Source organism: Streptomyces sp. 130 (assembly GCF_007096885.1).
Lineage (GTDB): Bacteria > Actinomycetota > Actinomycetes > Streptomycetales > Streptomycetaceae > Streptomyces.
The window spans coordinates 1-57,584 of sequence record NZ_VJNO01000043.1; the positions used below are offsets into that span (position 1 = coordinate 1).

Annotated in this window: 42 protein-coding genes, 1 tRNA gene and 3 pseudogenes; 29 read left to right on the forward strand and 17 right to left on the reverse strand. The window is 67.6% G+C overall.

Going from position 1 to position 57,584, the window contains the following annotated elements; translation table 11 throughout:
• Positions 1 to 224: 224 nt before the first annotated feature.
• Together FKN01_RS27510 and FKN01_RS32660 are read right to left on the reverse strand one after the other, a co-directional pair.
• Positions 225 to 428 (reverse strand): hypothetical protein, encoded by a 204-nt coding sequence (locus FKN01_RS27510; RefSeq protein ID WP_143625240.1) that lies wholly within the window; start codon positions 426 to 428, stop codon positions 225 to 227.
• Between the two features lie 454 nt (positions 429 to 882).
• Positions 883 to 967: transfer RNA gene (locus FKN01_RS32660), tRNA-OTHER, on the reverse strand.
• Positions 968 to 1,131: 164 nt separating this feature from the next.
• Here FKN01_RS32660 and FKN01_RS33415 point away from each other — a divergent pair.
• The 6 genes from FKN01_RS33415 to mihF all read left to right on the forward strand — a co-directional run bounded on the left by FKN01_RS33415 (position 1,132) and on the right by mihF (position 8,116).
• Positions 1,132 to 1,272: a hypothetical protein gene (locus tag FKN01_RS33415; RefSeq protein ID WP_260697027.1), complete on the forward strand. Its 141-nt coding sequence runs from the start codon at positions 1,132 to 1,134 to the stop codon at positions 1,270 to 1,272.
• 37 nt (positions 1,273 to 1,309) lie between these two features.
• Complete coding sequence (locus FKN01_RS27520) at positions 1,310 to 4,009, forward strand: DEAD/DEAH box helicase (RefSeq protein WP_143625242.1); 2,700 nt, start codon at positions 1,310 to 1,312, stop codon at positions 4,007 to 4,009.
• Positions 4,010 to 4,421: 412 nt separating this feature from the next.
• Positions 4,422 to 6,302: a hypothetical protein gene (locus FKN01_RS27525; RefSeq protein WP_143625244.1), complete on the forward strand. Its 1,881-nt coding sequence runs from the start codon at positions 4,422 to 4,424 to the stop codon at positions 6,300 to 6,302.
• 218 nt (positions 6,303 to 6,520) lie between these two features.
• A complete protein-coding gene (locus tag FKN01_RS27530) occupies positions 6,521 to 7,090 on the forward strand; it encodes a DUF4238 domain-containing protein (RefSeq protein ID WP_221939382.1) in 570 nt (189 codons plus the stop codon).
• 54 nt (positions 7,091 to 7,144) lie between these two features.
• Entirely contained in the window at positions 7,145 to 7,678 is a 534-nt protein-coding gene (locus FKN01_RS27535; protein WP_143625248.1) for a hypothetical protein, read from the forward strand.
• A 204-nt stretch (positions 7,679 to 7,882) separates the two neighbouring features.
• Positions 7,883 to 8,116, forward strand: a complete 234-nt coding sequence (gene mihF / locus FKN01_RS27540; protein WP_260697028.1) for an integration host factor, actinobacterial type — start codon at positions 7,883 to 7,885, stop codon at positions 8,114 to 8,116.
• A gap of 649 nt (positions 8,117 to 8,765) precedes the next feature.
• On the opposite strand, the gene FKN01_RS27545 is transcribed toward mihF, so the two are convergent.
• Positions 8,766 to 9,077 carry a hypothetical protein gene (locus FKN01_RS27545; RefSeq protein WP_143625250.1) on the reverse strand — a complete coding sequence of 104 codons (312 nt, stop codon included), beginning with the start codon at positions 9,075 to 9,077 and terminating at the stop codon, positions 8,766 to 8,768.
• 617 nt (positions 9,078 to 9,694) lie between these two features.
• Between FKN01_RS27545 and FKN01_RS27550 the strand changes: the two genes are divergently transcribed.
• The 6 genes and pseudogenes from FKN01_RS27550 to FKN01_RS27575 all read left to right on the forward strand — a co-directional run.
• Entirely contained in the window at positions 9,695 to 11,257 is a 1,563-nt protein-coding gene (locus tag FKN01_RS27550) for a DUF2397 family protein (protein ID WP_185993007.1), read from the forward strand.
• Complete coding sequence (locus FKN01_RS27555; protein WP_143625254.1) at positions 11,254 to 12,492, forward strand: DUF2398 family protein; 1,239 nt, start codon at positions 11,254 to 11,256, stop codon at positions 12,490 to 12,492. Before FKN01_RS27550 ends, FKN01_RS27555 begins: the two co-directional genes overlap by 4 nt.
• Positions 12,489 to 16,697: an SbcC/MukB-like Walker B domain-containing protein gene (locus tag FKN01_RS27560; RefSeq protein WP_143625256.1), complete on the forward strand. Its 4,209-nt coding sequence runs from the start codon at positions 12,489 to 12,491 to the stop codon at positions 16,695 to 16,697. The genes FKN01_RS27555 and FKN01_RS27560 overlap by 4 nt, the downstream gene beginning before the upstream one ends.
• Entirely contained in the window at positions 16,694 to 18,004 is a 1,311-nt protein-coding gene (locus tag FKN01_RS27565) for a DUF2399 domain-containing protein (protein WP_143625258.1), read from the forward strand. The genes FKN01_RS27560 and FKN01_RS27565 overlap by 4 nt, the downstream gene beginning before the upstream one ends.
• Before the next feature lie 88 nt (positions 18,005 to 18,092).
• Positions 18,093 to 18,695 (forward strand): hypothetical protein, encoded by a 603-nt coding sequence (locus FKN01_RS27570; RefSeq protein ID WP_143625260.1) that lies wholly within the window; start codon positions 18,093 to 18,095, stop codon positions 18,693 to 18,695.
• 55 nt (positions 18,696 to 18,750) lie between these two features.
• A pseudogene (locus FKN01_RS27575) lies at positions 18,751 to 19,001 on the forward strand (hypothetical protein); the annotation flags it as partial.
• 154 nt (positions 19,002 to 19,155) lie between these two features.
• Here FKN01_RS27575 and FKN01_RS27580 read toward each other — a convergent pair.
• Complete coding sequence (locus FKN01_RS27580) at positions 19,156 to 19,443, reverse strand: hypothetical protein (protein WP_260697029.1); 288 nt, start codon at positions 19,441 to 19,443, stop codon at positions 19,156 to 19,158.
• A 133-nt stretch (positions 19,444 to 19,576) separates the two neighbouring features.
• Here FKN01_RS27580 and FKN01_RS32670 point away from each other — a divergent pair, with 133 nt between their 5' ends.
• A complete protein-coding gene (locus FKN01_RS32670) occupies positions 19,577 to 19,714 on the forward strand; it encodes a hypothetical protein (RefSeq protein WP_185993008.1) in 138 nt (45 codons plus the stop codon).
• 456 nt (positions 19,715 to 20,170) lie between these two features.
• Here FKN01_RS32670 and FKN01_RS27585 read toward each other — a convergent pair whose 3' ends face one another.
• Entirely contained in the window at positions 20,171 to 21,280 is a 1,110-nt protein-coding gene (locus FKN01_RS27585; RefSeq protein ID WP_260697030.1) for an ABC transporter ATP-binding protein, read from the reverse strand.
• A gap of 557 nt (positions 21,281 to 21,837) precedes the next feature.
• Here FKN01_RS27585 and FKN01_RS27590 point away from each other — a divergent pair.
• Positions 21,838 to 23,175 (forward strand): RNA-guided endonuclease TnpB family protein, encoded by a 1,338-nt coding sequence (locus tag FKN01_RS27590; protein WP_185993009.1) that lies wholly within the window; start codon positions 21,838 to 21,840, stop codon positions 23,173 to 23,175.
• Between the two features lie 226 nt (positions 23,176 to 23,401).
• Here the strand turns inward: FKN01_RS27590 and FKN01_RS27595 are convergent, their stop codons facing one another.
• Complete coding sequence (locus tag FKN01_RS27595) at positions 23,402 to 23,626, reverse strand: hypothetical protein (RefSeq protein ID WP_143625264.1); 225 nt, start codon at positions 23,624 to 23,626, stop codon at positions 23,402 to 23,404.
• Between the two features lie 722 nt (positions 23,627 to 24,348).
• Between FKN01_RS27595 and FKN01_RS27605 the strand changes: the two genes are divergently transcribed.
• Both FKN01_RS27605 and FKN01_RS27610 read left to right on the forward strand, forming a co-directional pair.
• Positions 24,349 to 25,266 carry a hypothetical protein gene (locus FKN01_RS27605; RefSeq protein WP_260697031.1) on the forward strand — a complete coding sequence of 306 codons (918 nt, stop codon included), beginning with the start codon at positions 24,349 to 24,351 and terminating at the stop codon, positions 25,264 to 25,266.
• Entirely contained in the window at positions 25,251 to 28,754 is a 3,504-nt protein-coding gene (locus FKN01_RS27610; RefSeq protein WP_143625266.1) for a DEAD/DEAH box helicase, read from the forward strand. The genes FKN01_RS27605 and FKN01_RS27610 overlap by 16 nt, the downstream gene beginning before the upstream one ends.
• 57 nt (positions 28,755 to 28,811) lie before the next feature.
• Here FKN01_RS27610 and FKN01_RS32675 read toward each other — a convergent pair whose 3' ends face one another.
• Entirely contained in the window at positions 28,812 to 29,966 is a 1,155-nt protein-coding gene (locus FKN01_RS32675) for a GIY-YIG nuclease family protein (protein WP_185993012.1), read from the reverse strand.
• 853 nt (positions 29,967 to 30,819) lie between these two features.
• Positions 30,820 to 30,990, reverse strand: coding sequence for a hypothetical protein (locus FKN01_RS33735; protein ID WP_398933290.1), 171 nt, complete (start codon positions 30,988 to 30,990; stop codon positions 30,820 to 30,822).
• Between the two features lie 1,347 nt (positions 30,991 to 32,337).
• On the opposite strand from FKN01_RS33735, the gene FKN01_RS27635 reads away from it, so the two are divergent.
• The 4 genes from FKN01_RS27635 to FKN01_RS33740 all read left to right on the forward strand — a co-directional run bounded on the left by FKN01_RS27635 (position 32,338) and on the right by FKN01_RS33740 (position 35,844).
• Positions 32,338 to 34,200 carry a SpoIIE family protein phosphatase gene (locus tag FKN01_RS27635; RefSeq protein WP_398933303.1) on the forward strand — a complete coding sequence of 621 codons (1,863 nt, stop codon included), beginning with the start codon at positions 32,338 to 32,340 and terminating at the stop codon, positions 34,198 to 34,200.
• A 127-nt stretch (positions 34,201 to 34,327) separates the two neighbouring features.
• Positions 34,328 to 34,609: a hypothetical protein gene (locus tag FKN01_RS27640; RefSeq protein WP_398933292.1), complete on the forward strand. Its 282-nt coding sequence runs from the start codon at positions 34,328 to 34,330 to the stop codon at positions 34,607 to 34,609.
• A 73-nt stretch (positions 34,610 to 34,682) separates the two neighbouring features.
• A complete protein-coding gene (locus FKN01_RS27645; protein ID WP_260697039.1) occupies positions 34,683 to 35,396 on the forward strand; it encodes an IS3 family transposase in 714 nt (237 codons plus the stop codon).
• 199 nt (positions 35,397 to 35,595) lie between these two features.
• Positions 35,596 to 35,844 (forward strand): integrase core domain-containing protein, encoded by a 249-nt coding sequence (locus tag FKN01_RS33740; RefSeq protein ID WP_221939383.1) that lies wholly within the window; start codon positions 35,596 to 35,598, stop codon positions 35,842 to 35,844.
• A gap of 315 nt (positions 35,845 to 36,159) precedes the next feature.
• Here the strand turns inward: FKN01_RS33740 and FKN01_RS27655 are convergent, their stop codons facing one another.
• Both FKN01_RS27655 and FKN01_RS27660 read right to left on the reverse strand, forming a co-directional pair.
• The gene (locus tag FKN01_RS27655; RefSeq protein WP_143625270.1) at positions 36,160 to 36,651 is read right to left on the reverse strand and encodes an Imm1 family immunity protein; all 492 of its coding nucleotides are present in this window, start codon (positions 36,649 to 36,651) and stop codon (positions 36,160 to 36,162) included.
• An 8-nt stretch (positions 36,652 to 36,659) separates the two neighbouring features.
• On the reverse strand, positions 36,660 to 40,535 hold the full coding sequence (locus FKN01_RS27660) for a DddA-like double-stranded DNA deaminase toxin (RefSeq protein WP_398933295.1): 3,876 nt from the start codon (positions 40,533 to 40,535) through the stop codon (positions 36,660 to 36,662).
• A gap of 745 nt (positions 40,536 to 41,280) precedes the next feature.
• Between FKN01_RS27660 and FKN01_RS27665 the strand changes: the two genes are divergently transcribed.
• Positions 41,281 to 41,787 carry a hypothetical protein gene (locus FKN01_RS27665; RefSeq protein WP_143625274.1) on the forward strand — a complete coding sequence of 169 codons (507 nt, stop codon included), beginning with the start codon at positions 41,281 to 41,283 and terminating at the stop codon, positions 41,785 to 41,787.
• Between the two features lie 212 nt (positions 41,788 to 41,999).
• Complete coding sequence (locus FKN01_RS27670) at positions 42,000 to 44,060, forward strand: FG-GAP-like repeat-containing protein (protein ID WP_260697033.1); 2,061 nt, start codon at positions 42,000 to 42,002, stop codon at positions 44,058 to 44,060.
• Positions 44,061 to 44,120: 60 nt separating this feature from the next.
• Here FKN01_RS27670 and FKN01_RS27675 read toward each other — a convergent pair whose 3' ends face one another.
• Entirely contained in the window at positions 44,121 to 45,446 is a 1,326-nt protein-coding gene (locus tag FKN01_RS27675) for a hypothetical protein (protein WP_260697034.1), read from the reverse strand.
• 981 nt (positions 45,447 to 46,427) lie between these two features.
• On the opposite strand from FKN01_RS27675, the gene FKN01_RS32680 reads away from it, so the two are divergent.
• Positions 46,428 to 46,889: a transposase gene (locus tag FKN01_RS32680; RefSeq protein ID WP_185993010.1), complete on the forward strand. Its 462-nt coding sequence runs from the start codon at positions 46,428 to 46,430 to the stop codon at positions 46,887 to 46,889.
• On the forward strand, positions 46,787 to 47,053 hold the full coding sequence (locus tag FKN01_RS33745; protein ID WP_143625294.1) for a transposase: 267 nt from the start codon (positions 46,787 to 46,789) through the stop codon (positions 47,051 to 47,053). Before FKN01_RS32680 ends, FKN01_RS33745 begins: the two co-directional genes overlap by 103 nt.
• Before the next feature lie 120 nt (positions 47,054 to 47,173).
• Here the strand turns inward: FKN01_RS33745 and FKN01_RS27690 are convergent.
• Positions 47,174 to 48,678: pseudogene (locus FKN01_RS27690) on the reverse strand (ISL3 family transposase).
• Between the two features lie 249 nt (positions 48,679 to 48,927).
• On the opposite strand from FKN01_RS27690, the gene FKN01_RS27695 reads away from it, so the two are divergent.
• Entirely contained in the window at positions 48,928 to 49,935 is a 1,008-nt protein-coding gene (locus tag FKN01_RS27695; protein ID WP_260697035.1) for a lipopolysaccharide assembly protein LapB, read from the forward strand.
• Between the two features lie 42 nt (positions 49,936 to 49,977).
• Complete coding sequence (locus FKN01_RS33425; RefSeq protein WP_260697036.1) at positions 49,978 to 50,283, forward strand: hypothetical protein; 306 nt, start codon at positions 49,978 to 49,980, stop codon at positions 50,281 to 50,283.
• 349 nt (positions 50,284 to 50,632) lie between these two features.
• On the opposite strand, the gene FKN01_RS27700 is transcribed toward FKN01_RS33425, so the two are convergent.
• Positions 50,633 to 51,058 carry a hypothetical protein gene (locus tag FKN01_RS27700; RefSeq protein WP_143625278.1) on the reverse strand — a complete coding sequence of 142 codons (426 nt, stop codon included), beginning with the start codon at positions 51,056 to 51,058 and terminating at the stop codon, positions 50,633 to 50,635.
• 209 nt (positions 51,059 to 51,267) lie between these two features.
• Here FKN01_RS27700 and FKN01_RS33430 point away from each other — a divergent pair, with 209 nt between their 5' ends.
• Positions 51,268 to 51,678, forward strand: a complete 411-nt coding sequence (locus FKN01_RS33430; protein WP_398933299.1) for a hypothetical protein — start codon at positions 51,268 to 51,270, stop codon at positions 51,676 to 51,678.
• A 149-nt stretch (positions 51,679 to 51,827) separates the two neighbouring features.
• Positions 51,828 to 52,496, forward strand: coding sequence for a hypothetical protein (locus tag FKN01_RS27710; protein ID WP_143625296.1), 669 nt, complete (start codon positions 51,828 to 51,830; stop codon positions 52,494 to 52,496).
• A gap of 336 nt (positions 52,497 to 52,832) precedes the next feature.
• Here the strand turns inward: FKN01_RS27710 and FKN01_RS32870 are convergent.
• Positions 52,833 to 52,985, reverse strand: a pseudogene (locus FKN01_RS32870) (DUF6308 family protein); the annotation flags it as partial.
• Positions 52,986 to 53,144: 159 nt separating this feature from the next.
• On the opposite strand from FKN01_RS32870, the gene FKN01_RS27715 reads away from it, so the two are divergent.
• Complete coding sequence (locus tag FKN01_RS27715; RefSeq protein WP_260697037.1) at positions 53,145 to 54,494, forward strand: ankyrin repeat domain-containing protein; 1,350 nt, start codon at positions 53,145 to 53,147, stop codon at positions 54,492 to 54,494.
• Positions 54,495 to 55,817: 1,323 nt separating this feature from the next.
• On the opposite strand, the gene FKN01_RS27735 is transcribed toward FKN01_RS27715, so the two are convergent.
• Genes FKN01_RS27735 through FKN01_RS32685 form a run of 3 tightly spaced genes read right to left on the reverse strand, consistent with a single transcriptional unit; the run spans position 55,818 to position 57,264 of the window.
• Positions 55,818 to 56,777 (reverse strand): 5'-nucleotidase, encoded by a 960-nt coding sequence (locus tag FKN01_RS27735; protein WP_143625282.1) that lies wholly within the window; start codon positions 56,775 to 56,777, stop codon positions 55,818 to 55,820.
• 38 nt (positions 56,778 to 56,815) lie between these two features.
• Positions 56,816 to 57,058, reverse strand: coding sequence for a glycoside hydrolase family 3 C-terminal domain-containing protein (locus tag FKN01_RS33435; protein WP_260697038.1), 243 nt, complete (start codon positions 57,056 to 57,058; stop codon positions 56,816 to 56,818).
• A 44-nt stretch (positions 57,059 to 57,102) separates the two neighbouring features.
• A complete protein-coding gene (locus FKN01_RS32685; protein WP_185993011.1) occupies positions 57,103 to 57,264 on the reverse strand; it encodes a hypothetical protein in 162 nt (53 codons plus the stop codon).
• Between the last annotated feature and the right edge of the window lie 320 nt (positions 57,265 to 57,584).

Below are 57,584 nucleotides of genomic sequence, written 5' to 3' on the forward strand. Positions count from 1 at the left end.
CCTCGGCTGCGCCGCGGCGGGCCCCTCCGCTTCGCTCCGGGGCCGGGGGTCTTTCCGCTCCGCTCCAAGACCCCAGTGAACGGGTGCCGCTTCGCGGCACCCTGACGTTCCGCTACGCGGAACGAAGGGGGCTCCGCTTCGCTCCACCCCGGCCCCTCCGGCTTCGCCTCCAGGACCAGAAGCAGCCCGCTGACGCGGGCTGGGCTGGCTACAGGGGTGGGGCTCTAGCGGATGGTGTTGAGGAGTGACATGGCTGTTTCGAGATCTACTGCCCGATCTCCTGTCCCTTCGACGGCGGCGATGAACTTGTCGAGTTGGGCAGGGGCCATCTGGTGCGCCAGGCCCTCCCGGAGCTGCATGGTGTCGAAGTGGGCGTCCTGGTCGTGCCCGTAGAGATCGGCCAGGAGTTCTTGGGATGTGGGTTCCATGAGCGTTCCTTCTATCCGCGGGCGGTGCGGGTCACTCGCATGTGTCGAGTTCAGCCTACATGTGCATCAACCTGATGCACATGTACCGTTGGCGAAAGCATGGGACACTATCCAATCACCCGGCAAGCTTCCTGGAATTCCGAGAGGAACAACCGCAGATGACCGGTCACCACGAATCTACCGGACCCGATCCCGCGCTGAGCAGCGATTCCGTGCGCCGGGTCGGTCAGTACCAGACGGCGGGCGTCAACGCCCGGCTCCGGCTGTTCGCGCTCCTGGGTGCGCAGGGCGTGCCCGCGAGCGAGGCGGACGACCTGGTAGCCGCGCTGGGGACCCGGGCGGTCGCTGGGGCACAGAGCGAGGTGGTCGAGCTGAACGCGTTAGCGCCGGCCTCAAGGTCCGCGGTTCGCGGATGGCTGGGACGGGGGCGTGAGGGTCGTGAGCCGGGCAGGGTTGGCCAGCACCCGGATTCGAACCGGGGTTTCCGCATCGGGGCGAACCCGAGTGCGGTGTCCTGGGCCGCTAGACGACGCGTGGCCGCGCACAGCGTATCCGCACTCATGCCGACAATGCCCCTCCTTTTGTAAGGGATGTTCCGCTCACGCGCCCGCACACCACGGCGCGCCGCCAGGTCCTGGAGGCGCTGGGCGAGGCCGGCGGTCTGTGCACGGCCCGGACGCGGAACGCGGACAGGAACGTCGTCGTGTGCACGCTCGATGCCGGTCACTACGACCCGGACAACATGCCGCCCTTCAAGAACGGGGAACCGGGCGGCTGGCAGAAGGCCGGCGGGCAGATCTGGAACGACTCGGGCGCGGCCTGCATTCCGCACGCGGCCCTCTGAAAAGACCACACGAATTCAGCGCTCGGGGAGACACGGAATGTCAGCGATTCGGCTCAAGGAACACCAGGTAGATCAGCGGTCCGCGTTTCGTAGGTGGGTGGGATTCCGTGCAAGGTCATCTGTGCCCCCGCAGGGTGCCCGGGGCACGATCGTGTCAGCAACCGGGTCCGGGAAGACGATCACGGCCGCCGCGTGCGCGCTGGAGTCGTTCGCGGACGGCCGGATCCTCGTGACCGTGCCCACCCTGGACCTGCTCGCGCAGACCGCCCAGGCGTGGAGGGCGGTGGGCCACCGGACCCCGATGGTCGCGGTGTGCTCGCTGGAGAACGACCCGGTCCTGAACGAGCTGGGCGTGCGCACCACCACGAACCCGGTCCAGCTCGCCCTGTGGGCGGGGCACGGGCCCACGGTCGTGTTCGCCACGTACGCATCTCTCGTGGACCGCGAGGACATCACCGCACCGATGGGCCAGCGGAAGGTTCGTGGGCCACTGGAGGCCGCTCTGGCGGGCGGAGAGCGCCTCTACGGCCAGCGCATGGACGCCTTCGACCTCGCGATCGTGGATGAGGCCCACGGCACCGCCGGTGATCTTGGCCGTCCGTGGGCGGCGATCCACAACAACCAGCGGATCCCGGCGGACTTCCGGTTGTACCTGACCGCGACCCCGCGCATTCTCGCCGCGGCCCGCCCGCAGAAGGGCGCGGACGGCCAGGAGGCGGAGATCGCGACCATGGCCGACGACCCGAACGGCACGTACGGCGCGTGGCTCGCGGAGCTCGGGCTGGCGGAGGCGATCGAGCGGGAAATCCTCGCCGGGTTCGAGATCGACGTCCTGGAGATCCGCGACCCCTCCCCCATCCTCGGCGAGACGGAGGAAGCCCAGCGCGGCCGGCGCCTGGCCCTGTTGCAGACCGCCCTCCTGGAGCACGCCGCCGCGTACAACCTGCGTACGGTCATGACCTTCCACCAGAAGGTGGAGGAAGCCGCGGCCTTCGCGGAGAAGCTGCCCGAGACCGCTGCCGAGCTGTACGTCAACGTCAACGATGCTTCCGACGCCGACCTGGCCGCCGCCGACGCTCTGCCGAAGTCCTCGATCGACGCCAAGTTCTACGAGCTGGAGGCTGGGCGTCACGTCCCGCCGGACCGGGTCTGGTCGGCGTGGCTGTGTGGCGAGCACCTCGTCGCCGAGCGCCGCGAGGTCCTGCGGCAGTTCGCCAACGGCATCGACACTGCCGGGCGCAGGGTGCACCGCGCCTTCCTCGCCAGCTGCCGCGTCCTCGGCGAGGGCATCGACATCACCGGCGAGCGGGGCGTCGACTCCATCTGCTTCGCCGACACCCGCGGCTCGCAGGTCGAGATCGTGCAGAACATCGGCCGCGCGCTCCGGCTCAACCGCGACGGCTCCACCAAGGTGGCCAGGATCATCGTGCCGGTGTTCCTGGAGCCCGGCGAGGACCCGACGGACATGGTCGCCAGCGCCAGCTTCAAGCCGCTCGTAGCCGTCCTCCAGGGCCTGCGTTCGCATGACGAACGTCTGGTCGAGCAGCTCGCCTCCAGGGCGCTCACGAGCGGGAAGCGCAAGGTGCACGTCCGGCGTGACGAGGAGGGGCGGATCGTCGGGGCCGGCGGCGAGGGCGAGGACCAGGAGGAGGACGACGACACCCAGGCCACCGCCGAAGCCGCCCTGCTGCACTTCTCCAGCCCGCGCGACGCGGCGACGATCGCGGCGTTCCTGCGGACCCGGGTGTACCGGCCGGAGTCGCTGGTGTGGCTGGAGGGCTACCAGGCCCTGCTCCGGTGGCGGAAGGAGAACGAGATCACCGGCCTCTACGCCGTGCCGTACGACACCGAGGTCGAGGTCGGCATCACGAAGGACTTCCCGCTCGGGCGATGGGTCCACCAGCAGCGCAAGGCGCTGCGGGCCGGGAAGCTGGAAGACCGGCGCAAAAAGCTACTGGACGCCCCGGAGGCCGGGATGGTCTGGGAGCCCGGCGAGGAAGCGTGGGAGGCCAAGCTCGCCGTGCTCCGGTCCTACCGGCGGGCCATGGGGCACCTCGCACCGCGTCAGGACGCGGTATGGGGCGAAGGCGAGACGATGGTGCCCATCGGCCAGCACATGGCCAACCTCCGCAGGAAGGGCGGCCTCGGCAAGAACCCGCAGCGGGCCGCCGCCCGCGCGCAGCAGCTCACCGAGATCGACCCGGACTGGAACTGCCCCTGGCCCCTGAACTGGCAACGCCACTACCAGGTGCTCGCCGACCTGCTCGACGCCGACGGTGTCCTGCCCTCCATCGCGCCGGGCGTAATCTTCGAGGGCGACGACATCGGGCGGTGGCTCCAGCAGCAGAAACAGCCGGCCACCTGGGCGCAGCTGACGCCCGAGCAGCAGGAGCGGCTGTCCACGCTGGGCATCACACCCGCTGAGGCGCCGACTCCCGCACCGGCCACCAAGGGTGCGAAGAAGGACCAGGGCAAGGCGCAGCAGGCGTTCCAGCGCGGCCTGGCGGCCCTCGCACAGTGGGTGGAAAGGGAAGGCGCCCACCGGCCGGTGCCAAGGGGCCACAGCGAGCAGATCGCAGTCGACGGCGCGACCGAGCCGGTGACCGTAAAGCTGGGCGTATGGCTCTCCAACACCCGCGCACGCCGCGACCGGCTGGACGCCGAACAGCTCGCCGCACTCGCCGAACTCGGCGTCGCGTGGGCCGACGCCGTCCCGGCCACCGAGGCCGCCCGATAAGCCCCTGCTGCCCTCTGCTCCGCCATGAGCACCCCGGACCTTCGAGTCCGGGGTGCTCATGGCGGAGCCGGCCGTCCGGTCGCCTGACGCCCGCGTCCCACGCCTGTTCACCGAAACGGGGAAGCCTCCGGGATCCTTCCCGGAGGCTTCGTCGTCCGTGCGCTCAGCCTTGTCCGCGTGGTACGAGGCTCACATGGGCCGGCGGGCTGGACGGGGCCGCGGGCTGCGGGGCGCGGGACCAGCCATGGGCGTGCATGGTCTCTTCCTCCTAGTCCTCGAACAGCTGGGGCAGCGCCCCGGGGCTGCGGTCGGCTTCCGGTGCCGCTGGATGAACGCGCGGGCTGCAGGGCGGCGGGTGTCGCAGGCCGCACAGACTGACTGGCAGGTAGGAGCGCTCTGTGCGGGATGGTGGATGCCGCGCGTTCAGGATTGCCAACGCTGGCAGCAGTGTCCGCAACACCCCTGCTCGGGTGGTTCAACGGTGCTTAAATATGTCAATGCGATCATCCACCCACCACCAAGCAATCATAAAAAAAGTGTCGGGTACTTTACGTACACGATTGGCTACGAAAAGCGAATAGGGGTCCGAGAAGTCGCCAATAAGCTCCTAAAGAAGGAGATAGCTGAAACTGCCTGCTTGCCGGGCGATACGGAAGTTTCACTTTCGCCGCGGTTCTCCGACATTGCCCGACTAATGGAAACCGTTGAGCGCTGGCACTCGTTCTCTTCGGCCGTCCGCAGAGGAAGGCGAATTCGTTGGGCAATGAGGCATGTCACGCACGCCGTAAGGCATCCGAGGATCACATTGTTTGCGGATAGTGGCGACTTGGAAGAGTCATTGGCGAGGATGAATGAATCCTCGAACATGTTGACTGGCGCTGTCGTGGGCGTGCAATTCACCAATGCCGTCCAGAGCGCTGTAGAGCGAGACCTGTACCGCCCTGGCTATCTGCATGATGAACCGTATATACGGTTGCATCTCCGAGGCGTGAGAGTTTGGCTGTCAATTCTTGCGGGTGGGGAGGCCAGGTCCCAGTCAGATAATTCGAATCCACAATGGGTGGAGGTAACCGCCCTAATTCACAAATCCGGCGTAGTGCAGTTCACGTTCGCGGTCGACTTCCCAGATAATCTCACCGCAGAGGACTTCACTAAAATGCAGTTCGGTGCGTCCCCTATTATCGCCAGCGTCGAACTTCCGGAGGCTGTTCTCACGCAAACCAAAGGGTGGAGCGATTTGGCACTGTCGCTACCGGGCGAGTGGGTCCACCAAGTGCGTGCCGGTACGCGCTGGCGTCGAGTCTTCTTCCCTGAGGCGATTTCTCTCACCGAGATATTTGAGCTTTACCTGGAAGCATTCAGTTCCGCGGCGAGCGTCGGTACGGGGACGGATTGGATGTGCCACCCTTGCTGCTTCGTTGAAGAGATCGCTTGTTGCTCAGACGAGTCTACGTTTAGGGAGACTCACCCAGAGGAATTTGCCTACATGGTCACGCGGCATCGTACGCAAAGGCGTGGCGGTGGCCGGGGGGATTCCATGAACTCCATCATGCCCCCGGATACATCACTGAGTATGGACTGTTCTGTATTCATGGGCGGAGACAAGGGGCTCATTGTTAATTGGCCTGGCTTTGGCAGGTCAAATGGGTACGCAAGTCACCTGAATCACATCTTGGTGGCGGAGTCCGCCCTACTTCAGTTCTGGCAAATACGAGAGATCAACTGGCGAATCGTCAATAGTACCGGAAGTTTGCGGTCGATAGCTTCAGTCCAAGAAGACGCAATCTTCGGGCTGCGGGAGTATCGGGAGTCGCCTCTGCTGTACGGAACCGCAGTTGACGTCGCTAAGTACCTGCTTGAGAAATGGCGAGCAGACTCCCTTTATGGGTACGCTATCGAAAGTCTTGATCAATTGCAGCAATTTGTATCGACGGCAGAATCGCAGCGTGCTGCTAACCGCGCGAATGCCCTCGCTGCGGCGGCTGTGTTGGCTACCGCCGTACTCGGCATGCCTGCGATTGATGAAACTTTCACGGCCATAACAGAGATTCCTGATTCGGGAGTCGCGGGATGGACTGCAGGGCCCCTCAAAGGCATCGCGGAAAGCGGATCCGCCGGAGTATGGTTCGCTTATCTGGTGTTGCTTTCTGTGGTGGCCATAATTGCGGTCATGCGCCAACGCAGGAGAGTGCGACGAATAAAGGGAAAGCGCCGGAAAAAGGTCGGAATAGTGTGGCCGCTGGGTAGCTTGCGTGTGACTCTTACGGATGAAGAGGGGAATAGGAGGAGGTAGTGGAGCGCCGTCCGCATTTCCGTACAGGCAGGGCGCTAAGGGCTGTCCCGACGGTAGCCGCGGCCGGGCCCCGCCGTCCCTTTCCGTGCTCCTCCATGGCCGGGCGTGCGCCCGTGCTGTCGGGCCTTGTGGCGCTAGCCAGCAGCGAACCCACGGCGTCGGGGCAGCGAGAACGGCGGATGGGCGGACTGGGTGGGCACTGAAGCGGGCATCTACGGATGGCGATGTGGGTAATCGCTGACCCGCGCTCGGTGCTGCGCGCCGAGATCCGCTCCTTCGAGCGCACCCGCGACATCCTCACCGTCCCAGGTCGTCGACTGGTTGTGCTGCACTCGGCGGAGCCGTTGCTGATCCTGGGCGACAGCGGCGTGGCGTTGCGCCGCAAGGACGGCACGCTCTGTCTCACTCCCCCGCTGCTGCCCGAGACGGTCGAGATCTTCGCTCCGCTTTCGCCGACGTGCCTGCTCATCTCCACACCACGGGCGCACTACCGGCCGCACCAAGGCCTCACTCGCGGGATCGCCGCCAAGGCCAACGCCGAGGCAGCCGCCTGGTGCCGGGAGGCCGTCTACCGACTCCCGCCCATGCTCTGGCCTGGTCGGCTGCGACTGGCCCATACCCCGTTGGAGGTCCGGCCGCCGCGGCTGACAGCGGTACCCACCCAGCAGCAGCCCGGCCCCGCACCGGCCCATCCCGAGATCCGCAGCAACGAACTGCGCGACCTCCTGGACCAGCTCTCCCACCCGCCCGCAGGCCCGCCACCGGTCCCGGAACGGGGCCGCTCGTAGAGGGTGGAGATGCTGGCCACCGCGCTCCGTGCGGCGTAGGTGGTAGAACCGAGCATGGACCTGATCACTTCTGGTGTGGCAACGGCAGGCATCAAGGCGGCTGGTGGTCCGCTCGGTGCCCTGATGGGCCGCTACCGGCCCGCGGGGGTGCCCCGGCTCGGCAGCAGGGAGGACCGGGCAGGCGCGTACCGGCGGATGTTGGACGCCTCGACCCGTTCCTTCGCTCACAGCTACCAGTTCGCCAATCTGCGCCGGGAAGCCGGACGGGCTTCGCACAAGCTGCTCGTGGCGCAGATGCCCGCGATGTGGGAGATAAGCAGCGACCTGATCAGTGCGCTCAACGGTGTTCGCCTGTGCGGCAGTGTTCAGGTCATTGCTGCCGCCGAGAATCTGGTCGCGGCCGCCGGGGACCTGGATCTGAACGAGCGGAAGGCGAATCGCTTCCAGTTGCAGGCCGAAGCGGTGGTTGACGCACAGAAGACGTTCCTGGACACCTGCCGGGAAGAGCTCTCCTACAACGCCCGCTGGTACCAGTTCCTGCGCAAGCGCAAGGAGAAGCGCTTCCTCCGACAGCTCACCGCCGGCTGACCGCGCCTGTCCTTCTTGAGCCTGCGGTTGCCAGTGACCAGACCAGGAACCACACCATCCTGACGGGAAGTGGTTCTGTCGTTCATGATGAGACGCCCGAACGACGAAGGAGCGCCATGCCGACCCCTCTCCCCGCCCTGACCGGCTGAGCAGCGAGCAGAAGCGCTCGCGAAGGCCGGCCGGGTCCGCAAGGAGCGCAGCGAGATGCTCGCGGCGCTGAAGGCTGGACGTCTTTCGCTCCTCGACGTCCTCGACCGCGACGACGACACCGCCCGGCAGACCCGCGCTCTTCACCTTCTGCAGTCCCTCCCCGGCATCGGCACGGTGAAGGCGCGCCGTCATCTCGTAGACCTCGGCATCTCGGAGACGAGGAGGGTCCAGGGTCTTGGAGAACGGCAGCGCGCCCGCCTGATCGAGCTGTTCCCGCCGCGAACCTGACTGGCCGCCTCCGCGCTTCACGCCCAGGGCACAATGGGCAGCGAGTCCGTCTTCAACCGACCCGGGGTCACCGCACCGAGTCATGGACGACAGGTGCGCCGGCCGGTGCGCCGAAACCCACCCGGCCGGGCCCCGGTTGCCCGCTCGGGCCCTGGCCGGGTCCGCCGCCAGCGGGCTCATGCTCGCCCTCACGTGGGCGGCGCTCGGCGCCGGCTGCAGTTCTGCCCCGGGGCCGACTTGTACGCTCCGGGCGGGTCCGCGCCCGGGCCGCCCTCTTCAGCGCACCCACTCGTACTCGTCGTCGCGGTCCCCGTCGCTGGGGAGGTCGTTCACCTCGTCCTCGGCGAGGAAAGGTTCACCCGTCTCGTCCATACTCTCAGGTTGCCCCGCCGCACCCGGCGGCGTCCTGCAGGCGCGTACGATGTCGCGGACATTGGCTCTGCACGCGACAGGGATCAGCGTTTTGACAGCAGTTTCGGCAGCGCTGTGACCGTCGGGGCGCATCGAATGTTCACGACGGCGGGCAGCAGTACGGGGCACTTCATGGAGGCAGCGGAGTGCCCCGTACTGCTGCTCGTACAGGGACAAGATGAGAGCGCCAGCTACGGGCTGTGCTGGTAAGAAGCGTGTCACCAGCCGCGAACGACCCCTAGAGTTCGGATGCGAGCTCGGGAGGGTTGGGAAGCCCGGTAAGCGCGGCGGCCTCGTCCCCATTCAGATACCCGCAGCTCTCAAGCGGTTCGGCGACGTTCAGCACATGCTCCCAGTGCGCGGCCAGCAGTGCCTCTGCAGCGGGCCGGAACTGCCAGAAGCCGATGGCCTTGCCGGTGTCGTCCACCGCCCCGCGTTCGACCGCCGATGCTCTGGCTGACGTGAACAGCCCGGAGTCCCGCAGCCAGCGCTGGTGCGCCAGCTCACCGGCGGCCAGCATCGTCAGGCAGCTCTCCGGATGAACAGCCACGGTCCGATTTGCGTGACACCGGAGACCCCGTAGACCGGACCGCACGGGGATTGCGCTTCCTCGGGCGTCAGAACCACGTCGATCACGTGAATTCCCCCGACGAGAGCGGCCACGAGGTGCCCCGCCTCGTGCACGGCTGCCCCCCGACGGTCCGTCTCCAGCGGCAGTCCCAGGACGTGGTTCGCACAGCACCACGCGGAAGGCCCGGGGTGGAAGGAGTGGACGGGGCTGCCGTCCGGCGCAACAGCGAGATACCCGGCATGCATCACGGCGCCAGTCTGCCAGCGGCTGGCGGTTCCGCAGCGGGTAGACGCCTACGTTGCGGGCGAGGGTAAGCCGGAACCTGCGTCGTCGCTGCCACTCCCCGGGCCCATGTTCGCCCACGCCGTCGGGGCGGCCTTTATGTGCTCGCATCGCCGTCTCACCGGCTCTCCCACTTGGTTGTGGACGGCGAAGGCATGCGAGCCGGACCGCAGCGGCTGAGGTTCTGTGGCGTCGCGCGCCTTGTGGTCCGGGGCGGTGAGCGAGTGTGGCCTCATCGGTGTCCGGGGGCGTCGTCAGTGCCGACCTTTAGCCTTATTCCTACACATTTAAGAAACAAGGGATGGAAGGCGAAAATGCCTCACAACGGCATTCTGAGTGACCTCGGTGCTGACGACTGGCTCGTCGACGAGTGGACCAGGACGGGTCCCGGGGTGCACGACCCGACCCGGGCGTTGGGGTACACCGTGAGCAGAGTCCGCCAGGAGTACGCGGCCATCATGGGCGTGCTGGACCAGGCCGTCGACCATCTGACTCCTGCGGAGATCGCGGTGGAGCTCGCGGCGCGGGGCGTCACTCTTCATCCGGTGGTCGTGGCGCAGCGGCTGAAGGCGTTGCAGGAGACGTTCCTGGCGGTGTCGGGGCAGCCGGACAACGAGATCGAGCGGTGGCAGGAGCTGAGCGGTGCGCGGTGGCGGTACACCGCGACGGCGCAGGGTCGGCAGGTGCAGCGGCTGTGGACCGCGTTGTCGGCGGAGGGGGTGGTACAGCGGGAGGTGGCGCTGGATGGGCTGGCCCGGATCCGTGACGCGCTGACGGCTTTGCAGGGGGAGGGCGTGGCGCCCGAGGAGGTGGCGAAGCTGGCGGGGCAGGTGTTCGTGGAGCATGACCAGCTGGATGCGTCGCTGGTGGGGCAGACGGACATGCTGGCCCGGCTTGCCGACCGGTTCGACCTGGGCGCGGAGGGCACGGGTGAGCTGAAGCAGCTGATCGTGGAGTACGCGACCCATGTGGTGGTTCACCTCGACCGGGAGGTGGTGGCCGTGCACGGGCTGCTGATGGGGCTGCGGCCACGGTTCGCTGAGCTGGCGGCGGGGTGCGGGGCGCAGTCGCGGGCCGGGGCGTTGGTCGCGCGCGGGGTGCTTGCTCCGTCGCGCGGGGCGAAGCGTGGGGACTGGGAGCAGTTGCTGAGCTGGTTCGCGCCGGCGTCGGGCAGGGCGTGGCGGTTCGGGCAGCAGTTGGTGCGGGCGATTCCGATGATGCACGCCAATCTGCGGCGGCAGCAGAGTGTGGTGGGGCCGGGGACGCTGCGGGCCAAGGCGCTGTCCTTGGCGGCGGCGTGCCGCGACGGACAGCGGGGTGAGGCGGTGTTCCGGGCGTCGGTGGCGGACCGGCCGTGGGCGAAGCTGCATACCTGTGCGGAGGGTGAGGGGGGCGCGGTCGTCTCCTGGCATGAGGGTCCGCGGGTTCCTGCTCTGGCGATGCTGCGGGCGAGTGGTCAGAGCGGTCCGCGGGGGCAGGTGGCTCCGCGGCGGGAGCGCGGGGAGGCGGCCAGGGAGGTGGCGCGGGAGCGGGAGCGCATCGAAGCGGAGAAGCGGGCGGCGGCCGCCGAGGTCCTGGCCGGGGTGTTTCCGTTGACGGACCGTGCGTGCCGGCTGGCGTTGAGGGCGGTGATGGCGGCGGCCCGAGGTGTGGAGGCGGGCGGGGCCCGGGTGGGGCATTGGGAGGGCGTGGGCTGCACGCTGACGGCGGTGCGGGGGGTGGTGGGGCGTGTCGATGGGGTGGCGTGGTCGGTGCTGGTGCCGGGGAGGCAGGTGAGTTTCCATCCCCGGGCGGCCGGGCCGCCCGGGGGTGGTGCGGCCGGTGCTGCGGGCGGCGGGCGGGTGCAGGCGGCGCTGCGGGTGGAGGTGGCCCGGTGAGCGCGTACGGCGGCTGGGGGAAGGGGGAGGACGAGGAGGAAGTGGTCTGGCAGTTGGCCCGATTGCTGAAGACGCGGGCGTGGCTGGTGGGCGGGCGGGACGATGCGGTCATCGAGGCGGTGTACCGGCATCGGGGCGCGCTGCGTGAGCTGCTCGCGGCCGTGGGGTGTGCGCTCGTGGTGGAGCCGGATCTGGTGCGGGTCTACAACCCCGCTCCCCCGCGCTCGGCGCGGCTGCCGGAGGGGAACAGTGCGCAGGGGGTGTGGTTCTGGCTCACGGTCTCCGTGCTGGAATCCCTGCCGGTCCGGGTCCGGCTGGGACAGGTGGCCGGCGCGGCGCGGGCGGCGGCGGTCGAGATCGAGCTGCCGGTGACGCAGTCGCGCACGGAACTTTCGGCGTTCGCCGCCGGGCTGCGGCGGCTGTGTGTCCAGGGCGTGCTGGAGGAGCTGGAGGGGCGGGTCGAGGCGTTGGTGGACGGTGAGGAGGATCCTCCGGTGCTGTTGAAGGTCCACCACACCCGCCTTCTGCACGTGCTGCCCCGGGGGGTGCCGGTCGACGGGCGGGGGCAGTGGTCCATCGATCCTGCCGAGGAACCGGCGGGGTGGCTCGCCGGGCTGGCCCGGCCGGCGGACGCAGGGGTGCGGGTGTGCGCGATGCTCGCTGATCAGGCGGTGGTGCACACCGGTGACCTGGACGAGGACGAGTTGCGGTGGCTCAGCGACAGGGGCCCCGCCGAGGGTGCGGCCCTGGCCAGGTCCTTCGGGCTGGAGCTGGAGCACCGGCTGGAGGGGGCGGCGTGGGTGATGCCGCAGGAGACCTATGAGGGCCGTGTGGCGGGGCGGTTCCGGTTTCCCGGGCGCAGCCGCAGTCAGGCCGGAACGGTGCCGCATGCCGCGCTGCTTCTCATCGACAGCTTCGTGGCGGAGGGAGTGCGAGGCGGGGCGGGGGCGCCCGGGCGTAACTGGTGCGGTCTGCCGAAGAGCCGGGTTGTGGGCCGGCTGGGCGAGTTGGCGCATCGACATGCCTGGTGGAACAAGGATCTGCGCGGCGATCTGCCGCGCCTGGCCGAGGATGTGCGCGGGGTGTTGGAGCCCGAGGCGGATCTGCTGCGCGTGACGGGCGGGTTCGAGGAGTGGTGGTGGCTGTCGCCTGCTGCGGCGCGGTGGACGGTCCTGTCCGAACAAGCCTCGGTCCCCGCCCAGTGCGGTGATGTTGCGAAGGGTGTGGAGCGATGAGCGCGAAGGCCGGGATCGAGCGTTTCTGGCGGCGTTGGCATCTGATCGGCGCCGGCGTGGACAACGTCTGGTACTACACGCGTGAGGTGCTGTCCTGCCCGTCGGGGCGGTGGCTGGCACGGGGCCCCAACGGCACCGGGAAGACGACCCTGCTGGAAGGGCTGTGCCCCTTTCTTCTCAACCCGGTGCACATGCACTTGAGTTCCGCGTCGGGGCGGGCGACGAGTCTGGTGTCGCTGATGAAGGGCGGCAGCACCTCAAAGCGGCGCTTCGGGTATGTGTGGCTCAGCTTCTCCCCGCCCGGGGATCCGGCCAGCGGGGACGCGGACGCCGGGGAGCAGCACTACGGGCTGCGCCTGGAGTACGCGGCGAGCAGCAACAGCGTGGAGACGGTGCCTTTCAGGCTGCCGGTCGTCCCCGGCCACGACGGCCAGGACCTGTCCACCATGAAGCGGGACGACTTCTGGGCGTGGGTGGCGGCGCAGGGCGGTGAGATCTTTGCCTCCGCCGACACGTATGTCGCCGACCTCGCCCAGCGGATCTTCGGCTGCACACCGGGAACCCTGAAGCGGATCGCCCGGCGGATCAAGAAGGTCCGCAACCCCGGGCTGCTGGCCGGGCTTTCGCCCGCCGACGCCGCCGCCGAACTGCGCATGGCGCTGCCCACCGTCAGCCCGGACACGGTGCGCTCGGCGCAGGAGGCGCTCGCCGCCGCGGAGGCGACCCGCCGGCGCTACGAGCGGGACGCGAAGACCGCGCAGGTCCTCGAAGACCTGTCCGCCGCATGGTCCGAAGCCGCCGCCCAGACCGGTCTCCAGGCCGTTGACGCCGCCCTGGCCTGTACCGCCGTACTGGCCCACGCCCGGGAGGAAGCGCGGCAGGCGGGCACGGATGCGGAGGTGCGCAGCCAGGAGCTGGGTGATCTGCGGGTGCTGATCCAGGAGCGGACTGCGGCAGAGCTTCAGGCCGGTCAGCATGCCGCCGCGCTGGCCCGCGATGCCACCTCCAGCGATGTGGCCCACGCCCACCTGACTGTCAGGCGGGCCCAGGAGGCGCACGAGAAGGACTGTGAACTCCTCACCGCGCACACGCAGGCTGCTGCGCGGTGCGCTGCTGATGTACAGGAGGCAGCCGATGCGGTAACGGGCCTGTTGGAGAAGGCCGAGTCTTCCTGCCGGGCGGCGCGGGTGCCGCTGCCAGTGGCCGTCCCCGCCGTCGTGAGCGTACGGGGCGGCGCGCCCTCACCGCTGCGGATCGGTGAGCGGGTCTTCGACCAGGCCCCCGGCCTGGACGTGGTCGTCGATGAGGAGGCGGCCGGGCAGGCGGCTGAGCAGCTGGAGCAGGCAAGCGTACGCATCGAGCGGCACGGTGAGGCGGCCAGCATGAGCGTGGTGGCGTACCAGAAGGTCGCCGCGGCGCAGGAGGAGGCCGTACAGGCCCGGAGCCTGGCCGATGCGGCAGCTGAGACGGCGCGGAGGGCCGGCGTTCGTCATCAGGAGACCTTGGACAGGGCCCAGGAGTGTGTCGCGGACCTGGCTGGTGGTGTGCAGGCGTGGGCACGAACAGTCCGCGCCCGGTACCGCACTCCGCTCATGGACCTCGACGCAGTCAGCGCGCAGACCTTCGGGTGGTGTGAGGGGGTGGAGTGTTCGCAGGTGGTCCACGACGCCGGGAAATTGGCGCGGAAGGTGAACAAGGCGGCCGCGCAGAGCCGTGAGAAGGCCCGCGCGCGTGCCGGCCACCACACCGAGAGGGCCGGGCGGGCGCGGCAGTGGGCCACGGAGGCGGAAGCGCGGGCACAGCGCCTGGAGTCGGGAGAACTACTGCCGCTGCCGGGCCCCGCATGGCACGAAGAAGTCGATGAGAAGCGGGCGTTCGCCTGTGCGGTGGAATGGGTGTCGCCGCAGACGGGTGCCGGGGCGGTGGGTGATGCGGCCGAAGCGGTCATGGCCGCCGCCGGGCTGCTGTCGGCCGAGGTGACTGAGCGCGGAGCGGACGGGCACGGCCGCTGGCTGGTGCATCCCCACGGCCCGGCGCTGCCCGAGGAGCAGTCCCTGGCCGCCGTCCTGCGCGCGACGCCCGGAGCGTTGCAGGAGGTGACGGCGCGCGTCCTGCGCCGCATCGCCTACCTGCCCAGCGCCGTCGGAGCCGAAGCTGAGCACGTGCCGAGTGGACTCGTCGTGGGCGCGGACGGCACCTTCCGTACCGGGGTAACGACCGGGCGTCTACCGGCGTGCGCTGGGCAGATGCCGCGCGCTTCTCACATCGGTACCGCTGTCCGGCGGGCGGCGGCGCTGCGGGCCGCCGCCGCGGCCCGGGCCGAGAGCGAGTGCTGGCAGCAGGCGGCCCTGGGGCACATGCGGGCGGCGCACCGGCTGAATGCCTTTGCCGACGCCCTGCAGGAACTCTCCGCTGCGTTTCCCCACGACGCGGTGGCCACGACGGACCGGGCGGAGACCACGCGGGCCGAGGCCTCCCACGCCGCTCACACGGCCGCCGCAACCGCATCGGAGCAGGACCGGACCGCTCAGCACAAGGAGAGTTCCCACCGCGCAGCCCTGGGACAGTGGCGTGCCTCCGCCGCGGCGTTGGGGCTGCCCGACACCCTTGCCGCCGTCAAGCAGGAGGCCGAGGACGCCGGGGCGCGCGCAGCGGCCGTGAGCTTGGCCGTGGGCCTGGTGCAGGACGCCGGGCGCCTGCTGGCCAAGGTCACGCAGGCAACCGAGCAGGCGGCCGAGTCCGGCGCACTGGCACGGCAGACGGCACAGGCAGCCCGGGCGAGCCATGCCGGGCTCCTCGCCGCCAGCGCCGAACTGGAGGCATGCCGGCAGCGCAGCGGGATGGACGACATCGCGCTGGCCCAAGCGGCCGAAGACGCCGCAGCAGCCCATCAGGCAGCCAAGGAGCAACTGGAGGACGCCCGATCCCGGATGGAAGGCGTCTCCGGCAGGGCAGCAGCAGCCGAACGTGCCGCACTGGAGGCCCAGCGGCGCCTGGAACAGGCGGAGCCCGCAGCAGCCGAGAGCCTGGAGCGCGTGCGCGGTCTGCTGGCCTTCGACGCCCTGCACGAACTCCTGGGCCGCCCAGCGCAGGACGCGGGCGACGAAGGCACCGGCGCGTGGCTGGCCGGGCTGCGGGAACAGCTGGCAGCCGTTCCCGCCGCGAGCGGGCCGCTGGAGGAATGTGCCCTGGCGGTGCGGCTGCACCTGGCCGCCGAGGAAGACGACTGGCAGCTCACCCACGGCCAGGCACCCGGCGGGCTGCCCGTCCACCAGGTGATGCTGACCGGGTCCACAGCCATGTCGCCACCTGCCGCCGCGCGCGAGGCAACGGCCCGTCTCCATGCCGCCCAGGCCGCCTACAACACCGCTGAAGACGAAGCCTTGCAGACCTTCGTCCTGGGCCGGATTCCCACCGCTATCGGCAACGCGTGGGTCGATCTACACGACTGGGTCAACGACATCAACGAGCAGATGAAGCTTGCCCGCGCCTCCTCCGGCCTCCTGGTGCAGCTCAAGGTGCGTCTTGCCCCCGACCTGACGCCCGCGCGCGCCCGCATCTACCACCTCACCTGCGAGATCGGCGACGCCGAGCGCACCCCCGAACAGCAGCACAGCGTAGGCCAGGAACTGCTGGCGGTGATGCGCCAAGGCGAAGAGGGCGGCAGCGCCGATCGCGCCACACGCCTGGCCGAGGCCATCGACATCCGCAACTGGGTCACCGTGGAGTACGTCGTCGTCCGCGGCGAGGGCGGGACGAAGGAGATCTGGGACGGGAAGCAGAAGACGACGGTCTCCAACGGAGAGAGCCGACTGATCGTGCTCGCTCCCATGCTCGCCGCGCTGGCCGCGGAGTACCGCGACCTGCCCGCCCACGCACTGCGGCTGTGCGCGTTGGACGAGGTCCCCGGTGAGATCGACGAGGCGGGACGCGACGGCATTGCCGCCTACACCGCCAGTCTCGACCTGGACCTGATGTGCACCAGCCACCACTGGGACGGCTCCCCCGGTGCCTGGGACGGCATCGACATCCACGACCTGGCCAAGTCCTCCACCGGCGTCATCATCGCCGAACCCATGCACCTCTACACCCACCAGATGCTCGCCGCCACCAGCCACCTCCCGGCCCAGAACGCCGGACCGGAACCCGCACCGGCCGGACCCGAAGTGCTCGGGCCGGAAACAATCAGCGAGAACGCCTCGTGAACACCGCTGCTGCCGACTGCCCCCAGCAGTGGTGCACCGGCGGGGCCTGCGACGGCGCCCGGCTCGAATCCCTGCTCACCGAAGAAGCACACTGGCTGTGGGAGCAGCTCGGCGCCAGGGCCGACAGGAGCGGCGAGCCATCCATGACGGGCGGCACCACCCTGATCACCGCCCCCGCCGCCAGCGGGCAGCGCGCGGCCGTCCTCGGGCTGGTCGGCAACCGGATCCTGGCCCCCGGCGAGCGGCGCAGGATCCGGCTGGACGAGCTGACTCTCCGCCTGCGCCGGCACGGCCCCCGCCTCACCCCGGGTGCGGTCGCCGCCCACGCGGCCGGCCGCGCCCTCGGCTCCACGGCCGCCGAACGGGCCCGCCAACTCGCCCGCACCACCAGCCTGCGGAATCTACGGGCCCGCCTCTCCCGCGACCTGCCCGGGCATGCGCCTCTGAGGCCCGCGGACGAGACCTGGGAGGAACTGCACCGCACCGGCCGCGTCGCACGGATCCTGCAGCACCCCGCTCCCGAACAACTCCTTCAAACCGCGGCCGAGGTGCTGCGGCTGCTTCCCCCGCACGGCCGGATCGACCGCCGGCTGCTGGCCTTCCACGCCGCCGGCAACCCGCACGGCCTGGACGCGGGCACCGACCTGGCCGGGCTCGTCCTGGCCGAAGCCGCAGCCGCCGGGCTCACCACCACCGCACTGCCCACCCGCACGGCGTGGGGCACCCTCGGCGTCGACCTCGACCGCCTGGGAGGCGGACTCCTCACCCTCGGCGTCCACCCCGACGGCTGGCACCTGCCCGCCCGGTTCCCCCTCGTCCTGCCCCCGGCCACCCTCACCGAGATCCACTGGCCCGCCCCACCACACGAAGGCTCCTGGGTGTTCGTGACCGAGAACCCCTCGGTCACAACAGCAGCCCTCGAACTTCCCTCCGCTGTCCCCGTACGGCTGCTGTGTACCGTCGGCACCCCCTCAGCCACGGAACTCGACACCTTGGCCCGCCTCGCCGACAGCGGCTGGAACATCGCCGTACGCGCCGACTTCGACGCCTCAGGAATCGGGCACATACGCGCCGCCCTACGCACCGTCCCCCGTGCGCGGCCTTGGCGCATGAACGCCGACGACTACGTCCGAAGCCTGCACCCCGCCCCGTTCCAGCCCACACCGCTGGACACCGAACGCCTCCTCGAAACGGAATGGGACCCCGCACTCCGCACCGCCATGTGCGCAACAGGCCGCCCCGCCTACGAAGAAGCTCTGATCGACGACCTCCTCGACGACATCCGCGACGGGCACCCCAACCCGTAGCCCTCACCGGCACCCAGAGGCGGCCGCACCGAACGTCTCAGCTCCACTCTCTCTCGCCGCCGATGCGGTCTCGGGCAACATGGCGGCCATGTGGGAACAGTGGGGGACCGTAGTCGCCGCACTCATCGGCTTCGGCGGCGTGTTTGTTGGCCTCTTGATTGGCCGTCGGCAGGTGACGGACCAGGCCAAGGTTGAGCACGAGCAGTGGCTTCGTGGGCAGCGTCAAGAGGCATTCGCGCGACTTCTCGATGACTGGGAGACGGCGGTGCGGGCGATGAACGAGGTCATTGATGATGAGGAGAGGCACCGGCGCGCCGAGGAGCGGGGCCACGATTGGGATACAGAGATCGTTCCTGCGATCAGGGAGGCCGTAGCACAGCCCTGGCGACAGGTGTGGCGGTCGGTGGAGCGCGTCGAACTACTCGGTCCGCCAGCAGCGGTCCGCGCTGCCTTCAACATGTACGAAGTAGGAGGAAACGCCGTGTCGGCCCTCCTGGACTTCAGGCACCCGTGGCCGCATGTCGAGCGTGTAAATGCGGCACGGTCTTCTGCGGATATGGCCCGCCGCGACGCCGTTCCGGTGATTGCGCAGGTGCTGCGGGAGGCGCCAAGTCCCCGCAGCCGGCGCGGCCGCTTCTCGCGAACGCAGGCCGTCCGGGGGCGGCTACTGAGCCGTCCTGAACAGGAGTAGGCCCCGGAGCAGGGGGCGCGATGCGCTTTGACCAGGGGCAGCTGGCTGTTCTACGGCCTACGCCAACGACTTGGCGTCCGAGCGCTCGCTGGTCGCGGTCACTGCGAAGACCAACCGGTCGAAGTCCGACCAGGCCCCGGGGACGTGGATGCCGCCCGCCTCATCCGCGGCCTGCACCTACCTCGTCGACTGACCGCCACGAGGCTGCGCTGGGGGCTGTCCGCCGACGAAGCCGAGCAGAAGGCGCTGCTCGAACGGGCCGAGTCGTGCGCCGACTCCACGGTCAGGTACGAAAAGGCCTCGTAGACGAGGGTCCTTCCCTCTGAACGGGGCCGCGCCGCCGGGGCGGCTCCGTGGTGCGGTGCCGCACGCATCCCAGACGCACCACCACACCGCGCCGGCCGCCGCGGCGACCGGGCGGACTCTTCTATCACCGACCCCCTTGACCGCGACCTGATCGTCAGCCGAAACCGCCTGTGTCAAGGACCGCCTCCGCCTGCTGCTGGGAGCGGGCGCCGTCCTTCTCGTTCAGCTCCAGGTCGCTGGTCACGGCGACCAGTTCCTCCGCCGAGGCCATGACCGGCATGGTGCCGCGCAGCCGTACGCCGTGCAGCGCGCTGATGAGCTCGCCGCTGACCTCCCACGCTTGGAGGAGCTGGCCCAGCAGCAGCTTGTGCGCACGGCTCGTCTCGCGCTGCAGGTGGGAGAATCGGAACGCGTAGCTGAACGAGTGCGTCGAGGGCGTCAAGCAGCCGCCGGTATGCCTCCGCCCGGTCTTCCTTGCTGCCCAGCCGGGGCACGCCCGTGGGCCGGTAGCGCCCGATGAGTGCGGAGGCCACGCTGCCCTTAGAGGTCGTTTTTATCTAATGTTTCATCCCGATATGGGATGTTATGTGGTCTTCTTCGTGGCGGCGCAGGGCGCGTTTCTCGACGCCTGCCGGGAGGACCTGTCGTACGCCACAAAGCGGTGGCATCGGTACAAGGAGCGCCGTTTCCTGCGGCAGCAGACCAGCCGCTGACGGGCGCCCGGCGGCAGCGTCGGCCTGGCACAGGGCGCGCCGCCGAGACCATCCGGGGCGAAGAGGAAGCGGCCCCCGCAGACGTCTGAGATCTCGCCGTGCCTGACCGAGCACATCAATCGGTTCAGGGGCTACTCCACTCACGAGATCGGGATCGCCACGGAAGCCTTCGACACCTGCTTCGGCGTCGACTTCAGCACCCTGGATGAGGAGCGGGCTCCGGCTCCCTGACTGGGGTACGGGCCGGTTGGCATCATGAGGGCCATGGACGTGACGAGCGAGCTCACCGAGGACGAGCTGAACGACCGGCTCAGAGACGACGGCCGCCCCGTCGGAGGCGAGGACGACAAGTACCAGCGGTTGCGGTGAACATGCCGGGCACCCGGGCGGGGCCGTCACCCTCCTCTCCCGGGTGCCCGGAGCGTACGGGTTCGCGCCCGCGGTAGCAGGGCCGGATCAGTCCCGGTCCTCCTGGAGTTTCAGCATCTCGAAGAAGCCTCCGGCCTGGTCGATCAGCTCGTCGTAGGTGCCCGTTTCCGAGATCCGGCCCTGGTCGAGGACGATGATCCGGTCGGCGAGGCGGGTGTTGGCCAGCCGGTGTGTGATGAACACCGTGGCCCGGCCTGCAGCGAGGGCCTTGAGGCGGGTGTAGATCCGGTGTTCGGCGCGGGCGTCGAGTGCGGCGGTCGGCTCGTCCATCACGAGGACGGGGGCGTCGCGGTGGAAGGCTCGGGCGACCGCGACGCGTTGCCACTGCCCGCCGGACAGGTCGTGTCCGCCCCACCAGGAGCGGGCCAGTGACGTGTCCAGCCCGTGTGGGAGGGCGGCGATGACGCTGTCGGCGCCGGCTGCCTCGGCGGCAGGGTGTACGGCGGTGTCGCCTTCGGGGCGGGGCTGGCCGAGGGTGATGTTCTCGCGGGCGGCCAAGGGCCAGCGGGTGTAGTCCTGCGGGACGAGCGCGACCTGGGCGAGCACTCCGGCCGGGTCGGCGTCCGCCAGGTCCACCCCGTCCCACCGCACCGACCCACTGGTGGGGAGGAACAGGCCGGTCAGGATGCGGGCGAGGGTGCTCTTGCCGGCGCCGTTCTCGCCCACGAGGGCGATGACCACGCCGCGCTTGAGGTCCAGGTCGATGCCGTCGAGCGCGGGCGCGTTGGCACCGGGATACGTGAAGGAGACGCCCTCGGCGGTGATGACCTGCGGCCCGTCCTCGGCGACGGTCGCGGTGCCGCGACGGGTCGTCCACGGCTTGGCCACGGCCAGGAAACGGGCCCAGTCGCCCAGGGACAGCGAGGTACGGAACAGCCGAGCCCCCGCCCGCACCGTCGTGGCGAGCGCCGCTCCCGAGGTCCGCACCGCCAAAGCGGCGGTCCCCGCGACCGCGAGCTCCATGCGGCCACTCGCCACCAGGAGCACGAGCACGGCCCACGTGACGACGGTGCCCACCGCGGTGAGCGCGTCACCGACGCCTTGGACCACCAGGGCCTGCCGGGTCGCCTTGAGCTGTTCGGCCTCCAGGCGGCCAGAGACGAATCGGGGACCGTCCCTGCGCGCGCGGGGCTGCATCACGCCCCCGCCGGGGCGATCTGCCCGGTGTGGGGACCGCCCCCGCGTGCGGGGCTGCACGACCACGGACACCAATACGTCGTCATCGACTCGGGACCGTCCCTGCGCGCGGGGGCTGCACTCGCTGGCCTGCAGCGCAGCGTTCAGAACATGGCCGACGTGCCCACTTTCACCGATTGCGACAAACGCCCTATAGCTACAGCGAGGTGCCCGCGTTGGGACGGGTGGCTCGGTTTCCCGGCCACGGTGACCTGCCTGTGTGGGGCAAGGCCTGCCTGCTTCCGTCTCCGAACGCGGAGGGTTTCCTGCCCTTGCCGCATGCGGCTGGTGCAGTCCACAGACGCTCTACTCCCCCATCCAGGGGACGAGGCCACCTCGCAAGGAGGGAGCCAGGACTCGAACATAGCTGAATGCTCCGATTTCAGCCTTAAAGGACACAAGCAAACTTTCCAGGGCAATCGTTGTCAGTGGTGGATGTCAGGCTCCACCTCATGACCATCAGCGAGAACACCACGACCATCGTCGTCCGCGAGCCACTGGACCCCACCCCCGAGCAGGTGCTCGTCCTGAAGCGCTACGCGAACGCCTCCCGCGCGAGCTTCAACTTCGCCTACGGGCTCAAGCACGAGGCGCAGCAGCGGTGGGTGCGGGGCCGGGACCGGTTGGTGTCGGAGGGGCTGAGTCGGGAGGAGGCGGACCGGAGGGCTCCGATGGTGTTTGTGCCGCGGGGGTCGGATGTGCAGCGGATCTTTCTCGCGGTCCGGGAGCAGCCGCTGGCGGGGCCGCTTCGGGAGGGGGAGAGCGAGCATCGGCGGATGTTCCGGTGGTGGGCGGGGGTGAACGCGATCGTGTGTCAGCAGGCGTTTCGGGATGCGGATACGGCGTTCGCGAACTGGCGCAGCTCCGGTCGGCGTGCCGGGGAGGGGGTGGGGTATCCGCGGCCGAAGCGGGTGGGGCGGTGTAGGGATTCGTTCCGGATGACGAGTGTGCGGCTGGTGGGGTCGGATCTGCGGCATGTGCGGATCGGTGGGGAGAAGGACCCGGCCGGTCAGCGGGCGTTGATCGTGCGGTTGCACCGGCCGGCGCGGCGGCTGGCCCGGGCGATGGCCCGGGGCGGGGTGGTGAAGATGGTGACGGTCGCGCGTGAGGGCAGTCAGTGGTGGGCCTCGTTCAACGTCCGCATCGTCCTCCCGCCGCCCGCCCAACCGTCCCGTCGGCAGAGAGAGGCCGGGACGGTGGGGGTCGACCTGGGGGTGGCGGTGTTCGCGGCGACGTCGGAGCCGGTCCTCACGGCCGCCGGCAAGGAGCAGCTGTTCGTCAACCCACGTCATCTGGACAACGCGCGCCGGCAGCTGCACAAGTGGCAGCGGCGGATGGCCCGGCGTCATGTGAAGGGGCTGCCGGCGCATCGTCAGAACGCGGGGTGGCGGGAGGCCCGGGACCAGGTCGCGCACCTCATGGGGCTGGTCGCGCAGCGGCGTGCTTCGACCCAGCACCTGCTGTCCAAGCAGTTGGTCACGCAGTTCGAGCACGTGGCGCTCGAAGACCTGCGGGTGAAGAACATGACCCGTACGGCGCGCGGCACCATCGAGGCGCCGGGGCGGAACGTGGCGGCGAAGGCGGGGTTGAACCGGGCGATCCTGGACGTCGGGTTCGGGAAGATCCGGCGTCAGATCGAGTACAAGGCGAAGTGGCACGGCGTGACGGTGACCGCGGTCAACCCTGCCTACACCTCGCAGACCTGTCACCGGTGCGGGCACGTCGACCGCAAGAGCCGCCGTACCCGCTCCCTCTTCGAGTGCACCCGGTGCGGACACGTCACCCACGCCGACATCGGCGCCGCCCACAACATCAAGCACCGTGCCCTCGCCCCGGACGCCAACGAAGCTCGCTAGGACTGCGTGAACGGCGGCCTCCGCGGCGGCCAGGGCCTCCTCCTCGTCCTCCCACAGCTCGAACGGAACGTCATCAGGAGACCCGGAAGGCAGGTGCGAGATCATCACACTCCTCCAACCGCTGGAAGCAGCCGTAAGCCACCCCCAGGCCCGCCGTCTCTACCTGGTCTTGGCCTTCCTGGCGCTCGCGTTCCCGGGCCTCGTGCTCGCGGGCGCGGTGCTGGGGTCAGGGGTGAAAGCGGCAGGTCTGCCAGCGTCGGCCGGTCCGGCTGATGAGCCCGAGCTCCTCCAGGCGCCCGAGCTGGTAGGCGACCGAGCTCGTGCTCGACAGGCCGACCCTGGCACCGATCCACCGGATCGAGGGCCCCTCTCCGTGCTCGGCGATCCACTCCCCCACCACGCTCAGGACCGCTTCCTGCCGCAGCGACAACCCGGTGGCCCGGCGACTCACGCCGATCGCTCCCTGCGTGGCCAGGAGGCGGGCCGCCGGGCGCCGGGTCGCCCGTAAGGCCGGTGCCTCAGCGCCGTGCGTCGCCGGGTGCGAGGAGGCAGGTCAGCTCGGAGATCGCCCTGTGGAAGAGCTTGAAGTAGCGGCGGACGTTCTCCGGATTCTGGCGCCGGGACTTCGCCATCAGCATGGCACCTTGTACACCGAGCGATGCGCGCCGTCGGCCGGCAGCTGGCCGAGCTCCGCGAGCGAATCGGCCTTCCGCCCGGTGAGTACGCCGCCGATCCGGACCGGGGCACGGCGAGCGACCGCTCGCATCGCCGATGCTGCCTCGGAGGCCCGAGCGGCAGGGTCTCGGGCCCGGATACCGAGGCATCCGAATCCCTCCGAGCCGCACGGTGACGCCGGGGCGCTGTGGGCGGTCAGGTCGCATGACCGGGTACGGGTGCGGCCGGAAGCGGCCCAAGTACGGACCGGTACCCCTCTACCGTACGGGGCTGACAACCGGCTTGCTTTGGGCGGAACTTCGAATCGCCGCTCTCCTACACGTGTGCGTACGCCGAGCTCGCCGGCGCGCAGCGCCAGCCGGAAGCCCTCGGCGCGGTGACCAGCACACCTCGCCTCTTGAAGATGTCTGCTGCAGCCCCCACCCCACCGCCACCACTCGATAGGGTGAACTGGCCGAGGGCCGCCTCGGCCCTCGGCACCCATCAGGTGCGGTGTGGGTGTCCTGGGACGAGCAGGGGGTTCGGGTGACGGACGTTTCGCCCGTGCAGGCGCTGACCCGAGCGACGGCCGTTGGTGGGCGGGTGGCCGACCTGGTGAAACGGGAGCCCAAGGGAGAAGATCAGACGTGCCCCTGGGAACTCGTCGTGACCCTCAGCGAGAGCACCGGGGATCGCGCCGCCGCCGCGTGGATCATCGCCGACGAGATCATGCGGGAACGTACCGGCGGGCGTGCCCCGACCTACGGAAAGTGGCTCGCAGCCACTTTGAGCGGCTCGCAGCTGACCGGGAAGGATCGCGTACTGGTGAAGGCCTTCGCGGAACCCGTCTTCGAAGCGGTGGCCGCGAAGAAGGACGGCAACCACGGACTGGCTGGGTACGTCGGTGAGTGGCTCTGGTATCTGCTGCTCCGCGACCTGCCCGAGGATCCGGCGCGCAGTGTGGAGATCCTCGGACCGCCGAAGGCCGCCGTGAACGACGGGGGCAGCGACGGACTCGTCGTCTACCGGGAGCGTGCAGGGGCATGGGGCTTCTCCTTCCGTCTGTGGGAGATGAAGAAGTACACCGGGCAGGCTGGTGACCCGGGTGGGGCGATCCGCAAGGGCTGGACGCAGCTCAGCAGCAAGGGGGCGACCTACCTGGGGATGCTCTCCCGGGGCGACAAGCTGCTCCGTGATGACACCCGGGAGTTCGTGGGCAGTCTGGCCGAGCAGTGGGTCGAGGAGGAGGAGTCGGCAGGTGCCGGTGTGAGCGTCGCGCTGAATGCCACGGCGATCCCGACCAAGGCCTTCCACCTCGCGCACGAGCACTTCACCACCCACAAGCACCCCGGTGCGCTGCAGGGCTTGGTGGTGGCGATCGATGATCTTGAGGGTTTCGCACATGAGGTGAGGGAGTACGTGTGGACCGCACTCTAGATCCGGCGGTACTCGCCGCCGCCCTGGGCAACTACCACCCCGGCGGCGTCCTTCCCTCGGCGCAGGAACTGCTGGCGGCCATCACCGATCTGGAGATCGCCGCCTTCCGTGGGGACCAGGAAATCCCGGACGATGTGCTGGCGACTGCGTGGCTTCTGCACGGTCTGGCGGCGGTCGAGCCCGAGACGTCGGGGTTCGACCCGGTGCGGGCCCGGCAGGCTCTCGCGGTCAGCGCGCACGTGATGGACCTGGCCCTGGCTGACGAGCGGCACTCTCCCGACGAGCGGTTGAGGATCGCCTTCGCCGCCCAGGCCGGGTACCGCAGGTGTGAGCAGGAGCCCAACGCCACAGCCGTCTACCGGCAGGTCAAGGACCTGGTGGACTACGCCTCATCGCTCCCGGCGCACCTCGACACGCTGGCCGTGGAGGCCGGTGTCGTGTTCCTGGCGTTCGACCGGCCCGACCTGAACCGGGCCCTGTCCGCCTGGCGCCGCCAGTTCGCCGAGCTGCGGGCGCTGATGAACGACGAGCCGCTGGCGGGCACGATGTACGGACCCGCCGAGGCCGTGGTCGAGGCGGTTCATCTCCTGCGTCTGTTCCTCTCGTTCGGTGATCTGGACCGCCTGCAGGCCGCACAGGATCTGCTGGGCAGCGTGCTGGACGGGCGTGCCGGGCGCGGTGATCCGACCGCGAGGTGGGTCGCGGCCCACCTTCTCGGGCTGAGCGGCGAGATGGCCGCCAGCAGCCTGTACACGCTGCTTCCGGAGGGAACGCCGGATGCGGTGGCCCGGACGTTCGCGGTGTCCGATCCGCCGGTCATGACCCTGTGGCGGCCGCAGCGTCAGTTGTTGAACCTGGACCGGGGAAACCCGGTCTCCCCCGGCACCGGCCGGAGCCTGATCAGCGTGCCGACCAGTGCGGGCAAGACGCTGATGGCCCAGTTGGTCATCTGTTCCCACCTGGCGCAGAAGCCCGGTCGTGTGGTCTACGTGTCGCCGATGCGCAGTCTCGGCCGGGAGATGCGGGCCGCGCTGCGTGGCCGGCTACGGCTGATGCAACGCAAGCTGGTCGCCGAACAGCCGGACTTCCCGCTCGCCGACGGCAGCGGGTCCCTCGTCGGGGACGTGGACGTCGTAACCCCGGAACGGCTCATGCACATGATCCGCCACAACCCGGGCGAAGCCCTGGACGACGTCAGCCTCGTGGTCGTCGACGAGGCCCACCACCTCACCCAAGGCCGGCGCGGCTTCGTACTGGAGAGCCTGCTCGCTCTCCTGCGGACCCGCTCCGAGATCCGGCTCGTGCTGCTGTCGGCCGCTGTCGGCAACCGGGCCGCCCTGGCGTCGTGGCTGGACCCGACGCAGCCAGCGCAGGAGGTGTACTTCACTGACGACTGGCGCGGCCCCCGGCGGATGCACGGCCTTATGTACCCGCAGCTGCTCAAGGACCAGGCCGAGCTCATCCCACGCAAGCCGAGCAAGAACCACCCCTCCACCACCCGGGCCAATGTGCCGGTGGCCGCCCGGCTCGATGTCCGGCCGACCGCCGCCAGCCGCACTTTCGGTCTGACCACTCCCAATGTCGGCACCCGGTCCTACGCCTCCCGCGACGCCTGGCAGTGGAACCGGAACACCAAGCTCACCGGTGGCCCCGCAGACTACGAGGTGTTCGCCGCCGGCACCGCCGGCCTGACCCGTGCTGGCAGCGTCCTGATGGTCGTCGCCAGCAAAACCCTCGCCAGGAGCGCCGCCGCCGCCATGGCCAAGCATCTGGACGTGCGCCCCGAGGCGGCTGCGCTCACCGAGTTCCTGTCCGAGACCCTCGGCGAGCAGCACCCCCTGGTCGCCTGCGCCCGCAATGGCGTGGCCTTCCACCACGGAGACCTTCCCGACGACGTCCTCCACGCCGTCGAGCAAGGGCTTCGCGAAGGAGACCTGCTGGCCATCGCCAGCACCACTATCCTCACCGACGGCGTCAACCTCCCGGTACGTACCGTCATAATCAATCACACGGTCGAGGGCGACTACGCGCGCGCCGGTCAGCGCAGCCTCAGTCCTGCGGAACTACTCAACGCCATCGGCCGCGCCGGGCGGGCCGGGCGTGAGAGCGAGGGGTGGGTCATTCTCACCCGCCCCTACCCGCCGCGGCCGGCGGAGTTCGACATCCTCACCCCCGACTCCGAACAGCTCACCGTTACCTCTGAACTGCTCAGCGCGGACGCGCTGGGGGCCTTGGAACAGGCCGAGGGCCAGCTACGCCTCTTCCATGACCTCCTGTTCGCTGTGATGGATAGTGTCGCGGCCGACTTCGTCGCGTTCGTGTGGCTCGTCCTGCAGACCCATGCTGAGACCCTCGACGCACCCGGCGACCGACTGGAACCGGTGCGCTCGTTGCTCGCGATGGAGCAGGCCACTGACGAAACGGTCCCGGCCCGCTGGATGGCGCTCGCACAGAAGGTCGCCACCATCTACGACACCACCGACCCCGTCTCGGCACGACGCTGGGCCAGCACCGGCACCAGCATCGGCTCTGCGCGCCTGCTCGACATCGTCGCCCAAGACCTCGCGGAGCAACTGGTCGCCCAAGCGGGCCCCGTAGGCGCTCTGGACGAGATAAGCGTCTTCTTCGGGCCACCCGAGTGGCCGCTGGAGCAGACCCTGGACTTCCTGTCCGAGCACGGCGTCTTCGACAACCTCCTGCTACTGCCCGAAACGAGGGGATGCTGGGACTTCAAGAAGAAGCTCGCCGTCGACGTGCCGATCAGCGGCGCGATCCGGGACTGGATTTCCGGCACCCCCATCCCGGAACTGGCGCGCACCTGGATGGCCGACAGCCAGCCGTCCGATCCCCGGCCGCTGGAGCAGGCCGTGCGCAGCATCAGCACGGCCTTCGAGCACGCGATCAGCTGGACAGCCGGTGCCTTGATCAACCTCGTCAACACCCATCCGCTGCTCACCCCCACCACGCCCCGCTTGTTCGCGCACACGGCCTGGCACATCCGGCACGGCGTCGATACCGAGCAGGCAATCACCTTGCTCACCTCCGGGATCACCTCCCGACGTCTGGCCCATGAGATCGGCCTGGCCGCGGCCGATGCCGGCATCAGTTCCGGCGGCCTGCGCAGCTGGCTCGCCGACCAGCAGATCGACGGCTGGATGACCGCGTACAAGACCAACGCGTACGAGATCGAGGACCTCCTCGACTACGTGAGCACACCGGCCAACCCGCTTGAGCACCTACTGAAGGGACGCCCCGTGACCACCCCTCTCGCACGGGTGGAGCCGGGCGCCGTGGACGGGCCCATCAGCCTGACGCGCCCGGGGAAAAAGCCGGCGCCCATCAGAATCAGCCGCGACGGCGTCCAGATCGCGACCATCCCCGCCGCCCGGCATCACGCCGTCCTCACCATGATCGACAGCGGCCTCGACCTCACCCACCGCCTTGAATCCGGGCAGCTCGTCACCACCCTGACCGGAGCTGGCCCCTGAAGCGCCGAGGCCGAAGGAGTGCCGGCGCGCCTCTCCTGCCCGCCCTGCGGGCTTTTGTCAGAAGAGTGGGAGTTGGGCGCGACCGGCCTTGTTGGCCCGTGTCCGTCGCACGGAAGAAGGGATGCTTGGTCGGCCGCTCCAGCGATCAGGTCGCAGGATGGTCCGCCCGGGCTCCGGTCTTACCGTTCCGGCCAGAGTGGCGATCGTGGTCTCGACGAGCGCGACGACAGCGGTGGGAGTGACGAGGCTGGCGTCGAAAGTCTCGGTCCAGCCGTTCGGCATGATGTCCCGGCTGAGATGAGGGTCGTGGCCGGCTTCGCGCAGGTGCTGGAGAACGGCTTGCTCGACTGCGTGAGCCTCGACTCCGGTGGTGAAGTGCCAGTCCTGAACGAGTACCCAGCCGGAGCGGCGGTGGTGGGCGACCCGTTCGTTGCGGCCTGCGGTGCCGCCGATCCCGACCTTCACCGCGCTGTGCTGGTGATGCTGCATGACGTAGACGCGGGCAGGGGCGATGAGGTCGAATCCGTGGCTGGCGCAGAACCGGCACCCTCCACCGCTGCGGATCTTCATGAGCGTCGGGGTCACCTCGCCGCCGCAGGCCGTGCACCGGCACCGCCACGGCGTCACCGAGGTGACGAACGGCTCCAGGGGCTCCAGTCCGGCCGCGCGCATGTCGGCGGCCGCGATCTCAGGGTCCGTCCTCCTTGCCGCAGCCGCTCTCAAATCGGCACAGCGCCGACACCCCCCTTGCCCTGCCAGGATGCCTCCGAGGGATGGCGAGGTCTCCCGCCCGCAGCCGGTGCACCGGCACCTCCACGCCGTGTGGCGGCGGCCGGAATACGCCTCCAACGGCTCCAGGCCGGCTGCGCGCATGAGGGCTTCGGCCTCGTCCGGCGGCCAGCGACGACGTCCGCACGGCTTCGGTGAGCAGTATCGGCATGCCCGTAGGCCGCGGCGCAGGTTCTGCAACCGGATCTCGACGTCGCGGCCGCAGGTGTCGTGCCGGCAGACCCACAGCCCGGCCGGGCCGGGATAGCGATCGAGCGGTGTGAGCCCGAACGTCTGGAGTTCGGCGGTGGCCTGCTCGCCGTCGGTGCGGGGCCGCTCCCGCCGGCGGGCCCATGCCTGGCTGATGCCCGCCCCGGCCTTCTTACGACCACACGGGTGACAGCCACCCTGGCCGCGCTTGATCGACCCGTGGGTCGGCGACACAGTGGCCCCACAGGCCGTGCAACGACACGGCCACGGAGTCTCTGTGCCCGGGTAGGGCTCCAGGGGGTCCAGTCCCGCTGCGCGCATCAGGGCGGCGGCGTCTGCGGGGTCGACCCGGGCGTTCGGCGCGCACCACCGGCAGATCCCGACGCCGCGCTTCACGTTGGAGTACCGGGCCTTCACCTCCCGCCCGCACACCTCGTGTCGGCACCGCCAGTGGCTCATCGCCCCGGGGTAGGGCTCCAGCGGCTCCAGGCCGGCTGTGCGCATCAGGGCTTGTGCTTCCTCCGGCGGGATCGGCGCCTTGCCCGCGCAGTACCGGCAGCCGCCCTGCCGGCCGGAGGCAATGTTTCCCAGCCGCGGCGTCACCTCCCGCCCGCACGCCTCGTGGCGACAGCGCCACGGCATACCTGCACCCGGGTAGGGGTCCAGCGGCTCAAGTCCCGCCATCCGCATGATCACAACCGGATCCCGCGGATCCTTCCGTGGACGTCCCCTCGCCATCCTGACCTCCCGCCAGCACCATTGCCCAGCAGGAGGATGCCATCGACCACTGACATCGCCGCCACGCGCGGCGGGCCGCCCATCGTCTCCAGCCTCGTCGTCCCACACCGCAAGCGCCCCGGCAGGGCCCTGCTTCGCGGCGAGCAAGAAGGACAACGCCGCGGCGACCGTGCCCGGCCGGGCACGGGAGCGCAGACGCTCCGCCCGCCGCGCGGCCCGGACCGAGCGGCCAGTGCTCCGGCGGCGAGCCGGGCCCGCTTGTACGGGGCCGCCGTGCGTTTGCGGGTCAGCGCACGCAGCACCGCCTGGTCCTCGGTGTCGCCCTGATACAGGGCGCGCAGGTCGGCGGTCATCCTCCGGCCGCGTCCGGCCGGGCGGGCGGGCGGGCGAGGTCGTCTACGACCGCCTGCACGATTCGTTCGTCCCGGCCGGGCTCGTAGGGGCGGCCGCGCAGGGCGTAGGCGAGGTGGCGGCGGGCTTCGGCGAAAAGGTGGTGGCGTGCGAAGGCGTCGCACACCACGTACCTACCTGGACGTCGGCCTGGCGCAGCACTCACCAGGGCTGGTTCCCGCCCTGCTCTGCTGAATGACCTGACCTACAACCGGCGCTGGAGCCACCAGAAGCCGAGCCCTACGAGGCCCGCTCCAGTGGCATAGGCGGCGCCGCGGAGAGCACTTGAGAGCAGCGCATGGCGTCGGCGCGCAAGCCAGACCTTTGCACGGCGAACCCGCTGGGTCCGGGCTGTCGTCGGATCGGCTTTGTGGCTGCTGTACACGAAGTACTCCGTTTCTCGGTGCTGGCGGAAGTCAGACGGGGGCTGGATGCCTCCCCCCAGTCAGAAATTCACTGGGGGCGTGCGCCCTCCGTTGAGCAATTTGATGATGTACCTGCGCCGGGAGTGCGTGCCTGGGTTGGATGTTGTTCTGCTGACAACGTTGGGTTGTTCGGAACATCCCCTGAAAGGACACCGAGGGTGACTGGTGTGAAGCGGCCAGGCCGTCCGTGGACGGCCGCTAGGGGGTCTTGTACAGAAATAAATGATCTTATCGGTATTGTCAGATCATGGCTGGACGAAGCAGAACTGAGCGTTTCGCAGTTGCATGCGAAGCTTGTCGCGGATCACTTCCACGATGCGGTGGTTCCCCCGCTGAGGAAACTGCGCGAACGGCTCGCTGGCGATGGTCTGACATGGGACCTGGTTGAGGCCGTCGCGGACTCGTGTTTTCACAGCGAATCCCTAGCAGTGACGTCCCACCGCATGGAAGCCGCTCGGGCCCTGTGGGAGGCAGCCCAGACTCAGCCCACCGTGCTAGCCCCCGACGGCGAGCCTGCGGTATCCGTGCGAGAAGTCTTCCAGGCGCAGGAGCGGGCCCTTAGCGCCTTGGAAGAACTCAACCGAGTCCGCAAGGCGTATGAGTCCAGCGAGCGCGCTCGTAACCAGTCGCTTCAGGTCGCCACTATTCTCTTCAATCTCCTCGGGCAGGCGCAGGCCCAGATTTCTGGCCTAACTAGGCGTCTGGAGGCATTGACTGCGACTCCGGGCATCTCGGACATCGGGCCCCTGGAGCACCGCCTGGGACGCGCTACTGCCCAGCGCGAAGACCTTCAGTTGCACCTCGCTCGAGCAGAAGCGGAACGGGTAAGGGCTCAGGCCCTCGCGGACATGGCGGCACGTCGGATTCTCGTGCTGGAAGCCGAGATTCAGGAGCTCCGGACCGCAGGTAACCCCGGCGTCTCGTCGGAGCCGGCCTCCAACATCGAACTTCCCCGACAGCTCACCAGCCCGTCCGACGAGGACAGCACCCTTGACCGAGTGGATGAAGCGCTCCAGACCGCCCGCTTCGTGCTCGACCGTGAGCATGACACCGTGGATGAGATTGCTGATGAGCTGGGGTGGCGCGGCTCTCTTGCGGACTCCCACCAAGTCGGGCCGGAGTTCGTGCATCCTGAGATGCACGAGGTCGCCAGGTGGGCCCCCGGTGACGAGGGTTTGTCCCGAACAACCCTGAACAACCGGCCCACCAGCGCTGATGGGGCGGGAGCCGAGCTAGTTGCGCGTAAGAACGCAGATCGATTTCGGTTCGTGGGTGCCGCGACGCGCCGTATCTCCCGCGGAATCGGCCTGGACGAAATCGTGCTGGGGCTATGCCGGGCCAGTGTGCCGACGTTCTCCGACGCTGTACTCGTCTACCTCCGCGATCCGCTGCCGGTCGGCGAGGAGCGGCCGGTCAATCCGTTCGTGCTGCGCCTGCGCCGCGTGGAACAACGGGAGGGTGACGCTGATGTATCTAAAGCAGGCGATAGGCCCATTCCTGAAGCGATCGAGGTCCGCACGAACACTGCACTGGCTGAGCTGCTGCGGGACGCACGGCCTGTGTTCGGGCATTCCGCTGTTGCTCAAGCTGCCCTTCCGGAGCTGATGGGCCCCGATCGAACCGAACTCACTGAACGTCATACGATTCTGGCGCCGCTGCGTGGACGGCGGCGGGTGATCGGCACCGTTGTCTTCCAACGCGAGTCAGGGCGAGGGGCCTTCGAGTTGGACGATCTACTGGCCGCCGCCCAACTCGCTTCCCAAACAGCACTCGGCATCGACAAGGCCCTCTTGTTCGGCCGCGAGGCGTACATCGCGGACGAACTTCAGCGCACCATGCTGCCCCACTCGCTCCCCCAGCCCACCGGCGTCCGGCTCGCCTCCCGCTACCTCCCTGCCTCCGCGTCGGCTCAGGTCGGCGGCGACTGGTACGACGCGATCCCGTTACCCGGAAGTCGGGTCGCCCTGGTCGTCGGTGACGTCATGGGCCACTCCATGACCTCTGCCGCGATTATGGGCCAGCTCCGCACCACGACCCAGACACTGGCCGGTCTCGACCTGCCCCCGCATGAGGTGCTGCATCACCTGGACGAGCAGGTACAGCGGCTCGGCATCGACCGCTTGGCTACCTGCCTCTACGCGGTGTACGACCCGGTCGCGCACCGCCTCACTATCGCCAACGCGGGCCACCCGCCGCCCGTCCTGCTCCACATCGACGGACGGGCCGAGGTACTGCGGTTGCCGCCGGGCGCACCGATCGGGGTCGGTGGGGTCGGTTTCGAGGCCGTCGAGCTGGACGCCCCTGCAGGGGCGACACTCCTGCTTTACACGGATGGCTTGGTAAAGTCCCGGGCACGGAACGTATGGATCGGCATCGGAACGCTGAGGGAACGGCTCGCCGCCGCCGCAGCCCACCTGGCAGACCCGCACCAGCCCCCGCCGTTGGAGGCCCTCTGCGACAACGTGCTGGACATGCTCGGCCCGGGTGACCGCGACGACGACATCGCGCTGCTGGCCGCCCGCTTCGACGGGATCGCGCCGAGCGACGTCGCGTACTGGTTCCTGGAGCCGGACGAGTCCGCCCCCGGCCGGGCCCGCCGGCTGGCCCGCAGGGCGCTCGGCCGCTGGGGCCTGGACGACCTCTCGGACTCGGTGGAGCTCCTGATCAGCGAGGTGGTCACCAACGCCGTGCGGTACGCGGAACGCCCGGTGACCCTGCGCCTGCTGCGCACCGACACCCTGCGCTGCGAGGTCGGCGACGACTCCCCGCAGCTGCCCCGGCAGCGCCGAGCCAAGGACATGGACGAGAACGGCCGCGGCCTGTTCCTGGTCAACCGTCTGGCCCGCCGCTGGGGCGCCATCCGCCTGTCGACCGGCAAAGTGGTGTGGTTCGAAATGAGTCTGACGCCAGAATGAATGAATGCCCTTTGCCTTACGGACGTGCCTGAACCGCTCCGGGTCTGTTGGAGGCTCGATTCCCTGAGAGAGGATCGAGTTCGTGGCCCGTCCTTCCCCTTACCCTGCCGAGCTTCGTGAGCGTGCGGTGCGCATGGTCGCGGAGATCCGCCCCAACTACCCGACTGAGTGGGCCGCGATGAAGGCGGTCGCCGCGAAGCTGGACATCGGTGCCGCCGAGACGGTGCGGACCTGGGTCCGCAAGGCTCAGGTCGACGCCGGCCATCGCCCGGGTGTGACCTCGGAGGAGGTCGCGGAGATCAAGCGGCTGAAGGCCGAGAACGCCGAGCTGCGGAGGGCGAACGAGTTCCTCAGGGTGGCCTCGGCTTTCTTCGCGGCCGAGCTCGACCGGCCGTCGAAGCGCTCCTAGCGTTTATCGACGAGCACCGGCAGGTATTCGGGGTCGAGCCGATCTGCAGAGTCCTCACCAGCCACGGACTAAGATCGCGACGAGCACCTACTACGCCGCCAGGAAGCGGGCGCCCAGTGCACGGTCGGTGCGGGATGCGGAGCTGAAGACGCAGATCAGCCGGGTCCACTCCGACAACTTCAGCGTCTATGGGGTGCGGAAGGTATGGAGACAGCTGCACCGCGAAGGCATACCGGTGGCACGCTGCACGGTTGCCCGGCTGATGCGCGACCTCGGTCTGCAGGGCGTCCGCCGGGGCCGTGGCATCCGTACCACCGTTCGTGACGACGGCCACGACAGGGCGGATGACCTGCTGGAACGCGACTTCACCGCATCCCGGCCGAACGAGCGGTGGGTCGCTGATTTCACCTACGTGGCCACCTGGTCCGGGATCGTCTACGTCGCCTTCGTCGTCGACGTGTTCTCCCGGGCGATAGTCGGCTGGTCCGCGGCCACCAGCAAGCCGGCCAAGCTTGTCCTGGACGCTCTCGACATGGCGTTATGGCGCCGCGACCGAGCCGGGAACCCGGCCGGACCTGGGCTGATACATCATTCTTCACCGCCCGTGCCAATGGCACCTTCGGGCGATCTCCGGCTACGAAAATCTTGCCAGAGCCAGATAAGTCCGTACGCCGACAGCGTGTGCCTAAACAGCCTGCCGGGCGCCGCTGACACCATCACCCGCTTCACCGACAACATCCTCACCAAGGGCGGCAACATCACCGCACTGCCGACCACGGAGGGCTGAATCTACCTCGCCTGCTGGCTGGACCTGGCCACCCGCGAGGTCGTCGGCTACTCGATGGCCGACCACCACCGCGCCGACCTCGTCATCGACGCACTCGACATGGCTCACGGGACGCGGTGGACTGCAATCCGGCTGCATAATCCACAGCGACCGCGGCAGCGAATACACCTCGTCCCGATTTTGCTGTCGGATACAGCAGTTGGGTCTTCGTCAGAGCTGCGGCCGCACCGGATCTTGTTTCGACAATGCCGCCGCGGAGAGTTTCTGGGCCCTGCTCAAAGAAGAGATCGGCACCCGCGTCTGGCCCGACCGGACCACTGCCCGAGCCGACGTCTTCGACTTCATCGAGACGTTCTACAACCGCCGCCGTCTGCGCAGACACAGGGTCTTCGGTAACCTCACCCCGGCCGAGACCCGGCAGCGACACCGACACGCCCTCGCGGCATAACCATCGAATGTCCAAGATCACGGAGGGCTTCAATAGGGCGCTGTCGCTCTTGGCATGCGCCAGTTCGAGGTAGTCAGAAGGCGTGTGCACGGACATGGCCCCAGAATCGTCGGGGCGATCACCCTGCCATCAGGGGCCCAGTCGCCCGCGCGCGAGGCGCTGCCGCAACCGGTCGAAAATCGCTTATGGGACAGCCCTTAACCCGCCGAAAACGTGTAGACCTCCGGGTGGTCGCCGCAAACCACTCCACCACACCGAAGGTCTACACCATAATCGAGTACGAGCACGCGTCACCAATACTCGTAGGCCATACGCTCAGTACGTCTGATCAAGCAATTGCCATTCGATGCATTCTGGCCTCTCTCCCGTACGAAGCCCGCAAAATTCCTCTAGAGCTTCACGCACCCGAGGAACAGGGATAGCGGCCGTACGTGGGTAACAATCACCGGCACCGGGATCCATGATCAGCAGTGGATCAGTGGCAGGCGGACTCGAGTTGAGCGAAGTCCAGACAGAATCGAAGATCGAAGCTGACGCCCGACTTGTCGGCCTTCTTTTGCCCCACCACCTCAAGGCCCCGTAGCCACTTTCAATGTCTACCGACACATACAGGCAATTATCGGCGGACCACCGGTTGGAGCGCTCTTCGTGGTCATCTTCGACGATACAGAGAACGGCGCGCTCGGGAACGGTTTCATAACCGCTGGGATCGATCTGCCGCTGCGCAAGATCTGTCATCACCTCGTGAATTAGATGTTGCACTTCTCGCTCAGTCCGAGCATACTTCCCGCGCCCACTAACGATCACTTCTCCTCCTAGTTCGGATTATCCGAATCCCAGTCCGCCTTGCCCTCCAGCGGGAGCGGCTCTTTGTACCCAGGATAGTGTACGTTGATGGTCATTCCCTTGGGCAGGATTGCTGGCACGGTCTGCTTGCATCCCACGTCGTTGGGACCATCGACCCTAGGACACACGAAGTTCTTGTTGATTACGACATCAACCGTCTCCCCGGGTTTTCCCTTCTTGCGCATCAACCAGGCAAGTTTAGTTTCCACATGCCCCGCGAGAGAGTTATAACCTGGCCAGTGCTTGAACTCATCAAGCTTGTTCAGGTATTCGAAGATCTGTTCAGCATTCGCATCCCTTCCACTACGCAGCAAATCGTCTATGTAGGGAGTTCCATCTTCGAAGAAGGCGAGGCCCGACGTGCCTCCACCGGGTGGCGAGTAGGGTAGCGCCTCGTAGGCGTCTATGACCCATCCCGGACACTCTTCGCCTGTGTTGTGGACAAGTACACTGAATCGCCCGGCGGATACATAGTAGGTGTGAAGACCGTCAACCGTGAGGTCGAATGCTTCCCGCAATCCCTTCCAGTCGCGTTTTTTTGCGACGGTTACAGTTTCTTTCTGCGGGGTGCGCAGCCGGTCGCCTACATCGAGGTCGCCCGCCGTCTTCCACATCCGGTCGTTTTCGGACCAGTAGGGATGATGTCTAGTGGACGAAATAGTGGATCCGTCAACCAGAGTTACGTCAGTGAATTCCCGGTCGTCCGGGGTGCGAATACTTCGGGTAACCGCATGCGGGCCCGTCTCGCCCGTGGCTGGATCAGTCGCAATGACGAGATCGCCGACGCCTATCCGCTCGATGGGCCGCTTCGTTCCGTCAGCCATGAGAACTGAGGTGCCAGCAAGGAAACTGTGAGCAGCTCCAGCAAGGCAGCTGACGGTGCGACGCACTGCTCGCCCGGCTTTGACAGTCTCGATGCCCTTCTCAATCTTGGCAACGATCTTGAGCTTGCCCCATGGGGTGACACCGACCACGGCCATGACGCAATCAAGGAGAGTCGGATCCTCTATGCACTTCTTGACGTCGGCAAGTCCCGAAAGTTCCCAGGCAAGCGTCTTGTAAGTTTCCGGGTCCGTTACGACATCCTTGACTTCGTTAAAGAAATCCGTACAGATGACCGTATTTATACCCGGAATCTTCGCAATCCCCCCCATCAGGTCCATACAGAAGGGTTTGCGCGCGTCGGATCCTTCTTCCGCCTTGCGCCTTTCCTTCTCTTGGCGTTCTGCCTCCGCTTTTTCTTTCTCAGCAAGAGTGATTACAGTCCGCCAGGCGTCCTCGGCAGCCTGCTCTGCTTCGGCCTTGCTGTCTCCTGCGGCCTCGGCTGATGCCTTGGCTTCGTCTGCTGCATTCCTTGCATCGGCTGCTGTGTTCCGGGCGTAGTTTGCAGAGAATTCGGCCTGGTATGCAGAGTCTTCGGCCGCCTGTGCTTCGGCGTCTGCCCTATCAGCGGCGTTGCGTGCTGTGATTGCTGATTCGGCGGCGGCAGCGGCGCTTTGGGCGGCGGACTGGGCAGAATTTTGGGCGTCGTTCTTGTATTTTTCGGCCAGTTCTGCTGACTTGTCTGCTTCTGCAGCAGCCTTGGTTGCGTCAGCGGTAGCTTGCTTGGCTTCAGCCGCTGCTTCGGCGGCGTGCCAGGCGTCGGTCTTTGCCTGAGCGCTGATCAGGGCGCCTTCGGCCAGGAGACGTTCGACCTGGTGGACGTGAACGTTGGTGAGATCGTCCTTGCGCTGGGCCATGTACTGGCCTGTGGTGACGAAGTCGTGTATCAGGTTGGGTGGGCCGGCGAGGGCTACCTTAGCTGCGGCGCTCAGTTCCGGTCCGCCCGTTTGGGCGAGACGGGCTGTGATGACCTTCTCGTCTGTGAGCCGTTCGCCGTACTGGCCGATGTGCAGGTAAGTCGCCAGCACCTTACCTGTGCCGTTGGCTAGTGCGGCCTTGGCATAGGTGCTGACGTTGGTGTCGCCGGTTTCGGCAAGACGGGCAACGTCGACCTTCATGTCGTCTAGGCCGGCCTGGTACTGGCCGTCGGTGTAGAAGCTCTCTACTTGTTCGGGTGTGCCGTTCAGCGCTGCGGCTGCTGCTGTGCGAACGGAGGCATAGGGGCTTTGGTTGCTGAGGTCAACGACGCGCTCGCGTATGTCGCTCTGGTCGGCCTCCTTCCAACGAGTGCGCAGGTAGTCCAAGACGTCTTGATCGGTACCCGACAGTGCCCGGGCTGCCGCTTCCTGGTGCCAAGGGCCGAGCGACTCCATGGCCTGGAGGGCCAGCCGGCGTCCCTTTGCTGCGGTGGCCTGAAGGTCTGCATCCGGACGTGCGGCCTCGTCCGCGAGCTGGGCTGCCGTGTCATTCAGTGATAGGGCCTCGACCTGTGTTGCTGCAGAAGCGGAGATGCCAGCTTCGGTGGACATCTTCATCGAGCGGGCTCGCTCGATGGCTGCGTCTGTGCGGGTTTGGAGGTCGGCGTCTTCGGTTTCGCGAGCCAGGTCGTAGATGCCCTTGGCCTTGGCGACGGCAGCGTCTACAGCATCCGACGCTGCCAGGGCTCCGTCGGCGTTCTTCTGGGCGACCGCGGCGTAGGTGGCGGTGTTTCCTGCTTGTTCTGCGGCCTCCTCAGCAAATCCGGCAGCCTTTTTGGCGTGTGCGGCGGCCGAGTTTGCTGCATCTCGTGCGCCGAAGGCGGCTGTGGCAGCGCGGGTGGCCAGAGCGGCGGAGCGGTCGGCCGCGGCGTCGGCGACTGCGGCGTTTCTGCGGGCTTCAGCAGCGGCCTGTCGTGCGGCTTCGGAGTGCAGGCCGGCGGCATCAGCGTAGGCGTTTGCGTCGTCGGCGGCGTCGGCGGCTGCGCGGGAATTGGCTGTCGCACTCTTGGCGGCCTTGGCGGCGATGGCTGCGTTTGCCGACGCTTCGCCTGCAAGGTCTGCTGCGGCGGCCGACGATTCAAGGGCGGCCGCAACGTCACGCGCTTGCTTGGCAGCCGTAGCGGCTTCGCTGGCCTTGGCTTGGTCACCGGCGGCAGCGATCGCTGCCTTGTAGGCCTTGTTTGTCGCTTCCCCTGCTGCTGCGGCTGCTGCGGCGGTTTGGGCGGCAGCGATGGAAGCACGGCGTGCTGCGCTGCTAGCCGCATTGGCCGCGCCGATAGCCTGCTGAGCGGCATCTGCCGCAGCACGGGCAGCGTCAGCCGCTTGTTGTGCCTTGACTGCGGCCTTCTTCGAGTCGTTCTTGGCTGACTCGGTCTCCTTGGCGGCCTTCTCAGCGGCTTCCTTGGCCAATGCGGAAGCTGTGACTGCCTTGGCAGAGGCTTCTTCTGCCTGCTTGGTCGCGTCCTCGGCGAGCTGGCCTGACGTCTTGGCGCTGTCGATCAGTTCCGCGATGGATGCGTGTTCCTGGTCGCGGTTGCGAGCGATGAACTGTCCGACGTCCAGAAACTCCTGGATGTCCTCGGCGGTGCCGCGCAGCGCTACCTTGGCTGCTGCTTTTACGTTCGGACCACCGATGGTTGCCAGTCGTGCGGTCTCAACACGGTTGTCGTCCTCGAGGGCCTCGTACTGACCGGTGTTGAGGAACAGTTCTCGGTCGTCAGCCGTGCCTTGGAGGGCCTTTTTGCCAGCCTCCCGCACGCCGTAGTCCCCGAGAGTCACCAGTCGGGCGATATCGACCTTGCGGTCATCGTCCAGCGGTACCTCGAAGCCGTAGAGGAGAAAGGCCTCCAGTTCCTCCGGCGACTTCGTCAGAGCGTCCTTGGCGGCTTGCCGCAGGCCCGGGCCGCCCGTCATGGCCAAGCGCGCGGTGTCGATACGGTTGTCATCGAACTGGATGGCTTGCGCTTCGTCCAGAAATTGCTGCATTTCTGCATTGCCACCGAGGAGCGCTTGCTCCGCTGCGGCCTTCAGGCCGACGCCACCAGTTTCCCAGTACTGAAGAATCTGGGCTCGTATGTTTACCGGAAGTTCCGGCGCGTCTGCTGCTACGGCGGCGGGAGCTCCAAGAAGCCCCGAAAGCAACCCTGCGGTCAGGAGAATCCGAAGGGAGCGCTGCCGAACCGACAGGCGCCCATTTCTACCGAAAGCAGAGACCCATCGACTGGGTCTACATCTTTTCATTTTAATAGCTACGCCTTCACTTTCATGTCTGCTTTTTCACATCGAGAACGATGCTTTTGCGCCGATCACACGAGTCGGATTCGTCCGGTTCTGCGTAGGCGGGACGAACTAGGCAAGCGCTTCCGGAGCCGCCTGATCGTACATGCCGCTGCAGCTCCGAATGCTTACGAATAGATAACGCCGCGCAACTAAGTCGCAGGTCAGACGCTTGCGAGCACGCAATGGTCAAGACCACGGCATATGCCCGTTAAATTGAATAATGCGCCATATTAACCAAATAGGTGGTTACTGCATGTATCGCATAGGCATTCTGATTCGAGTCGGCCCCTGCAGCCGGCAACGAGACACGCCACAGCGACAGCTTCCTCACGATTGTGACGCGCATCACCATGGCATCTTCACATCTACACCCCTGCAGATGGTTCAATTTGTGACGCCCTGCACGAGTAAATGCTTATTCATTGCAGGCCTCTTTCACGAAAGGAAAGAAATGGCAACACGTCATACCCGAAGAACCCTTCTTGTTACTTTTGCTGCATTGCTCGCAGCCATTGCAGCAACATTCAGCGCGCCCCAGCTCTTCAACGATGGTGTCGCCGAAGCTGCCACGGGAAGCGTCATGCCTTACGCAGTCGAGGATTTCAATTACCCGGGCGCAGCAAAGATTGAGCAGGAGACCGGCGCGGTTCTTAAGCGCGGGGATGGCCACATGGTGATGACTACGTGTGACGGCGCTGAAGATATTTCGATCATGAGCCGTGCGGGACAGAAGGACTTCTGCTTCAACGTGACAGCGAAGCCCGCCTTTCTCACGCTCGAGATTCCGCAGGCGTACGGAATCTGGACCTCGGACGATCCCGTCAAGACCACGCTCAGGGACGGTGACGGCGCAACCACCGTGATCAACGCACCCGCCAACGATTTCACCGGGTACGGAGAGTCCGGCCAGGTCGACGGTGCACCCACTACCCTCATCGAGCTTCGAGTTGCCGGCTGATTTGGGTACGACACCATCAGGTGCCACTACCGCATCCCTGGTCAGTCAACGTCTTCGGTGCAGCCCCCGTACCGGGCTTCTCCGCGAGCGGACGCTCATCGACTTCGTTCTCAGCAACCCCTTGACACGAAAGACGCAACATAATGCGTAGTCACAGACCCGGCAGCAGGCCCGCTCTCTCGGTCGCCCTCGCAGCCATGATGTCAGCCCCCATGCTCATCGCTGCCACACCGGCTCAGGCTGCGGTCGGGACCCCCGCCACCGACGCCGTCTACGGCTTCACCGCCCGGTTGAACATCGGCAACGGCATGCGCGCGTGTTCAGCCGCACTCGTCGCACCTCAGTGGCTCGCTACCTCAGCGAGCTGCTTCAGCGACGACGGCACCAGCGAGCAGGTGGCTACGGGAGCACCTAAGTGGAAGACCACCGCCACAATCGGTCGCCCAGACCTCAACTCGACGGGTGGTCAGGTCCGCGACGTCGTAGAGATCGTCCCGCGCTCCGGCCGTGACGTGGTTATGGCGAGGCTGTCCGCGCCCACCACCGGCATCACGCCCGTCTCTATGGCCACAACTGCCCCCGGCAACGGTGGCGAACTGCAGGTCACCGGTTTCGGCCGGACCCAGGACGAGTGGGCACCCACCAAGCTTCACAGGGCCACCTTTAAGGTCAACTCTCTCACCAACAGCACCCTCGACATCAGCGGAAAGGCAGCCACAGACGCCATCTGCGCGGGAGACACGGGCGCTCCGGTCGTGCGTGCAGCCAGTGGCGGTGGATTCGAACTGGTCGCTCTGGCATCACGTTCATGGCAAGGTGGCTGTTTCGGCAGCGACGAGACCCGTACCGACGCCATCGCAGCACGCCTTGACAACATGGTCGTGGGCAACAAGCTCACTCCGGGCACCACACTGTCCTCGGGTGACAATCTTGTCTCCAACTCGATGCGCCTAACGATGCAGGCTGACGGCGATCTTGTGATCACCGCCAATGGCAGCGGCAAGGCTCTCTGGTCGACAAAGACGGCTGGCCATGCCGGTGCGAGCGCCCACTTCACCGCGGGGGGGAACCTGACTGTTGTGGACGCCGACGGTACAACGGTGTTGTGGGAGTCGAAGACCTCCGCATCGGGCGGAAGCGTCGTCCTGCAGGACCGCGGAAACCTCGTCATCTACGACGCCAGCAACGAGTCACAGTGGTCGAGTGGCACGGTGGTGCGTCACGATTACAACGGTGACGGCCGCAGCGACATGGCGAGCTGGTACGACTACTCCGAAGGCAATGACGCGATCCACACGTTCATCGCCGACGCCGCCGGCAAGTTCCAGGCACCGGGAACCGGGTACGAGAAGGCCAAGGGGACCTGGTGGGCGGAGCATATGAAGTTCGCCACCGGTGACTTCAACGGTGACGGGCTCGGTGATGTCGCCGCGTTCTACGGCTACGACGACGGCAGCGTATCCCTGTTCACCTGGCTGGCCACTGGAGACGGTAAGTTCTCCGAGGCCATCACCTCCTGGACGGTGCCGGCCGGCCAATGGACGTGGGACCGCATCAAGGTCCAGTCCGGTGACTTCAACGGGGATGGCCGCGACGACGTCGCCGCCTGGTACGACTACTCCGACGGCGCGGACAAGCTTTTCACGTTCACTTCCAAGGCGAACGGCGGGCTCAACGCACCGTTCTCGTCGTTCTCCAAGACCAGCGGCTGGACCGCGTCCCGAATGAAGTTCACGACCGGCGACTACAATGCCGACGGCCGCGACGACATCGGCGTCTTCTACGGCTACGCCGACGGAAACTCCAAGCTCTTCACCTTCACCGCCAAGCCGGACGGCGGCTTCGGTGAACCGCTCGGCGGCTGGGAAGACCCCAAGTGGGGCAGCCTCGACCGCACCAGCGTCTTCTCGGGCGACTTCAACGGCGACGGCCGCGACGACTTCGGCACCTGGTACGACTACTCCGAAGGTCAAGACGCAGCATTCAGCTTCAACCCGAGCGGCACCGACGGAAAGTTCGGCAACCGTACCGAGATCTGGAACGTCGCCGCAGGCCAGTACTGGCGCGACCACATGCAGATCAGCACCGGTGACTACAACGGTGACGGACGCGACGACCTCGGAGCCTTCTACGGCTACGACGACGGCAGCGTCCGAACCATCACCTGGACCGCCAAGACCGACGGCACCCTCAACGAACCCGTCAAGAGCTGGACAGCGGCCACCGGCTGGACCTATAACCGGGTCACACTCTTCGAGCGCTACAGCTCATAACAGCCCCAGCTGCAAAGCCAGGTGTGCCCGCCCGGTCTCGGACCGGGCGGGCACACCTGGCTACCCCCAGCGGCTGGCCGCTCGGAGATCAGCGAGGGAGGGCATACCGTCCATCGCCTCATCTGCGCGCCCATGCCGGACAAGAAGCGCTGCTACCTCCCAAGCGTCCACATCCGGATCTGCGCGAAGCAGGTCCAACGCGTCCTCGACACGTCCCAGCTCCTCAAGGATCCACGCAGTACTGGACGCCAATCCGTAACAGCCCGTCGGAACAGTCCTGGCGTATGCAAGGGCTTCCCCGTACCGGCCCGCCTCGCCCAGCAGCCATATCCGATTGCTGTGAAACCAGGAAGAGTGCTCCTCGACGTACTCAGCATCGCGCTCGTCAAGAATGGCCAGGGCATCGTCGTAACGCCCGGCCTCGGCAAGAAGGTGGATGACGCTTTCTAGGAGGCACGCGTCGTGATAGCCGAAAGTCGGTCGCCCTACCTCGACGGCATCCTCAAACCTGCCCTGGCGTCCCAAAAGATCAATCAGGGGCCATCGGAAACGGTCCCACTCATCGGCAGCTATGAAGCGACGCAGAATCGCTTCGGCCTCGTCGGCCCGACCGTGGTCCTCGAGGGCCTTGGCGTAGTACGGCAGGGCCACCTGGGCATGCTCTCCAGTGCCCAGGGCGCACAGCTCCTGCATCCGGTCGTTGCGTCGAAGCAGCGCCGCGTAGGCCTCAAGCGTGTTCTGCACAACGTAGCGGCCGGCGGCAATGTCCCCACCAAGCACCCGGACCGCCTCGTCGACGCTCCCGGCGCGCTCCAGCACCTGAGCCTGAAGCTCCTGCGCGTTGCTGGCATCGAGGTTCCAACGCTGCTCACCGCGGGCGCTGCGGGCGCGCTCCGCCCTGGGTGCGAGCAGGTCCAGGACCTGCTCGTCCCGGCCGTGGCCGTCGGTGAGTTCGACAAGCGCGGCCAGCATCCAGCCCCGGTCCAAGTGCGGTGTCAGGACCTGTATCGCCTCGTCCACCCGTCCAACTTGCACCAGGAGCTCAGCAAAGTTGCGACAGGTGTGCTCGGACGCCAGTCCCGCATCATCCGGCCGAACCCATTCCAGTGCCTGCTCCCCTCGTCCCACTCGAAGTAGAGAGTCGGCAACTGCCCAGCGTGCCGGCTCCCAGCCGACCTCGACATACGCCTCCAGTACGCCCAGGGCTCGCTCAAGCTCACCTGCCCCGCACAGTTCACGCGCTGCCGCCTTCGCGCAGGGCCACGCTCCCCGGAGAGCTGCCCGTACCAGCTGCTCCACATGCCCGCGCTCCACCAGCAGGTCCACGAAGACGGGCGGGTACCCACCCAGCGCACGCGACTGCCACTCAAGATCATCAATGTTCACAGGCCGAGCGTAGGGCCACCCACTGACACACTGTCGGCACACATCCCGTTCGCACCGGCTCTGACCGTCCGGACAGAAAGCTACAGTTCAACCGCACGGCAGGCGTGGGCCCTACTGAGACGGCAATTCCAGCACGAGGAACGTACAAAGAACGCAGCATCCACCTGTCCGCCGGACGCGGATTACCCAAGGGCAGGGAAAGGCCTTTACGCGTAGTTCACCAATTGTCGACCGCAGCACGAAGCTGATTACTTCGCTCCAAGGCGTCTTGGCATAGCCACAATGGACGTCTTGAGAGCCATTCTCTGCGATGCCAATCTTTCGATTGGCCTCAGATCTCCCCTGTCGATCTCCGCGCTCCAGGTAGGCGGGCCACGCTGGCTCGGCCTGCGGGTCCAGGTACGACCCTGGAGTCAGGCGCCGGAAATCAACCCGGCGCTAGAGAGCCAGTATTCTCCGCCATCGGCTTCTACGCGAGTAGCAGCTGCGACGGCTGTCGGCGCGTCCATGTCCGGCAGAATCATGACTCCCACGGTTCCACCCCTTGCGATAGCGAAAGCAGCCCACGCCCGAACCTCAGGCTCATCGGGCATTCGAAACTGGGCCACCCCATCGTCGGCACTGAAGATGAACTCCAACGGGCCGTCAGGCTTCGCCATCCATCGAGTACGAGACTCACGAGCCCATGCTGTCCTCCCCCGGGGTACGAATCCGTAACGCTCAATAAGGTCTTCCAGCTCGCCACGCAGCACCGCGGACGGAACCGCCAAAGCAAGTACGGGAGTCATACGGCCGGAGAGCTCCAGTGCGATCGGCAGGCCGGCCACCGCGGGCATGTTCTCGCTAGTCGCGGCGACTCTACGCCCGTCCATCAGTGCGTCTCCTTACAGCCTCTGCAGGGCGATCAGCCCCCGGGCAGGATACTCACCCCCTGGACGGCCGCCGTCATGTGAGCTGTCGAACGAATCGTGGAAGCACCACATGCTCAAGCTGGAGCTGGCGTCTGCGATCCGGGAGGCGGATTGGTTGGCGGAGCTCGAGGTTCCGGCCGCGGACAGTTCGTGGCGTGCGGACGACATGGCCAGCTCCACCGACGGCACCCAGCACATGGCATGGGAGGCCCAGCTGTCCCTGATCACCCACATCCGCGCGAAAAAGGGGGCGCCGACACCGGTCGACCGGCGAAAGACGGGCAGCAAGCACCACCTGATCTGCGACGGACGCGGTACCCCGCTTAAGGTCATGACGACCGCGGCCAACGTCAACGACGTCACCCAGACCCTCGCCCTGGTCGACGGCATCCCACCCGTCGCAGGCCGCCCCGCCGACGACCGGAGGCCCTGCTCGGCGACAAAGGCTACGACTCCAACCCCAACCGCGACGAACTCCGTAGCCGACGAATCCTGCCCGTCATCTCCCGCAAGGGATCACCCAACATCATAGGCATCGGCAAGCTCCGCTACGTCGTCGAGCAGACCTTCGCGCTGCTCCACCACCTCAAACGCCTCGCTGTGCGCTGGGAACGCCGCACCGAACTCCACGACGCCTTCGTCTCCCTCGCCTGCAGCCTCATCTGTTACCGACGCCTCAAGAAGGCCCGTCCATGATCGTGTTACGAGCTCTGAGAGCTTGCCGGGAAACAAGTCGTGGCTTTCGGCTGCGGGAGTCGTTGTTCGGGACTGTCAAACGAGCGGCTCTGTTTCGTAGTCGGTGGTGACGTTCCGTGGTCAGGGCAGGAGGATGCGGTGGAGGAGGAGATCGAATCCTGCTCGGCCATGCATCTGCCTCATGATCCGTTCGGTGCGGGTGTGTTGACGCCTTCGGTGCGGCCGTTGTGGTAGGGCAGGGTGAGGCTGGCGTTGACAGCGACGCGGTCGAGTTCTAGGCCGTTGCAGAAGCCGTGTAGGTGGGGCAGGTCGGCTGCACGGATGGCGGCGATCCATTCGGTGAGGCGGGCATCGTTGCCCTTCGCCGGGGTCAGTAGCTGGGCGAATGTGGTGACGGCTCGGGCGAGTTCGGCTGTCTAGGGGCATGCGGTGGTGAGGGTTGCCAGGAGGGCGGTGTCCTTGGTCCGCAAGTTTTCGGGGTGTGTGAGCAGGAGCCGGGTCGCGTGGCGCGGGGTGATCACCGGCCGGTTGCCCTCGGCTCGTCCCTGGGTGAGGTAGCGGACTAGGAGGTTGTGGCTGCCGGTATAGCCCTGGGCTTTGATCTCGCGGAACAGTTGGGTGACGGCTACTGCGGGCTCGGCCGCGCGTCGTGACCGTAGGTGCTCGCGGTAGGGGACGACCAAGGTGGTCCGGTAGCGGGGTGTGATGCGGTCGGCTGAGGGTTCGGGGATGCGGGAGTAGCGCTTGACGGTGTTCAGGGTCAGGTCGAGGGGCGGCGGGCGCATTCGAGTAGCCCGACGCCTCGTCCGAGGAGGTCGTGGACCTGGTGCCAGCGCTCGCGGATCGTCTGTTCATGGATCCCGCCGGGGCGGGGCGGGTTGACCGTGGCCCAGCACGAGGCGTGTGCCCGTACTTCGGCCAAAACCTTGTCGCACAGGTTCCGCCACAGGTGCCATCGGTCGCTGACCTGTATCGCGTGGGGCAGGGCCCGGCGGATCGCCTCGGCATAGGTGGCCGAGCCGTCCCGGCATACAGTCTCGATGCCGGGTGCTCGAGCAGCCAGGCTTCCAGACCGGCGGCCTCGCGGCCGGGCAGCACGTCGATGCGCTCACCTGTTTCGGCGTCGATGATGATCGTGGCGTACCGGTGTCGGCGGCGCAGGGCGAAGTCGTCGACCCCGACCACTCGCGGGGTTCGCACCGGGGGTATGGGGATGCGCCGAAGTAGACGCAGGGCGGTGGCGAACGACATGGGCACGGCCAGTGAGTGGGTGAGCCGGGCAGCCGCCGGCCGCATAACTCCTTCACCACCGCACTGACCTGGATGGTCAGGCGGGTGGTGCGGCGTTGGAGGCATTCCATCAGCCCGGCGACCTGTTCGCGGAAGGTCTGGCGCCGGCATTCCAGGACCGGGCAGACCAGGCGCCGCACTTGGACGTGGACCACGACCTTGCGGCCGTCGACCGGCACATTCGCCATGGTCCGGCTGTGGTACCCGTGGACTTTTCCGGTCAGCATCCCGCACACCCGGCAAGGCGAGGGGACATCCCGGGTCCGGGCTGCGACCCGGATCACCTCACCTTCATCGACCACCTCCTCGATGACCAACGCAGAGAGCCAAAAAATACGGTTGCCACAAGGCAGTTGAAATCTCGCACGCGATGTCAACGAGGCCCATCACGTACCGTCACCACCGACTACGGAACAGAGCCCTTCGGATGACACCCCGCGCCAGCCGGCGCCTACGCCTGGACCCCCGAGCACCGACATGCCTACGCCAACGACCTGACCGCCGCCAAAGCCGCCAACTGTGCTGTATTCGAGACTGCCAGTGGCATCGGCGGATGTCGGAGGTTGGCGCTATGGTGCGTGGCCGTGGATGCTGCTGATCTTGACTACCGGGCCCGGACGCGGTCCGGTTGTCTCCCGCCCGAGCTGGTTTCTCGGCTGCTCGAGCGTGGCCACCTCGACGTTGTGGAACTGCAGGCCGGACGCGGGGAGTGGTTCTGCGCGCTTGCGTGGGCGCGGCTGCTGGGTGAGTGGGGCCGACAGGTCGACGCACTGGACGTGCTCGCCCCGTACACCGCAACGGGCTGGTGGACGGCCGTTGTAGCGGCCGCCGAACTGCTCGAGGGCTGGGGCCGGAGCGAGGAAGCGATCGAGACCCTCCGGGCCCGGATGGCTGTCGGGCATCCCGTGGCGTTGAGGGCCTACGCGCGGCTGCTTGCCCGGCACGGCCGCGCTGCGGAGGCGTTCACCATGCTCCTACCGCACGCCGACGACTGGGCGCACGCCACCGCCTTGGTCGACGTGGCCGCCGTCGCCAACCGCGACGAGGAGGCCGCCGCGCTGCTCGCCGACCGGATCCCGGCCGGCCACCGCTGCGACGGCCCGTGGTGCTGCCGCGGCCTTAACCCCGACACAGCAATCGGCCTACTCGCGACAATCTACGAGCGCCAGGGCCACATCGATGAGGCCATCGCCCTGCTCAGGCGCCGGCAGATCACCTCGGTCAACAGCCGCGACCAGCTCGCCGACCTGCTGGCTCGGCACGGCCGAATCGAGGAACTGCGCGCCTATGCGGCGACCGACGGACATGAGGTGGCCGTGCAGCGGCTGGCGGAGCTCCTGGAGGAGCATGGTGACGTTGAGGGCGCGATCGCTGCATACAGGGGGACCGACGGCACCGTGGCCTGGAACCCGAACTCGGCTTACGAGCTCGCGCAGCTCTTGACCCGGCACGGCCGGGGTGACGAAGCGATCGCCGTGATGCGCGCCCAGGCCGACGCCCACCCCGGGGACGACTGGATTCTCCACGCCCTGTCCCAGCTGTGCCTCGACCAGGGAGGCCCGCCGACGGCCTGGACCACCTCGACGCACTGACCGCCACTCACGGGGGGCGAGGTTGATTGGGAGCTGTTCTGGATGCGGCTGCCGCTGATTGCCGCCTGCAGCGGGGTCGACGAAGCGGTTGAACGGGCCCGAGCCCACCCCGAAGGCACCACTTGGTACGCGGCGGAACACATTGCTCGGTTCCTCGCTGACGCCGGGCGCACCGAGGAAGCCATCGCCGTCCTTCAGCAACATGACCGCAGCAACAGCCACGACCTCGCCGGTTACCTGATCGACCTCGGCCGTATCGCCGAAGCCCTGGCCATCCTCCAGCAGCCCGGCCCCCACACGCCCGCTGTATCAACGACAGACCCATGGTCGGAAGATCCTGCGTTCTGAGGACCGGCACAGCCGGGGCCTGTTCAGATGGCTGCTCGCTGGAGAGCGGCATGCCGGTTGCCCGAGGGTTGATCTGTGCCGTCGTTATTCGGCCGAGTGTGTTCCGGTTCGGCGGGCTGCGAGGTAGGCGCTCCAGTCGGTGGCGGCGCGTTGGCGCCACTGCTGGGCGGTAACGACGTGGAGGCCGAGCATGGGGGCGAGGACTGCAGGCGGAGGGTCCAGGGCGAGTGGACCAGCGCGGTTGTGCGGGCGGGTCGGATGGGGTGTGGCGGGCGGCTAGGCGGGCTGCGAGAGCGGTACCGGAGACGTGCTGGCCGGGCCTGCTGCCGGGAAAGAGCCATCGGTGGGGTTAGTTCGCGGCCCAGCCGGAGTGCGGGGGCCGGTCCGCGAGTTCGGCCAGGAGGCGGGCGAGAGGTTTAGGCAAGCGGATCGGGGTGCGGTCCAGGACGAGCACCATGTCACCGTCCACCGCGCGCAGAGCAGTGGTGGGCAGGGCAGCGACTCGTGTGTGGTGCTGGCCGAACAGTAGGAGGACGGGTCCGGCGGCGCGGACTTCCAGGGGAGGTTCGGTGTCGGTCAGGCACTGCTGGAGAAGTTCCCAGTGCGAGTCGTCGTCGATTCCGACCGAATCGTCCTTGAGCCGGTGCGGAAGAGGGCGGCTGCGGCTGCGGCGGGCGGCCCAGACGACGAAGTCGCGGAGCGGGTGCTCGGGTACGCCTGATTCGGTGGCTGGAGACGTTGCTGTCGACTCAGCAGGTCTGCGGCGCAGGTTCACCGGGAGCGGTGGTGGGCTCTTGGGCGCCCGGGAGGGTGGCGGCCCGCTGGAGCGCCTGGCCCAGGCGCCACAGGGTCACGGCCGGAAGGAACCCGGACCAGAGGGCCTGTAGGGCTGGGGGCGAGCACTGTGGCGAAAGGCGACGCCGTGCCGGGTCGACGGCGAGTGGGCAGTGATCCCCTAACGACGCCGTCTTCCGGTGTTACCGGGTGGGGATCTGGCTGAAGAACGCGCGAGCCGCAGCCCGGAGGGCGGCCGAGAATGAGCAACGGCGCGCCGAGGGACTGCAGGTTCAGTCGTCGGCCGGGGAGCTGTCGAACGAGCGGCGCGAACAGTTGGAGGACATCGCCCCGGCGTGGTGCCCGGCCTGGCCGGTTGAGTGGCAGCGCTGCTTCCACCTCGTCCGGCTCTACCTGGAAGCGGGCCGCCTGCTGCCCGCCGGGCCGGGCGAGGTGATGGTCCAGGGCGAGGGGCTGGGCCGGTGGGTGCAGTCCGTGCGGCTCGGCTGGGACGGCCTGACGGTCGTGCAGCAGTGGATGTGCGAACACATCCTCGGGAACCCGCGGCCGACGACGAGAAGCCGGTCCCTCGGCGTACGCAAGCCGACAAGTGGGCGATGAACTACCAAGGCCGCCAAGCAGTATTACGAGCGCGCGGAGCACCTCAGGTCCCAGAATCGGTAGTGGGCGACGGACCTCTATCCGGCTCAGGTGGAGAGCTGGTGCCGGCCCGTGACCGCGATCCAGCGGAATCTGCGGGAGACTGTGGGGTGCCTACTTCCAGCTCGCTTGCAGCTCCCGACGAGATACGCGCCTATCTCATCGATCAGTTGAACCTGGCCCTGCGACGTCCCGGGATGTTCGGGAGGGAGTCGGAGCTGGCCTTGCGCATGCTGATGGACCACTTGCTGTTCGTGGAGTGCCAGCCCGAGGCATTGGCCGAGCAGCAGCGGATCTGGGAAGAGCGCGGCGCCTGGTCCAGTACCGGCGTCGCGGGCGTGTTCCGCGATCTGATCCCGGAGCGCTACTACGAGTACGGCATTGCCTCGGTGTATGCCGAGTTCGCGCACCGCCGCGGCTGGCTCAAGCCGGACCGCGTACTGGGCTCTGACGAATACGAAGTCCTGCGGGGTGTGGCCCGCCAGTGGGCGGGCAAGGACCGCGTGTGGACAGACATCGTCGACGAGTTCGGCACGCCGTCCATGTTGTTCGGCAGCAACAACCCCTACTACGGCAAGACTCTCGGCTACCTGACTGAGAACTCGGAGGAACCGATGGTGTCCTTCCATCTCTGGAACGGCAGTGCTCCGCAAGCCGAGCAATCATGGCCACCTGAGCACGAAGAGCCCCTTCTGCTCGCAGTGCGCTTCGGGAGGGGGCCCTTCCGCCAGACGTTCACCTTTACCCCGGAAGGCCGACGACGGCTCCCGGTGGAGTAGAACTCCAGATCAGAGGGTTTTCGGTGCCTGCTCCGCTTCCGGCTTGGTCACTGCGTTGGTGTAGCGGCCGCAACCGGGCCATGTCCATCATCGGGGCGGGCCTTTCGGCATCCCGGCCCGGGGCGGCCGGGTCAAGAACGCCGGCTGCTGCGCCGGGAGCGCCGCGCGGGTGCAAGAGCTTCGGTGCCCGGGGTTGCGGGCGAGGAGAAGCCACCCGCAACGACTGGATGCATGCGATGGACATGACGTGGGCAGAACCAGCCGCCAGGGCGGATCCGGCTCGGCTGTACCGACCGTGTCGTCTCCTCCCTGGGGGCACGTTGGCGGCAGGCATCCTCAGGGGCAGGCATGGCCGACGGCCCGGTGGCTCCTCCACACCGCCACATCGCACACCCGCAGCGCACTCACCGTTTCGGGTAGGCCTGCGGCCTGTCTTAGTTCCAGCAGCTGGTGATGCAACGCGGCATCGTCCTCGCGCAGCACGGCGTGGCAAGCAAGCCAGCCGCTTCAGGAGGGGGACTTCGCGGGCGTGGAGCTGCTGCACGGCATGGTCACCGCCTAGCTCGTGGCCGAGTGCGTTCTCGTTTCCGGCCGGCTGTTGCCGCCGATTACTCTGCCCACCGGGCAACTGAGTACGGGGGCGTGGCCGTGTCGGGACACCAGCTGGTCGCTGAGGTGCGGGCCGGGCGTGCGCATCTCGTGCGGGAGGCGCTGTGGGCGGGGGCCGACCCGGAGACGACGGACGCCGACGGGGCCCCCGTGCTGTGTGTTGCCGTCGCCGCGTTCGACGGGCACGTGGCGGAGGCTCTGCTGGACGCCGGTGCCGATCCGCTGCGGCCGTTGCCGGACGGGAGCACGCCGCTGCTGCGGGCCGTGATCTCGGGCAACGCCGCCCTGACCGCCGCCTTGCTGGGGCAGGCCGCGGACCGGCTCACGGGAGGGGACCGGGCCGGGCTCCTGGCCTATGCCCGGCGCTGGTGCGGGACCGGTGCCGAAGCGGGGCTGCGCCTGGCGACCGGTGCGACGGGCCCTGTGGTGCGCCGCAGGGTCCCGGATGACTTTGGCGTCACCGCGTACGACATGCTCACGCTGGGTGGGATGAGCGTGTATGACGGTCATGGCGCCGTTCTCACCCGTCTGGAGGCGGTGTTCGGCGTGTACCGGCCGTTCGACGTTCTGCTCGCCCGTGCGCTGGCCCGTGCCGACGGGGACCACGCCGACTGGACGGAAGCGGTCGCGGTGCTCGCTGAACGGTCCGGGGCGGAGGTCTGGGGCAGGGTTGCGGCCCTGCGTTCGGCCTTCGACCCTCTGCGGCGGATGTTCGCCGCGGATCTCGTGCGTCATCTCCTCGCCCTCGACGCGGACTCCGCTGAGCGCCAGGCCGCGGAGATTCTGCTTCCGTGGGCCGCCGAGGAGACGGACCCGGCGGCGCTCGCGTCGGTGCTGAGCGGGCTGACGTACGTCGACGACCCGGCGACCGAGAGTGTGGGGCTTGCCCACCGCGCGCACCCCGACCCTCGCGTACGCATGGTGGTGCCGTCCTTGCTGCACAGGACGCGGTACGCGTACACCCACCCAGAGGCGTGGAACGTCCTCACCGCACTGGCCCGCGATCCCGACACCCGAGTCCGCGCGGCCGTGTGTGAGCTGCTGTACGAGTTCGAGGGCTGGGGCCCAGCCGGGGCCGACATACTGGCCGGATTCCTGAGCGAGGGCGACCAGTTGGTGCGGATCAAGGCCGTGTACGGCCTCGCTCTGGCCGACGACGCCCGTTGCGTGGAGGGTGCCCGGCAGATCGGTCCCGTCGACCGGTCGGACTGGTCGGACACCTGGCTCCTGGACGCGGCGGAGCGCTACAAGCAAAGGCGCCTCGACGAGCCACTGCCGCAGTCCGGCAAGCCCGAGGAAGCCCGGTATCTTCCAGTCCAGGCGCCGCATCAGGCAGTAGTTCAGGTAGAGGGCGACTCTGCCGGTGCAGACCCGATCGGTATTCGGTGAGAGTCCCGGATCGCAGCGAAACAAGGTAGGCGACCGCCTCGGTCTGCAGACCGTAGGTCCGACCTCTTCGAACTCTTGAGTCAACGAGGGCCCCAGCACCGACGTCACACTGCAAACCGCATGATGGCCGGCCGCGCCGGCGTCCCTCTCCTCCGCCACCGCGTCGTCCTGATCGCTCACCTCCGCCGCCGCTGTACGGACCGGCCGACCGGCCCTTGCAGATGATGTCCGCGACGTGGACGGACCATCTGCGGGGTCGCAGGAACCAACTGGCGGCCGAGCAACGGTTCCGTACAGATCGGCCTTGCGAATTCGGTCAGAGGACGGGGAGCGAGATGACTTCGGCCAGGCTGCAGTCGGACGACAACGGGGGGATGGCAACGACGTTCACGGGCGCTGGTTGCGGCTGCTCAATCGTTCCACGGGAAACCCCGACTACCTGGATGCGTGGTTCGACGAGCAGTGCGGCGGATGCCGGTCCTGGAGCGCGCTCAGCGGAGAACTGGGCCCGGACTGGGGAGTCTGCACACGTCCCGATTCCCTGTTCGACAGGCGTGTGCGCTTTGAGCACGCCGGTTGCGAACGCTTCACCGCCCGTGCCGACGGCACCTACGGATGATCTCCGGCTACGAAATCTTGCCAGCGCCACGTTCACGTGCACGCCGACACCATGTTCCAAGCCGGGCGAGCCGAAGCGATGCCCCGCCCCGACATCGCCCAGCTACTCCACGTTCTCGATCAGCGGGGGGCATGGGCCCTGCTGACGCCGCAGTCGATCGACGCTGCCACGCTCTGCTCCGCGGCCGGACTGCCGCAGCCCGCACTCCACATCCCCCAGGACGACATCCCCGGCCGAAACCCGAGGCAGCGGACTCTGGCTCGCCCATCTCGGACAGAGAGCGCTGAAGCTCGGTGGCGGCGGCCTCCTCACCCTTGAGGGTCAGATGGCACAGGGCCTCGCCCGTACTGGTGGAACCTCCAGTCGCGGCGAGTCCCCTTTCGTGGCCAGGGACCGCTTCCATGCGCTGCAGTGCCTTGGCCTCCTCCCTGTCCGGGCTGGCGCCGAGGTGCTACTCATCCTGCCGGTCCGAGCGGCGCGAGTCCCACCCCTGCGGCCCAACGTAGCGTCCGTCCCGGCGCCGCAGGCGGGCCTTGGCCACATCGCCTCCCCGACGTGTGGACCGGAGCCGTCTTGGAGCCACCGTCAGTGTCCTGCGGCTTCGGGCCTTTTGATACGTGCCCGGTTGCGGCCGGTTCGCGAGCGCGCCTGCAGGGGACACAGGGGGTGGGCCGTGCCCCGCGCAGGCTGACCTGGGGAGCGTGTCAGGACTGCGTCAGGTCCTCTGGAACGCTCTGCTCGTTGATCTTCCCGAAGGGGACGTGGACGCTGGGGGTGGTCCGCGAAGTGCTGGCCAGGTGACTTGCCTGGTCGTCGAAGAAGATGTGCGGCCTGAGAACCTTCATGATCTCGCCCTTGTCGATGCCTCCGAGGAAGAAGGCGTCGTTGACGGTCACCCCCCAGCTCTTCAGGCTCATCACTGCCCGCTCGTGCGCGGGGGCGTTGCGCGCGGTGACGAGGGATACATGGAGACGGATGCGGTAGTCGGCGTTCTTCTGCCGCTCCTCTTCCTCCCGCTGCTGGATACGGTTGATGCTGGCGAGGAACTCCTTCAGCGGTCCCGCGTCATGCGGCACCGCGGCGTTGAGTACCTCATGGGCGCGAAACCCCTCAATGCCTCCCGTCTGGTACACCTGCTCCGAGTCGTCGGTTGCCAGGACACCGTCGAAGTCGAACGAGATGCGCAGGTCGTGGTCGCTGGTGTCATCGTCGTAGGGCTCGCCCAGCACGTGTCCTGCCGGCAGTCCCTGGGAGACGGCTTCGTGCACGTCGCCAGCGTTGGCTGACAGGAACAGGGACATGTTGAGGGCGGGCATGAACTTGTAGGGCGAGCGGCCCTGCATGAAGACGGCCCGGCTTATCGGCAGAGAATATGCCTGTATCGACCGCATGACACGAAGCCCGGTGTCGGGGTCGTTCCGCGACAGAACGATGGCCTCGACCAGAGGGTCGTTTTCCTCGCTCAGGTCGTTGAGCGAGAGCAGTCGGCGGATGAACGGGAACGCGACACCGGGGCGCAGCGTGTCGTCGAGGTGCTCCGCCTGGTAGGCGCGGTAGCTCTCCTCGCCCTGGTCGCGGAAGACGGCGTCCGACTCTGCGAGGTCGAACAGCGCGCTGGAGGCGATACCGATGACAAGCCGGTTCGTCAGTTCGTAAGCGGCCATGAAAACCCCTCTAATCAGACCGTTCTCTATGGGCTAGATCATCGCATCAGCCGTATCGCCGAGATCGCTTCCCGTGCGAGTGCTGTGCCCATGCCTTGACCTCCGTACCAGGCTTGGATGACAGCTTCCACGTCGTCGAGCCAGAGCATGGCCACGGGGCCGTCAGTGTTCAGTACGACGATCGTGCGCGGATTGGCCGCAGCCACCTCGGTCAACCAGTCGCCCAGAATCTTGTAGCTGTCCTCGTCGAAATGGACCTTGCCGTCGCGGGAGAGAACCACACACGCCGCCAGGGCAACCGGGCAGGGGGCGCGGCAGATGGCTCTCAGCCCTTGCGTGTGAAGGTGGTGACTTTGCAGTCGTCGGGGTCGCCGACGAACGAGTAAAGACGTGGATGGTCGCGGCTCCCACCGATCATGAGCCCGTCACCGTAGTACCCGCCATCGGCATCGCTGTCGCGGTAGCCACTGATCTTGCGGAAGGACATGGAGACAGCAAAGGAAGGATCGTCGTCAGCGGTCGTCAGGAACCAGGTTCCGCTTCCGGCTCTGCTCCGCGGGTCGCCGTAGGCGGCGCCGCTTAGGTCAGTGGGCCAGCCTGCGGTAGTGAACGTTCCGTCGCTGTTGAGGGTTACATGACCGACGGGGCCCTGGTAGTGGCCCACCACATCCTCTCCGCGCAGTCCTGCTGGCCGTTCACCCGCCCCCGAACAAAGCTGGGGGTTGCTGTAAGAGGTCCTAACAAAGGCGTTGGACGTGTCGGTGGGTGATCAGGCAGGTCGCGAGGCCGAGGAAGGCTTCGTGGATG

What these genes read in the sequence shown, in the direction of transcription:
- FKN01_RS27560 (WP_143625256.1), top strand. Translation starts at nt 12,489, where the DNA reads ATGAGCGCGAAGGCCGGGATCGAGCGTTTCTGGCGGCGTTGGCATCTG.
- FKN01_RS27660 (WP_398933295.1), bottom strand. Translation starts at nt 40,535, where the DNA reads ATGCAGCAATTTCTGGACGAAGCGCAAGCCATCCAGTTCGATGACAAC.
- FKN01_RS27550 (WP_185993007.1), top strand. Translation starts at nt 9,695, where the DNA reads ATGCCTCACAACGGCATTCTGAGTGACCTCGGTGCTGACGACTGGCTC.
- FKN01_RS27510 (WP_143625240.1), bottom strand. Translation starts at nt 428, where the DNA reads ATGGAACCCACATCCCAAGAACTCCTGGCCGATCTCTACGGGCACGAC.
- FKN01_RS33425 (WP_260697036.1), top strand. Translation starts at nt 49,978, where the DNA reads ATGCGGCTGCCGCTGATTGCCGCCTGCAGCGGGGTCGACGAAGCGGTT.
- FKN01_RS27570 (WP_143625260.1), top strand. Translation starts at nt 18,093, where the DNA reads ATGTGGGAACAGTGGGGGACCGTAGTCGCCGCACTCATCGGCTTCGGC.
- FKN01_RS32685 (WP_185993011.1), bottom strand. Translation starts at nt 57,264, where the DNA reads ATGTCCTTCCGCAAGATCAGTGGCTACCGCGACAGCGATGCCGATGGC.
- FKN01_RS27735 (WP_143625282.1), bottom strand. Translation starts at nt 56,777, where the DNA reads ATGGCCGCTTACGAACTGACGAACCGGCTTGTCATCGGTATCGCCTCC.
- FKN01_RS27530 (WP_221939382.1), top strand. Translation starts at nt 6,521, where the DNA reads ATGGCGATGTGGGTAATCGCTGACCCGCGCTCGGTGCTGCGCGCCGAG.
- mihF (WP_260697028.1), top strand. Translation starts at nt 7,883, where the DNA reads ATGCTCGCGGCGCTGAAGGCTGGACGTCTTTCGCTCCTCGACGTCCTC.
- FKN01_RS32670 (WP_185993008.1), top strand. Translation starts at nt 19,577, where the DNA reads ATGGGATGTTATGTGGTCTTCTTCGTGGCGGCGCAGGGCGCGTTTCTC.
- FKN01_RS27525 (WP_143625244.1), top strand. Translation starts at nt 4,422, where the DNA reads ATGCCGCGCGTTCAGGATTGCCAACGCTGGCAGCAGTGTCCGCAACAC.
- FKN01_RS27535 (WP_143625248.1), top strand. Translation starts at nt 7,145, where the DNA reads ATGGACCTGATCACTTCTGGTGTGGCAACGGCAGGCATCAAGGCGGCT.
- FKN01_RS27665 (WP_143625274.1), top strand. Translation starts at nt 41,281, where the DNA reads ATGGCAACACGTCATACCCGAAGAACCCTTCTTGTTACTTTTGCTGCA.
- FKN01_RS27520 (WP_143625242.1), top strand. Translation starts at nt 1,310, where the DNA reads ATGTCAGCGATTCGGCTCAAGGAACACCAGGTAGATCAGCGGTCCGCG.
- FKN01_RS27670 (WP_260697033.1), top strand. Translation starts at nt 42,000, where the DNA reads ATGCTCATCGCTGCCACACCGGCTCAGGCTGCGGTCGGGACCCCCGCC.
- FKN01_RS32680 (WP_185993010.1), top strand. Translation starts at nt 46,428, where the DNA reads ATGCTCAAGCTGGAGCTGGCGTCTGCGATCCGGGAGGCGGATTGGTTG.
- FKN01_RS27585 (WP_260697030.1), bottom strand. Translation starts at nt 21,280, where the DNA reads ATGCAGCCCCGCGCGCGCAGGGACGGTCCCCGATTCGTCTCTGGCCGC.